The sequence below is a fragment of the Oceanobacillus alkalisoli genome (assembly GCF_022213125.1).
GTDB lineage: Bacteria > Bacillota > Bacilli > Bacillales > Amphibacillaceae > Oceanobacillus > Oceanobacillus alkalisoli.
The window spans coordinates 1-57,671 of the sequence record NZ_JAKNRA010000015.1; the positions used below are offsets into that span (position 1 = coordinate 1).

Consider the following 57,671-nt stretch of genomic DNA (forward strand, 5'->3'; position numbering starts at 1 on the left):
GGAATTTTATAATGAAGAACGATACCAAACGAAATTAAACAGCCTAACACCGTTAGAATATCGGTACCAGGCTGCGGCATAGATTTTTATTTTTTTACTGTCCACTTGACAGGGCGCAGTTCACAGAGCAAATGTCCCGGATTTTATTCTGTTAACAAGGAAGTTCTGCATTTAAAGGATGTAAGACCACACAGTTACCAAACCCAAACCTTTAAATATCCGAATTCCCTCGTGTCTACCCTAAAAACAACAAAAAAATCAGAGCAACGATCCCAAAAGAACTGGGACATTTACTGACCCCACTGTCCCGCACTAACCTGCAATATCTCTCTTCTGGTAACCGATAAATCCTAGTATTGCTAAGATAATGGCTATAAGGGATAGCATGACAATTGGTGCCCATTCCATATTTTCGACTGGAAACGCTGGGATGTAACCAAAAGGAGAAAGCTTCTCTACCCATGCCGGGAAGTCCAGCAGCCCGCCGAGATAATTCGTGATAAAGGAAAATACGACATATACCCAAATTAAGCCGGTAAGTTTTGGTGCAAAGCCAATTAAGAACGCGGAAAAGCTAATCATGACAAGCATCGCCGGATAAAATACGAGAGAAGCCCCGTATATCATTCCAAAGGAAAATCCATCCTCCATCACAGTTTCTGCAGCAAGAAAAAGCCCGATTCCTGATAAAGAAATCATAATAAAACCATTCATTACAGCGATGGCTAAATTGCTCGCCATCAGCTTCCCACGTGATACCGGGGCAGCAAGAATCGACTCGGTTCGATTTTTCTTTTCTTCACCGATTAATTTATTCATTGCGATAATCGGTGGAACGGTAGCGAGTATTCCCATTACAATCATCAATGCTGGGATGAATTGTTCGGTTAAAGAATAACCTTCCTCAGCTACCAGCATTTGTTCTAAAAGCTCATTCCCCTGAAAGAATGATTCTAAATCTCCCATGATGGAACCATAAGACAAGCCTAAAACAAACATACCTATTCCCCAGGAAATAAAAGCCGTGCGCTGTGTACGGAAAAAAAGTCCAATCGGTGTTTGTAGAAAACGTGAGGCATATGTCTTTCCAGCGCGGGCATGAAGAAAGGCAGCTCCCCAGTCACGAATTGCATTTAAATAATTAGCAAGTAAAAACAATAAAGCAGAAAATCCGGCAAGAAGCAACACTGGCCACCACACATTAGTCGAATAAGCTTCGGTACGGGTAACAAGCCCGAGCGGTGAGAAAAGGGATAATGTTTCATTACTCACATCGCCAATGGCACGAATGAAATAAGCGAGGAGCAATGCTGCGATCGATAATCCAGTTGCACCCCGAGAGCTTTCCGAAATCTGGGCGGATACTGCCGCAATTCCGGTGAAGAAGATTCCGGTCCCACCTAATACGGCCCCATACAATAAGGAACCTTCCAGATCCATACTATCTAAACCTAAAGCATATAAACTAAAACCAGAAATAAGAGCTAGAATGATATGTGTTACGGTTAAAACAAAAAGTGTCGCGTTTAAATTCGCTAATCTACCGACAGGAAGCGCAAGAATTAATTCAGAAAGACCATCTTCTTCCTCAGTGCGCGTATGCCGGATAACGAGCAGGATACTCATTAATCCAACAACCACTGCTGTAAACAGCAACATATTATGTGTCGTCATCGCACCGATTGTGTAATTTTCAATATCACCTGGACCGACCATTGCGGTCATTGCCGGATTTGCCATCGTTTCAGCCATAACATCTCGCTCTTCTTGCGTTGGAAACATATCATCAAGCGCAACAGGAATTAGAACAGTAAAGAAAATAATACCAATGAGCCAAAGCGGAATCCGGATGCGGTCTTTTCTTATCGTAAATTTAATTAAGGAACCAACATTATAAGACGTGGAGGGGAACATTAGGAATTCCCTCCTGTATTCGTTTCTTGCTTATGCTCGTAATGGCGCATAAATAAATCTTCTAATGTTGGAGGGGCACTTTCCAATTTCAGGATTCCATATTGGCTGACGTGCCGGATGACTGAATCAAGCTCTTCAGCATCTACTTGAAAGCTCAGCGTCTGTCCATCCTCTCCCACATTGTGAATACCTTTTACTTCACCAATCAGAGGGATAAGTTTCTTTGTCTCGACCAATAAGTTTGTGCGCGTTAAGTGCCTTAGTTCACTTAATGTTCCTGATTCAATAATTTCACCTTGGCGAATGATTCCGACCCTGTCACAGAGCTTCTCTACTTCCGATAAAATATGACTGGAAAGGAGAACTGTTTTTCCTGCATCTTTCGCTTCTTGAACATATTCTTGGAAAACTTGTTCCATCAACGGATCAAGTCCAGAAGTCGGTTCATCAAAAATAAATAACTCTGGATCAGATGCAAAAGCTGCAACTAATGCAACCTTCTGCCGGTTTCCTTTCGAATAGGTACGACATTTTTTCGACGGATCCAATGCAAATCGCTCCAGCAATTCTTCTCGTTTTCTTTTAGTATCCCCACCTCTTAACCCAACAAATAAATCGATCACCTCACCACCAGTCAAGTTCGGCCAAAGATTCACATCACCAGGAACATAGGCGAGTCGTTTATGGATCTCCACCGCATCTTTCCAAGTGTCTTTTCCGAAAATCAACGCCCTTCCTCCTGAGGCTTTTAAAATGCCAAGCAATATTCGAATTGTAGTGGACTTTCCGGCGCCATTAGGTCCAATAAAACCGTATATTTCCCCTTGGTTCAATGTTAAATCGACTCCATTAAGCGCATGGAATTTACCGAATTTCTTATAAAGATTTCTAACTTCTACCACCGACATGATGCTCATCCTCTCTAAAATGGTTATAAAAAAGTTTTGAAATATTTTATATCTCATAGTTCATAATATAGAAAACTCCTGAAGCATGCAATAGATTTGAACTATTCTATTTGTTATATTTCATAAATTTTATTAAACTAATGAGGAGGTGAAAGCGATGAATGGCTTTGAGCGAAGAAAAGCATTGAAAAAGAACAACATATTAGAAGCATCCTTATCATTGTTTTTGAAAAATGGGATAAGTAAAGTTTCCGTTTCTGAGATTGCAAAAGTTGCAGATGTATCTCAGGTGACAATTTATAATTATTTCGAGAGCAAAGATAATTTAATCGGGGAAGTATATCGCTATTACGTCCATCAAGTATGGGAAGAGTATTTAAGGTTATTCAATAGCAAAATACCTTTCCCAGAAAAGGTCAAAACGATGATTTTTGATAAAACATTGGTTGCCAATCAAATAAATGAAGAGTTTCTCGAGTACTTTATGAAAAACTATATGCAGGAAGACAGTTATATAATGAAGTTTTATACAGAAACAGCTCTTCCGCAGTTCTTGGAATTAATTGCGGAAGGGAAGGAACAAGGCTATATCGATAAGTCGATTTCTGATGAGGCAATCATGCTGTATATTCAGATGTTCGCTGATCATATGAGGAGGGAAGATATAGCATCATCACTTCTTCCGCTTACAGAAGATCTGACGAAGTTATTTTTCTACGGTATATTTGGAAAAGGAATGGAGTAGGTCTGTCATAAAGTGAAACATCATATTTAATGTGTGATAAAAGAATCGATTTCCGAGAAAGATAAATTGAAGCTCGATAATTATTTCACTATACTAAGATAAGTAGTGAAAGGAGAAAAGAAATATGGCAGATGTTAAAGCAGAATCCAAAGCCTTTGCGCTTTTAAAAGATAAAATACAATTAATTAAAAAGCAAGATCAGGCCATCTATTTGGTCGGACCAATCCAGCTCCCGGTTAATTTATACGGGGAAACAGTCGTCTTTCGGTGGTACTCCTGGTTGAATTACGATGAAGTTACGGAGGATTATGAGAAAATCATTGATCATCTGGCGTCTGCAAATCTTGCGGAACAACAGCAATCGAGTGTCCTTGTTTACGGTGACTTTAAAGAAGCAGACGATGCATTAATTCGCTTGCATTCCATTTGTCATACGGGCGATATTTTTGGAAGTAAACGTTGCGACTGTGGTTTCCAATTAAAAGAATCCATGAAGCGGATTAAGGAGCATGGCGCAGGTGCGCTATTCTACCTGGCAAATCACGAAGGACGGGGAATTGGTTTATTCAGTAAAGCAATGGCATATGTCCTTCAGGAAAATGGTTTTGATACGGTCGAAGCGAATGAAAGTCTAGGCTTCGATAATGATCTGCGTAATTATGATGACGCGATTACCGTGCTGAAGAGCTTACGTACAAAGCCGGTCACCTTAATTACGAATAACCCAGAGAAATTAGAAGCATTACGGAATTCTGGGATGCATGTTGCAGGCAGGACACCGTTGTGGGGAGACGTATCGGAATACAATCAGAAATATTTAGAAACGAAAATTGCAAAATCCGGTCATATGAGAGCGGAGGGAACTTGCCCCAATGACTAATCATGAATTTTATATGGACCTTGCTCTCTCGAACGCTCGGGCTATGAAAGGTCAGACCGATCCAAATCCGCTTGTTGGATCAGTCATTGTGAATAACAACCGGATCGTCGGAGTCGGCACCCATTTGAAAGCGGGAGAACCGCATGCAGAGGTTCATGCATTACGAATGGCAGGAGATCTCGCGCGTGGTGGTACGATTTACATCACGCTTGAGCCATGCTCCCATCATGGCAGAACTGGTCCTTGTGCTGAAGCAATTGTAGAAGCTGGGATTAAAAAAGCGGTCATTGCGACACTTGACCCGAACCCCGTAGTATCTGGAAGTGGCGTAAAAATCTTGGAGAATGCCGGCGTTGAAGTGGTTACGGGAGTTCTTGAGGAAAAGGCTCGAAAAATGAATGAAGTGTTCAATAAATTTATTGTGGAAAAAAAGCCATTTCTAACATTGAAAGCAGGAATTACGCTGGACGGTAAAGTCGCCACACACATGCTTGACAGTAAATGGATTACTTCAGAGGAAGCAAGACATGATGTTCACCACCTCCGTAATGAGAACATGGGCATCCTGGCAGGAATCAATACGGTGCTAGAAGATAACCCAGCGCTTACAACGCGAATTCCGAATGGAAGAAATCCCGTTCGGATCGTGCTTGACTCCACGTTAAAAATCCCGCTTGATTATCAGCTCGTAACGGATCAAAAAGCAGCGACATGGATATTTACGAGTCTTGCATATGACGAAACAAAGAAAAAGGAATTGGAAAAAGCGGGTGTGCGTATTTTTGTGACAAACGGTAAGCGTACTGTCAATCCGCATGAAGTCATAGAACGATTAGGGGAAGAAGGAATATCTTCTGTGATGATTGAAGGTGGCGGGAATATTCATGCTTCGTTTCTTGAACATAAATTAATTGATAAAGTGGTTCTTTATATTGCTCCTAAGCTTGTGGGCGGGACAAATGCTCCAACTTTTTTGGAAGGAACTGGGGTCGATTTGATGAAAGATGCGGTTGAATTAACCAATACAGCATTTATTCCAGTTGGCAGAGATTTGAAATATATTGGTTATCCAATATATAAAGATTGAGGGGTTACGAGATGAAATTTGGTTTCGATATAGATGATACGTTAATTAATTTACGAGAACATGCCTTTCGTATTTATACAAAGCGGCTGAAACAGGATTTATCATTAGACATTTTTAAAGGAATTAAACGGGTGGAAATTCATGAGCCATTCGGACTGACCGATGTGGAAGGGAAAGAAATGTGGAATCGTTCTTTAGAAGAAATCTATTATACCGATTGCCCAGCTTTTCCCGGAGCGAAAGAGGTTTTAGTTGAATTGGCCGAAGAGGGACACGAAATTTACTATATAACCGCAAGACCGAAAGAACACGGTATCCGGACGCGGAAATGGATGAAAGAAAAAGGATTTCCTGTTGCTGATGAACGCTTTTTCTATGGGATGCAAGATGAGGAAAAAATAAAAATAATTGAAGAGCTTGAATTGGATTATTATGTGGATGATAAACCGGCTGTCTTGAATACACTACTCCACACACCAACCGGGTTAATTGTCAAAGATCAATCCTATAATCAAGAACTGGAAATAGAGCGACTCACTGATTGGCGAGATTTTAAAACGATGATAAAAATGGGCACATGAATGGATATCCATTCATGTGTTTTTTTATTATGTTTAGATAAACAGAGTGATAATACCTAAATTGTGTTGGAATCTATGTCTGCTTATAGTAGGATAGTTACATAGATGAGTTTGGGGGAGAGACAGCATGTTTATGCTACGAAGAAAAGAAAAGACAAGAGAGCTGATTTTTAATGGGGAAATTCATGACGTTAGCTTAAAAGCAGAGCCGAATAGTGCAATGGATCATCAAATTAAGATGATAGGACTTACAACAGATGATTTACAAATACTACATGCTTTGCAACCATATGTAATGGAAAAAATTGTGCCGATTATTGACCAATTTTATTCGAACCTGGAAAAAGAAGCATCTTTAATTCATATTATTAATCATTATAGCTCGATCGAACGGTTGAAGCAGACGCTAAGACGTCATATTGTTGAAATGTTTACGGGTGAAATAGATGCGGAATATGTTAAAAAACGTCATATCGTTGCCCATGTCCATGTCAAAATTGGTTTAGAGGCGAAATGGTATTTGGCAGCCTTCCAAGATATTTTGAATTCGTTGATTGATATTATTGATGAGCAAGTGCCGGACCGGAAAGAATCAATTCTCGCCTTTCGGGCAGTCAGTAAAATTATCAATTTGGAAGAACAGTTGGTACTTGAAGCATATGAAGAAGAGATGGCGCGAGTGAAGCAGACAATAGCTGAAGCAAAACAGAACATCCGCTTGGAAATTGAAAATACGTCCGAAACACTAGCAGCAATTTCCCAGCAAACGAATGCAACGATGGAAGAATTAATTGCCCAATCCGACGATATTGTAGTTTTAGTGAAACAGGGCTCTAGCTTATCCGAATCAGCAAAAAATAAGGCAGCGTCAGGTAAACAACAGTTAAGTCAGCTTACGAATAAAATGAACCGTATTACTGCATCGGTTGAAGCGATTCGGTCAGATGCAGAAGAATTGGAAAAAGTGATGCAGCAAATGCAGGATATAATCAATCTCGTATCCGGTGTGGCCGAACAAACGAACCTGCTTTCCCTTAATGCAAGCATTGAAGCAGCAAGAGCCGGTGAATCAGGGCGAGGATTTGCGATTGTGGCGGAAGAAGTTCGTAAGTTATCCGATCAGACGAAAGGCGCAGTTGTTAATGTCGCTTCATTAATTAAAAATACGACCGAACAAGTAAGTAATTTAACGAATACCTTGGACCAGATACGTGAAGATGTACAAACGGGTAACCGTTATTCTAATGATACGGAAACACATTTTGAAGAAATCGTCTTAACGATGAATGATACCGATACACAAAACAATAAAATGGCAGATGAGATCCAGCAGTTTAGTGAGAGTCTCGGTCTGCTGGGAGAGTCGTTCGAGGAAGTTGCAGTTTCAGCAGATTCATTAAATTCACTGACAACAAAATTAGATTAGAGGAAAAGTTAGTCTGGCATAAAAAAATGCCAGGCTTATTTGTTTCTGTTAACTCCACTTAATGAATTTCATAATACGTATTTAATGCTTCACCATCACCATATGTAGTTGAGTTGGTTCGTTCCCAACTACATATGGTGATGGAAAAGCCGACTACGGTAATTATAAAATTCATTCCACTATATAAAGTTTCATTTTATCCCCTACCTTCCCCTTTTTGGTTTCCCTCATGTTTAGAGGTGGAGATCTTACAAACCATTAATACATCATAAACTTTCCTCTTTACAAGTTATGCTTCTTCATATATATTCATAATTAAAGAAATTTACAGTTTTTTACTAAGGGAGAGGGGGGAGTGGGCATGGAGAAAGGATATGAAAAAATATGGCGTGAGAAGCGTCGCTTTATATTGACGGCGGTTTCTTTTGCCTTTCTATTCTACTTTTTACTTCCTGTATCACTTATCTATTTCCCTGAGACGATGAATCGGCAAAGTTTTATTCCGGGAGTGACATGGGCTTGGGCATATGCATTTCTGCAGATTATCATGATTTGGCTGCTTGGCTGGTTGTATCATTTAAAAGCAAAAAAACTGGATAAGCTGACAGAGCAAATGATACAGGAGGAGTGACTTAGTGAATCTCACCTACTTCTTATTTTTTATTTGTATTGTCGTTTGTACACTGATCATTACATACTGGGCAGCAAAGCGAAGTGTAACAACGAACATATTTTATACAGCGGACGGAAGTTTAACCGGTTTTCAAAATGGGCTTGCGATTGCCGGAGATTTTATTAGTGCAGCTTCATTCCTTGGAATTGTTGGAACAATCGCTTTCAATGGATATGACGGATTTTTATATTCAATTGGTTTTTTAGTATCTTATTTGGTTGTGCTGTTCTTGATTGCAGAGCCTGTACATCGACTTGGGAAATATTCGCTTGGCGATGTCATTTGTTCGCGTTTTCCAGGTAGCTCAATGCGGCTTATGCTGGCGATTGGCGCCTTTACGATTTCGATTCTTTATATGATACCACAGCTTGTTGCATCGGGGTTCCTGTTACGGTTATTGCTTAATATTGATTATTCGATTTCTGTACTTGTAATCGGGAGTTTGATGACGATTTACGTTATGTTCGGCGGGATGATTGCAACATCTTGGGTGCAAATTGTGAAGACGATTGTCCTCATGTCAGGTACATTTTTGTTATCGCTCATCGTCCTATCCAATTATAATTGGAACATACCTGCGATTATTACGGATGTACAAGCACACTCTCCGCTTGGGGAATATTTTTTTCATCCGGGGCATTTATTCGATCATCCAATTGAATTAATTTCCTTGCAACTTGCGCTGATTCTAGGTACTGCAGGACTTCCGCATATATTAATTCGATTGTTCACTGTGAAAAATACATTCGAAGTGCGGCGTTCTCTCCTTAGCGCTACTTGGATCATCGGCACGTTTTATTTGATGACGCTGATTCTTGGACTTGGAACAATCGCTTTAATAGGCTATGAGACATTGGTAGCGACTGATTCTACGGGGAATTTGGCAGCTCCATTGCTCGCACAAGCAGTCGGCGGTGATTTTCTCTTGGCGTTCATCTCCGCGGTTGCTTTTACGACAATTGTTGCTGTTGTTGCAGGTCTTGTCATTTCGGCAACGACTGCTTTTTCCCATGATATATATCATATGGTGTGGAAAAAGGGGAAATCAACAGAAAAAGAGCAGCTCTACGCAGCGCGCTGGACGGCTCTCGCAATCGGGTTACTTTCGACTATATTTGCATTACGGCTGGAAACGATGAATGTGACCTTTCTTGTATCGATGACGTTTATCGTTGCAGCGTCAAGTATTTTCCCTGTGCTGTTGTTTACGATTTATTGGAAAAAGTTCAACCGAACAGGAGTCATTGCGGGAATGTTAAGCGGCTTGATCGTATCACTCGTTCTGCTCGTGCTGGGACCTCATGTGATGCATCCAGAGCATGGCTTAATCGGAAGGGAAGCGATTATTCCATTATATAATCCTGGTATTATTGCCATTCCGCTTGGATTTCTAGGAGCTTTCCTCGGTGCACTGGCATCGGGGAATCAATCGGAAAATGAAGGGGATTATCCTGCGTTTTTCAGAAAAGCACAGTCGGCTACTCGTTCAAGGAGTGATGCTTCATGAAAGATTTAACAATCATTCTCTTTGAACGGATTGGGCTTCTTCTCGTCATTGCATTTGTATTAACGAGAACACCGGGATTTAAGCGGCTGCTTGACCGGAATTTTAACATTGGAATGACGATGGTGCATGCGATTGTATTCGGCATTTTTGCGATTGCAAGCACAATCACGGGAATTGTCATTGATCAGACTCACGTGCTGCATGTCGATTTTATTATTTTCCCTGTGGAGGATCACCAGCTGATTGTTAGTACAAGCCTTGTAGCCGTCGTTATTGCAGGTTTATTAGGTGGTCCTGTAGTGGGACTTGGTGCGGGTCTGATTGCAGGTGTCCATTTAATATTCCTTGGTGGGATTGGCGGGCTTGCGAATGGATTTGTGAATCCGCTGACAGGGTTATTGGCTGGGTTAACAGCAAGATTCTTCTCTAATGAGCGAGTTATTTCTCCGTTAAAAGCATTGTTTATCGGAGTTTTCCCACCAGTTTTACAAATGCAGCTGCTACTCATTTTTTATACGGATGCATATGATATTGTACGGGTGGTAGACTGGGTGGGGCTGCCGCTTGTTTTGTCAAATAGTGTGGCAATCGCGATTTTTACTGCGATGATTGGGATTGTGCTTAAGGAACAGGAAAATGAAGCAGCACTTGCAACGAAACAGGGATTAACGATTGCGGAAGAAGCGATTCCCTATTTGAAGCAGGATGGAAGTGAAGGGATGGCCCAGGGAATAGCGGACTTACTCTATGACCGGCTGGATCTTGCTGCTGTCTCCGTAACGAATCACAATGAAGTTCTTGCGCATAAGGGTATCGGCAATCATCATCAGACAGAGAAAAGGATTCGTTCCAAGCTCGCGAAGGAAGCTATTGCGACAAAGACGATGAAGGTAACGTACACGAAAGACGAATTGGAATGCCCTGAAGCGAATTGTCCGTTACAAGCAGCAATTATGATTCCGATATCTAAAAGAGATGATGAAGCTGGCTTAATTATTTTTTACTTTAGAAAACCACAGCATATTTCCCCTGTGGAAATTACGATGGCTGAAGGACTTGGTCAATTCATTACGAACCAACTGACGATGTTGCATGCTGAGAAGTTGAAAATGCATATGAGAGATACAGAGCTCAGGAATTTACAAGCACAGATCAATCCACATTTTCTATTTAATACGCTACAGCTTATTGCTACCCTATTTCGTGAAGATGCAGAAAAAGCGCGACATCTTACCTTAAAGCTTGCGGGATTTATGCGCTTTAATTTGCGTCTCGTACAGAAATCACTTGTTGAATTGGAAAAGGAATGTGAGCATGTCGAAGCATATACCGCGATTATTCAAGCGAGATTTGCCGACCGGCTGACCATTCATTTTGAACGGCCGGAGGATCTTTCGGATATTTACATCCCGCCATCGACGATTCAGCCGCTTGTGGAAAATTGTGTCAATCATGGTCTGCATCATAAAGCAAAGCATGGAAGAATTGATATTGTCGTTACAGTTGAAGCGAGTACGGTGTTTATTCTCGTACGTGATAATGGCGATGGCTTTGCTGAGCATATACTAAAAGATGCCGGTCATAAACCATTGAGCAAAGATAAAAGTGGAGGGATTGGTATTTATAATGTGAATCAGCGGTTGATTAGCCTGCTTGGTGAGTCAGCGAAGTTAACCATTCAAAATTTACCTGCTGGAGGGAGTGAAGTGTATTTCCAAATACCGCGGTTGAATCAAATGGAAAGGAAGGCGATCCCATGATAATACGGGCGATGATTGCAGAAGATGAAGCGATGGCAAGAAAAGAGCTGATGTATTTGCTGCAGCATGAGGATGATATTATTATGTCTCCCCACGCAGAAACAGGAGAAGAATTAATCGAGCAATATCAGCTTCATCAACCAGATGTTATTTTTCTTGATGTAGAAATGCCCGGAATGTCTGGAGTCGAAGCAGCCAAATATATTACGAAAGACGAAGTGAAACAGCCGTTATTCATCTTTACGACCGCCTATGATGAATATGCAATGGATGCATTTGATATAGAGGCAATTGACTATTTATTGAAGCCTTATGAAGAATCCCATTTCAAACGGGCACTAAAACGATTGCGAAAAGCATTGCATTCAAAGGAGTTGGATAAATCAGCATCTGAGCCTCAAGTTATGACGGATAAGCTGCTCATCGATGATGGAGAGCGGATGGTCGTACTATCGCCTGAATCGATTTATTATGCCGTACCACATAAGAAACAGATTGAAATCCATACGTTGGATAAAGTCATTAAGAGTAAATTGACATTAAGGGAATTAGAGACCAAGTTGAATGATGAATCATTTTTCCGGACCCACCGGAGTTATCTTGTCAATCTGAACCATATTTTAGAGATTACACCATGGTTTAACGGCACGAGTAATGTCACCTTAAAAGACAGAAAACAGACGAAAATACCGGTCAGTCGCTCAGCAAGTAAGATTTTAATCAAAAAATTCAAAATATAACTAGTTGTCTGTGTATACGAACCATTCACACCGAAATATCTACCATTTGCGAAAAACTTACAACAAAAGTAAAAAAACTATCTATACTTTTGGTAAGCGTTTTCAAAATTAAGGTAGAGAGGATGTTTTTAATGAGCACACAACCGGTTACTGTTACGCGCAAACAAAAAGAACCAATCGATTTTGTTAAAGTGGAGGAAAGTCGGCAGTTTAAAAACTTCATGCATGCGAAAAAGAAATTTATTGTTCCAATGACGATTTTCTTTCTGGTATTTTACTTTACGCTTCCGATTCTGACGTCATATACAACATTCCTAAATACATCATTTTTTGGTGATATATCTTGGGTTTGGGTATTTGCACTTTCTCAATTTATAATGACTTGGGTGCTAAGTACAATTTACGTAAAAAGAGCCAACCGCTTCGATGAAATGGCCGAAGAAATAGTGAAGGACCAATTGGACGAAGGAGGTAATCGTTGATGGATGCCACCGTCGTTATCCTATTCCTCGCTATTGTCATCTTAACACTTTTCATTACTTACTATGCTGCAAAACGTACGAAAAGCACTGGGGATTTCTATACAGCCGGAGGGGGATTGACTGGTTGGCAAAATGGATTGGCAATTGCAGGGGATTATCTTTCTGCAGCTTCATTCCTGGGAATAGCAGGGATGATAGCCCTCAATGGATTTGATGGATTTTTCTACAGTATCGGTTTTCTCATTGCCTATTTAGTTGTCCTGTTTCTCGTCGCAGAACCGCTGCGGAACCTTGGTAAATATACGATTGCCGATATGATCAATGCCAGGTTCGATGCAAAGAAGATTAGAGGTGCAGCAGCACTAAGTACGATAACGATTGTATTATTTTATATGATTGCCCAGCTTGTCGGTGCAGGTGCATTAATCCAGCTGCTGTTTGGGATTGATTACTGGATTGCGGTTCTTATTGTTGGTGTGATGATGACGATTTACGTACTTTTTGGCGGAATGATTGCAACGAGCTGGGTTCAAATTACGAAAGCTGTCCTCTTAATGGCAGGGATGTTTATTATTTCTTTCTTAGTATTATACCATTTCAATTTCAATATTTCGTCCATGTTCACGGCTGTAAAGACGGCGACATCCCATGGTGCAGATTATCTAAAACCGGGAGTTCTTTATACCGATCCATTAAGCACGATATCATTAATGGTCGCACTTGTCTTAGGAACTGCAGGCTTACCGCATATCCTCATGCGATTTTTCACGGTGAAAGACGCTAAAACAGCGAGAAGCTCTGTCATTACGGCGACCTGGACAATTGGTCTTTTTTATATTTTAACTTTATTCCTAGGTTTTGGAGCGGCTGCATTTGTCGGGCAAGATTCGATTCTTGCAGCGAACCCGGGTGGTAATATGGCAGCGCCACTTCTTGCACAAGCCATTGGGGGGAATATTCTATTTGCATTTATTAGTGCCGTTGCCTTTGCAACAATTTTAGCTGTTGTGGCAGGGCTGGTTCTGTCCGGGGCGTCTGCTTTTGCCCATGACGTTTATGGAGAGATTATTAAAAAAGGAAAAGTGACGGACCGGGAGCAAATGCTCGCAGCTCGTTATGCTTCTTTAGCAGTATCCGTCCTATCCATTGCGCTTGCATTAGGTGCACAATATTTAAACGTTGCGTTTCTTGTGTCCTTAGCGTTCTGCATTGCAGCAAGCGCCAACTTGCCGGTTATTTTATACACGGTATATTGGAAGCGTTTTAATACGGCTGGTGCTGTATCCGCATTATTGACCGGTTTATTCTCTGCTCTCATCCTCGTTTCGATGAGTCCGAGTGTATTCTCACCAGTAGAGGGAGCGGCATTATTTGTTGGGGAACCGATATTCCCTATCGATAACCCAGCAATTGTCAGTGTTCCACTAGGTTTTCTTGCTGGTATTATAGGTACCTTGCTATCAAAAGAATATAATGCAGTCCGTTATGCTGAAGTAAAGGTTAAAGCAAATACAGGATACCGGGATGCAAACTAAAGAAGGGAATGTATGATCATATATTCTTAACTAAACATTCACAGCCTGAACGAACCAACTACCCTTTCGCAAAACCAGCAGCTGATTGCTTTCATACAGCATAAGTATTTTGCACGTTCTCATGGTTCGCTCTTTAATCGCCGTTCAGTTTCCCGGTGGACGGATGCGCATCCTTAGGCACTGCTAGAGCTCCTCGGGCTGAGCACTAAGGGGTCTCCAGACTCGTGCTGTTCCCGCAGGAGTCACCGTCCACCGGGCAACTGAACTGGTAGAGATGATTATTTTAAATAGAAATTATTCCGCTACGATAAGGATAATACCTTTCCAGCACATCAAACGATGATCCCAATATGGCCTTTCCTGGTAGCAGTCCAGACACCTCGAGACTCCTGCGAGAGGATAGGCTTGGTGAGCCCCTTAATGCTCAACCTGAGGAGGCTCACCAGCCGCTCAGCAGGTGCGAGAGGTGTCTGGACTGCGGACCTCCAGAAGTGAGTTTCGGACACTTACGCTGTATGAAAGCGATCGGCTGTTTGGTTCATGTTTAGGGGGCGCTTTATTCAGCAGGAATGTTTGATTGGGTTGATTTGCTATAGCTTTGGCTTTTCAACTGTGCTAGTTAAATTCATAAGTTATAACGATAGAGATAAATAAGGAGGAAGACTGATGAGTCAAAAGGTGATCGATCAAACAAAGATGACAACTTACCCGCAACAACCACACGGCGGTGAGTTAGTTAATCAAGTGTTAATAGGAGAAGCACTTGAGGAAGCAATTGAAAGGGCAAAGTATTTACCAACGATTGTTGTGGATCTCGAAGCCGTCATTACCTTAGAAATGATTGCAACTGGTGTACTTTCACCAAACAAGGGGTTTATGAGCGAAGGAGACTATAAATCTGTACTTACGGAAGGGAGATTAAAGAGCGGGGTTGTCTGGCCGGTTCCACTAAGTTTCGCACCGATTGGGGATAAAAATAAAGAAATTATCAAATCCTTGAATATTGGCGATGAAATAGCACTGGCAGATCATACAAAAGAAGCAGTAGCAATCCTTAAAATTGAAGACATCTTTGATTATGACCGGGAATTCCGCGCGCTGCATCTATTTGATACGACGGACAGGAGCCACCCGGGGGTAGATGCGATTTACCGGAGGATGGGGGATACGGCACTTGGTGGGCCGATTCAATTATTGCGCCGTGTACATTGGGGACCGTTTGAAGGAATCAGGATGGAACCGAAAGATACATGGAAACTCTTTTACGAAGAGAAAAAATTTACGACAGTAGGAGGTTTTATTACAGGAGCTAATCCTTTGCACCGAGGACATGAGTATATCCACCGAAATGCATTGGAGGAGCTGGATGGATTATTTGTCCAGCCGCTTGTCGAAATGGCGAAACGGGAATACACCCGTCATGAGTTCCGGATGCTTGCTTACCGTAGTGTGCTTGAAACCTATTATCCGAAAGAAAGAACAATCCTTGCACCGCTGCGGGTAACTTATATTTTTGCAGGGCCCCGCGAGGCCGTGCTCCATGCCTTAATTATGAAAAACTATGGCTGTACGCATGCATTAATTGGCAGGGACCATGCTGGAATTGGGGATTTCTATGATAAGTATGCAGCTCATACGATTTTTGATACGTTTAAACCAGAGGAATTAGGGATCGATATCCGGCTTTTTCAGGAAGTGTTTTACTGTACGCGCTGTGATAGCGCGGCAACAGAACATACTTGTCCGCATGAAGGGAAATATCGGATTAATATTTCCGGCACAGGAATTCGTGAACTTTTACGCTATGGGGTTTTGCCACCAAAAGAAATCGTTCGTCCGGAATCGGCTCGGATTGCGATGCAAGGAATTCAGCCAAAGGGGATGGATGAGAACCAGATGGCGATTAATCCAGTCGGTAAGACGATTAAAAGTATCTTCCCGTTTTATTTAAAACATGAGCGGCTCGGTGGTGCGGAGCGCGCCCAAGCGTTGGAGGCGGAGCGACTAACAATAGAAGATTTAGTGGGGGTCATTCGAGATGTACGAGAGAACGCTGACCGAGTGTACCGGGATATTTATAATGAATTTACCTATGTGACGGATATGAATCGTTCGGTGCAGGATGACTGGGTGACGGAAGCACGCGAGACCATTCACAGACATCAGGAAATGGTCGTTCGGAACTTAGAGGAGAAGGTGGATCAGGCAACAGAAAGTGCATCAGATGAGTTCATGTATCAAGATAAACAGGAAGCGGCGAAAGAACTCGAAGTTGCCCAGAAGATGTTCGATGATTTATCCACTCCGATAGGGAAAGATCAGTTGGATTATCGCACATGGAATTCACTGCCGTATGCGCGCTATCGAGGAAGTGATGAATAAGTAATATATGGATTGTTCATGCATAGATGTAAACAGGACTTCTATAAATAGGAGTCCTGTTTTATCGTTATCATTAGAATTAATTGCTGCGTCTAAACGTGCTAATGCAAGTTGTTAGTTGACGTTGGAATGCGTGTGATAATGATAAGGAGAAGATATAATGTCAAAGATTAAACCAGTTTCCGATTTAAGAAACCATACAGAAGTTCGGAATGAAGTGAAAGAAAACAATCCAGTGTGTTGAACCCGAAATGGTCGAGGAGAGTATGCAATTTTAAAATCAGTTGATCTAGATAAGCTTAAAGCAATGGTGAAGTGATTAGCTAGTTTAGAAGTGGGAGAAAATCAGGTAGGAAAGAAGGATGGCTCACGGCAGAAGATGTTAAAGCTAAATTAGGATTATAATGTCAAAAGTTAATTATACATTACATGCATAAAGAGACCAGCAACAGCTGGGAAAATATTTATTGAAAAATCATTGAAATAATTAATTCATCTATGATATAATATTCTAATGGAAAATAATCAAATACAAACCCTTACGCTAGAGAGATTTTAGTGACATAACACCGATGCCAATGGCTGCCTGCGAGAGTTCGTGTATTTAATTACGGATTTTCGGGCGGTCTTTTTTACTGGTAAGAAATTATGATAGGTTGTTGGAATTTTTAAAAATTAATAGGTGAAGGAGGAACGATTTCAATTGAATATAGAAAAAAATAAATATCAAGAACAGTCGCTGTTTAATATTACATGGCCACTTTTTATTGAAATCTCTCTTCATATGAGCGTGGGGATTCTTGCAACATTTATATTAAGTAGCTACTCCGATCAGGCTGTTGCTGGTGTAGGTGTAGCGAACCAGATTATTAACATTTTTATTATTCTTTTTAATGTGACGGCTGTCGGAGCGACGATTCTAATCGGACAAAATCTTGGCGCGAACGAGATAAAAACCGCGCGGGATTACGCCAGGTCAGCGTTCGGGCTGAATTTCTGGGTCGGTATCGTGATGACGATTATTGTAATCGCATTTGGCGGTATATTTTTAAGTCTTTACGGGTTGAGTGGTGCGGTATATGATTATGCGTATTCATTTCTCGCAATTACAGGACTTTCTCTCTGTATTGAAGCTGTCGCTCTGGCGCTTAGTGCTGTATTGAGAAGTCACGGTTATACAAGGGAAACGATGTTTGTTACGGTAATTATGAATATAATTAGTATCGCTGGATTCTTTATTGCAATCCATGGGTTGTTCGGCCTTCCGGTGACAGGGGTTGTCGGAGTTTCCGTTTCTATTATTGTTGCTCGGATATTCCTTGTCCTAGCATTACTTGTATTCGTGTATAAACGACTCGCGATTAAATTCGGCCTCCAAGACATCATTAAAATTGATAAGAAAAACATTAAGAATCTGATGGGGATTGGAGTACCATCTGCTGGAGAGCAGCTATCTTATCAGTTCTCGCAGGTGGTGATTACGGGATTCGTAGCGCTCATTGGAGATGCGGCACTTGCTGCACGAGTTTATATTTTAAATATATCGATGTTTTGTTTCATGTTTACAATGGCGATTTCCCAAGGGACCCAACTCTTAGTGGCACGCTATATTGGAGCAGGGATGTATGAGCGAACATTGAAGCGGGGGTTGAAAACATTGCGGATTGCCGTCTCTGTTTCGCTTGCCATTTCACTGATTATCGCATTAACCGGAAAAGGTCTGCTTGGTGTGTTTACAAGTAATCCGGCAATTATTGCAGTTGCAATTCCAGTCCTTTGGGCGATTGTGTTTATCGAGCCGGGCCGTGCTGTGAATATGGTCTTGATGGGGTCCTTGAAATCAGTCGGGGACGTTCGTTTCCCTGTTGTAATTGGTGTCATCTCCATGTGGGGCCTTGCCGTTGTCCTAAGTTATGTCTTCGGTATTCATTTCGGCCTTGGATTACTCGGTGTGTGGCTTGCGCAAGGTGTCGACGAGTGGTTCCGTGGCATTTTTGCCTACCGTCGCTGGAAATCCCAGCCATGGTTAAGGAAAAAGTTAGTTAAAACAGAAGCAGAGACAATATGAAAAAGAGGGGAGCTGACCCCTCTTTTTTAGATTTTAATCGGTGCTCTTTTTGTCAATGTTCGAATAAGGATTAGTGGAATGAGCATGACAACCACAAGTAGTATATAAGCAATATTACTTGGAACTGCATCAAAGAAGGCATAGGTTTCAAACAGCGGCAAGTCCATTGCGATACGCTGCATGGAGTCTTTTGCAGTAATAAGGACGATGCCGATGGCGATAACTAAAATCCCGCCGATCACCCCAAGCCGATAAAATGCTGCACCAATCAACCAGCCGATCAAATAAAATGCAAAGATATTTAAACTAAACACTGCAAGGGACAGCAATATATTCGTCTCCACATCAACATAAGGCGTAATTAAAATACTTTGCAACAAATCGCCAATGAAATTGCCATCTGCAGCGGATTTGATATTAAAATTCGGTTCTTTAAAATTACCTAAAATCAATTTCTCAAAAATTGTGAGTACATAAGCAAAGACTGGAATTAATATGGATAGACAGAGACTTGCGATTGTATTCCCATAAAAATAATTTTTCCGTGTTACTCCAATCTCTACAAAATACGGCATAAATGAAATGACAACAATCCCGATTACAAGCATATATACATTGCTCGCAACGAAGGCATGATTGTAAAAGGTATCTATCCCGTCTGCACGAAATATCAGCCTAGCAATATTTATAATTACTAGAATTCCAATATACCAAAGGGTCCAAGTAAGCTGTGATTGTAACATGATGAAGGCTACTTGACGGATTTGTACCGGCTTATTCATTATCTTCATCCCCCTTTGTTAGTTGAATAAACAAGTCTTGCAATGAAATATTGCTAATTTGCAGACCTTGTTCTTTCGCGTGTTGCCGCTCCATATCATTGAATTCTCCATATAGACTTACCGAATGGGTATCTCCCAATTGCTCACGATGAATAATTTCCTTATTTCTGCTGAGGGTGTCTATTGCTTCTTTGCTGCCGATCAGGTTAACTCCATGAGAAAGCAACTCTTCATATGATTCATGAAGAAGAAGCCTGCCCTCTTTTAATATAAGCACTTCATCAAACAGATAATCCATTTCAGAAACTAGATGTGTGGAGAGGATCATAATCCGTGGATGACGTTCTTGTTCCTTTAGCAATTCCTTATAAAATAAATCCCGCGCCGGCGCATCCATTCCGAGATAGACTTCATCAAACATGGTGATCGGTGTTCTGCTGGCAAGACCAACAATCGCATTGAAAGCTGATTGTTTCCCGGTGGACAATTTGGCTAACGTTTTCTTTACATCCACTTTAAACTTCTTCACTAATTCAAGTGCATATTCATAATCGAAATGGGGGCGATAGAGCTGTAAACTTTTCAGCAATGTCTTTACATTATCGGTCTCTCCGCTATTATCTTTACTGTACAGGAAAGCAACTTGCTGCATGATTTCCGCATTTTCAAATGGGACTTCTCCATTGATGAGCATTTTGCCTGAGGATGGTTCCCGGAAAGAGCCGATGATGGAAAGAAGTGATGTTTTCCCCGCACCATTTCTGCCTAGGAGGCCATATATCTTCGGTTCATTCAATTCAAAATTAATATCTTTCAGCACAACATCTCGACCATAGGAGAAATGAAGATTTGTTGCCGTTATATTCATTATTTCTCACTTCCTTTAACTTGTTTAATAAACTTCAGTATTTCTTCTTCTGTAATTTCCAGCTTCTTAGCCTCTTGCACGAGGGTGACGATATAATCCTCGACGAACATATGCCGTCGTTTTTCAAGCAACTGTTCTCTAGCTCTTTCCGCAACGAACATACCAATCCCTCTTTTCTTAAATAAAATTCCATCTTCAACAAGCCGATTGATTCCTTTTGATACCGTCGCATGATTGATTTTATAAAAATTCACAAGCTGATTCGTGGAAGGAGCCTGGTCCCCCGCTTGTAATTGCTTATTGATAATTTGGTCTTCGATTTGTTCACGTACTTGAAGATAAATTGGTTTATCCTCTTGTAGTAGATGTTTCAATGAACAACCCTCCTTTGACCGTTCTGGTAATGTGGTTATATACTTATGTGTATAACCATATCAGTTGTTGGTTATCACGTCAATAGGTTAATGAATGTCATAATACGTTTTTATGCTTCACCATCACCATATGTAGTTGAGTTGGTTCGTTCCCAACTACATATGGTGATGGAAAAGCCGACTTTGGTAATGATGAAATTCATCCAGGTCATTTAAGATAAATAAAAAAATCCTTCCTACACTTTAGGTAGAAAGGATTTTCATATCCAATGTTTTAATTTTTATTTACAGAAGCATCATAAATGGTTTCCACTGCTTCGTTTAAAGCTTGGTTAAAGCTTTCGTCGGTTTGATTGACATTGAGATTCTGCGTGAGCGCCCTTGAGAAGCTCGCAATGACACCATCATTTTCTTTCAGTTTCTCATTTGCTTCAACCAGTGGGTAACCTCCCGATAAAGCAACAATCCGATTGACGCGTGGGTGGGCAACGACTTCTTTGTAAAGGTTGGCTACGGTAGGAATCGACAGCTTCAGCATAACATCCTGTCCATCAGCTAATTCATTTAGTTGTTTTAATATTTCTTCCTTCAAAATCTCTTCTGATTGGGATTTGTCTTCACTGAAAATATCTACCTCAGGTTCAATGATTGGAACTAAACCGGCAGCAAGTATTTCTTTCCCAATATCGAATTGCTGCTCGACAATTTTTTGAATACCTTCGGGGTTTGCCTGTTTGATGACAGAGCGCATCTTCGTACCGAAAATATTCCGTTCATTTGCTCGTTTCAGCAACTCATCCAGGTCGGTGATCGGTTTCATGAGCTGGACGCCATCTGACTTCTCAGCAAGCCCTTTGTCCACTTTCAGAAACGGGACAATCCCTTTATCTTCTGCTAAATAGTCTGCGGTGAATTTCCCTTCGATACGACGATCCATTGTCTGTTCAAATAATATTGCGCCAAGAATACGTTCAGAGTTAAAGGCTGGTGAAGTTATAATCCGGGTACGCATATCATGAACGAGATCGAACATCTTGTCTTCGTTACCGTATGCATCTTCTGCTATACCATAATTTTTCAGGGCTTTCGGTGTACTTCCACCACTTTGGTCAAGTGCTGCAATGAAACCTTTTCCATTTCGAATTCTTTCTAAATGTTTTTCCTGCATGCATTCCACTCCTCTTTCCTTTGTATTAAGCGCTAGAATATTTAGCTTTTACCTATTGTATCATTAATAATTGCAAAATTTCACCCATTTACTAATTTTTCTTTTTTTTACTAACTTGGAGTCTGCCATTTTCAAAGGAAGGAGACTTTTGCCAAGTCACCTTAGGGAAAATAAACGTCCAAGGCATGCTCGTCTTCTGTCGTATATTCAGCTGTGGAAATGAAAAATCAAGTTCGGCGATTAATTCATCCGCCTCTGTATAGGAAGCATGGATATCCGTCAAGGGAAAATCAGCATTTGAAAAATTATGGATGAGCACCATAACAAGTAAATCTTCGTTATGATTAACTGCTTGTCTAATCGGTACCGTTACAAGATCTTGCTCGTTTTTATCAACTGTTTCCTGAAATAGAGATATAATATTTGCACGGTCAATCGGGGCAATCGTCTTATCCCAGGCTGCTTCAAAAGCGAGTTGTTGCATCTTATATCGCCTCCTATACTTAAACGTAACAAAAATGACGGGAGAGGGAAACTGATAAGTATGCATTGTCAATAAAAATTAAAGCTGTTACGATAACGTTCAACTAACATTCAGCGAGAAGGTAAGGAAACGCACAGGAAGTCCACAGACCGGAGAAAATAGAAACTGTTATTCTTCCATTCCGAGAGAGCTTAGTCATGTTCTAGTTCTTTACTGCTAATTCTAAAATAAGTATATTAGCGTATTATGAAGCTGATGTAAATTTTATATGAATATTTTTTTGATGTTTTCACAAAAAGTAATAATTATGAGTTATAATAGAAAGGAACTTATGTTTAGGAGGATTTAAGATGACAACGACCATTAAGAAAGCTGGAAATAAATTTTACGTAGGCGAAGATGTAAAATCACCGCTTGCTGAGATAACATATGTAGAATCAAGTAGATCATTAGTAGTCATCGATCATACTTATGTCTCTGATGAGTTAAGAGGTCAAGGGATTGCTGGGGAATTATTGGAGCAAGTCGTTTTATACGCTCGCGAGCATCAGAAGAAAATTAAGCCTCTTTGTGTATTTGCCAAGAAACGAATGGAAGAAACTGTCGAATATCATGATGTCCTTGCCAGGTAAATAAAAGGCATTTTTATAATATAAAACGAGGCGAGCGCTGAAGCTTGCCTTTTGTGTGTGTAACTGTAATACATTAGATTACAGATCTACTTTATTTACTGGAACAGCCACGGCCAGCTTCAGCGCCCAGCGACTAGCAGATTCTTTGGTGGGCGAGCAGTGCCCAGTCCCAAACTTCACACTCTTCCAATCGATAAAGAAGACTTAGCCGTTTGATCTTTGTGAGGCTTAGTCGCCCTTATACCCTTGTGGTGAAAGTCAACATCAACTTACTATCGTCGCCTGAGTTTCCTTTATCTCCTTGTAGAGTGCTCCAGTTTGTACGTCGCTATCCGGGCGCTTCCGCTTTTGTGCGTGTGTTTAAATGGAAATATTCGTGTTTGTGAGATAAACTTAGTAGGAGAAGAGTAATGAACGGAGGGTGAAGCATGAATAAGCTTTTAGTTGCCCAGTTAGGTATGATTGCGGTCGTTTGGCTAGGAATGTTTTTCTTCTATAATGACATGACAGATACAAGCAGGTACATTTTTTATGGGGTAACTTCATGGTTGCTGTTTTTAATTGTAATGGTCGTCAAAAGTCTATTGAAAGTAAGGAAAGAAAAAACCGAATAGGAAGGATTTTTTATGCTAACAGCTGAACAATTATATAAATCGTATGGAGATAAAATCCTTTTTGACTCCATCGATTTTACCATTTCCCCGTCTGAAAGGATTGGATTGATTGGTGTAAATGGTACAGGGAAATCTACACTTCTTCGTACGATTGCCGGACTTGCATCCTTGGAAAAAGGAACGATCGCTCAAGCGAAAGATTATGAAATAGAATATTTAGCACAGGAGCCAGAACTGGATCCACAACTTACCGTAATCGAGCAGATTTATTACGGCGATTCTGCGCTGATGAAGTTGCTTCGAGCTTATGAGCATGCATTATTAGAACTTCAGATGGAACCTGAAAACGAAAAACTACAAGAAACATTATTGAACTTGCAGCGTCAAATGGATGAACAAGATGCCTGGGAAGCGAATACCGGGGCGAAAACGATTTTAACGAAATTAGGGATTACCGCGTTTGAAAAAAGAACAGGAGAACTATCCGGTGGTCAAAAGAAACGGATTGCATTAGCAAAAGCACTAATCCAACCAGCGGATTTATTGATTCTTGATGAGCCGACAAACCATCTTGATCATGTAACAGTGGAATGGCTGGAAAAGTACTTGCAAACGTATCCGGGAGCGCTTTTGCTCGTAACCCATGACCGTTACTTTTTAAATCGGGTGACGAATCGAATTTTTGAATTAGATAATGGAAATCTTTATTCGTATGAAGGAAACTATGAATTTTTCCTTGAGAAGAAAGCGGAACGTGAAGAACTGGAACGGGAAAGTGAAGCAAAACATCATAATCTCCTCCGCCGGGAACTTGCGTGGCTAAAGCGCGGTGCAAGAGCCCGTTCGACAAAGCAAAAAGCGCGAATAGGGCGAGTGGAAGAATTGCAAGAGAAGAAGTTCGACACGAAGAATCAGGAAATAGAAGTACAGGTTGGCTCTCACCGGCTTGGTAAAAAAGTATTGGAGCTTGAAAGTATTTCAAAATCTTTCGTTGATAAACAAGTTCTTGAAGACTTCAGTGAGCTGATTATACGTGGAGACCGCATCGGTATTATCGGACCGAATGGTTCTGGAAAAACAAGCTTGCTCAATATTATGGCTGGGCGCCTTGCACCCGACACTGGTAGTGTGGAAGTAGGCGAAACGGTAAAAATCGGTTACTATACACAAGGTGATGAAGAACTGGACGGCGAGCAGCGTGTCATTGATTATATAAAAGAAACAGCTGAAGTCGTTCATACTGTCGATGGAGACGTCATTACAGCTGAGCAGATGTGTGAGCGATTCCTTTTTTCCCGCAGTGAGCAATATACGTATATTCGGAGACTTTCGGGAGGGGAGAAGCGTCGTCTATATTTATTGAAAATCCTCATGGAAGAGCCGAACGTCCTTTTCCTGGATGAGCCGACGAATGATTTGGATACACAAACATTAGGTGTGTTAGAAGAGTATCTCCATCATTTCCCTGGTGTTGTCGTTACGGTTTCCCATGATCGGTATTTCCTTGACCGAGTGGCGGAACGGTTAATTATATTTACCGAAACAGGGGAAATCGAGCGGTATCTTGGCACATACAGCGAATACTTGGAAAAAAACCGTATGAAAGAATCAGAAGAAAAGCTGCCAAAACGGGAAAAACCAATCGTGAAGGAAAAAAAGCAAAAGAAATTGACGTATCTGGAACAAAAAGAATGGGAAACGATTGAAGATGATATAATGGCTCTAGAGGAACGAGTTTCCGAGTTGGAACAAGGGGTTGCTGATGCTGGCAGCGATGCTGGAGAAGTGCAGCGTCTGTTCAAGGAACAAGAAGAAGTACAAGAAGAACTTGACCTTAAAATGGAACGCTGGGAAGAATTGTCTTTAATCGTTGAAGCTTCCGGGAATCAGTAGATATCAGGTTTAGAAAGTTTTATTGTGGTGAATCATGAACAAGTAGAGACGTTTTTGTTTAACGAAATCAGGAGGTAGTATATGAAGTTATATCAGGTTCGTAAGGGACAATTTGTTTTTTATGAAAATGAGTTGCATAAAGTATACTCAGTTAAGCCAATGTTCAGGCAATCGGTACACTTATATCGACTGAAAGATATGAAGCAGATACTTACACGGGCAGCAGACATTGAGCTATATCGACCAAAACATAATGATACTTTTATTTTCTACGGACAACGCTATACGATTGATCAATATAAAAAACCGGAAACAGGGGATTATATTTTAATTACCAAGCCTGCCCCAGACTTATTTGATCATTATTCGCTAAACGAAATTGAAAAGGTAGAAAAAATTGACGAAAATAACGTGAGGACAACAAGAGACAACGCAGTGAAACATCATGAATACGTTATGCTCGTCCCTGGTCAAAGTGAAGCAAGTCAGGAGATTGCCTACTACGATAAGGAGCTTGTACCGGAAGAGCAACGTTTAAAAGATGAATCGATTTCTTATTTGGCGGAGAAAGACGTAACATTACAACCGTATGTTGGTGATATTTATCTTGATAAACGGAACAACACGAAGGCAATGGTTGTTGCGGTGACAGATTCGGAAGTGACTTTTGGTCATGGAATCCACGTTCATATTGCAGAACTACTTGATGAAGATAGCTTCGAACTTATTTATCGCTATAGTACGGATTAAAACAAATTGATGGAACGAATAAAAGGCTGTTATTAAGAGTCTTTTATTCGTTCCATTTTTTGGAAATATCACAAATACGCCTCTGCTAGTAATTCGATGGCTTTTTTCCGGAGCGTAATATGTGGAAGCAGTGGTACGATTAGCACTTCATCAGCTTGCAAGCGGTCGGTCAGGCTGTTTAATAGTTCGGTAACCTGCATCACACTCCCGGTAATCATCCGTTCACGATTTGCCTGGATGCTTTCCCTTTCTTCGGCAGAATAGTTGTAGTTCCTAGCGGTTTCCACCGATGGGAACTTTTTAAACTGACTGAACTGATCATTCCCAAGCAACCATAAATCCAGCGCTTCCCGGTATTCATTTGCTAATCCTTCCGTTTCCGCTGTGATGACAAAAGAGGCAAGCGAAACTTTCGGTTCCTGCATGAATCGGGAGGCTGTGAATTCCCGTCGGTATGTTTCGACAGCCTTTACGCCAATATCAAATCTGTCCATACCGCCAAGGAAATAGCCGTACGTATAGCCGACACCAAGCTTAGCTGCAATCTTCGCTGTACGAATGCTCATGGATAAAAGCCATATTTCGGGAACGGTGGGAATAACCGGATTTGCGGAGAGTCCGTCAAAACGGTGTTCCTCGCTTACACCATCAGTTAAATACGCTGCGATGTCTGTAATGCTCGATCCATAGTCAAGCTTTTCCCCTTTATGTTCATTCATTGCCCGATTGACAAGCGCTGTTCCTACCGTATTGCCGATACCTAAATCAATACGATTAGGGTGAAACGCCTCAAGCAACCGGAAATTTTCGGCGACCTTTAATGGGCTATAGTGGGGTAGCATTACTCCGCCAGACCCAAGTCGGATCCGCTTTGTTGCATTTGCCAACTGCATCATGATCATTTCCGGTGAACTGCTTGCAAACGCAGGAACATTATGATGTTCTGCCATCCAAAAACGGCTGTAACCTAATTTTTCTGCGAACTGAGCAAGCTCTACTGTCTGCTCTAGAGCATCTTTCGCGTTACTACCTTCATCAATTTGTGCGTAATCTAATATCCCTAATTTAACCAACATCATCCTTCTTTCCAGGTCATCATTTGTTTATTCCTGTTTTACCTAGGATAGCCACGTCCGCTCTGCGCCCAGCAACTATCAAACTTCACACTCCTCCACTCGATAAAGAAGACTTAGCCGTTTGGTCTTTGTGAGGCTTAGTCGCACTTATACCCAAGTAGTGAAAGTCAACATCAACTCACTATCGTCGCCTGAGTTTCCTTTATCTCAAAAAGAAGAATGGAAGTTCGATTAAGTTCACCCCATCATGGGGCAACATCGAACTACCTCCCATCCTGGGAGGCACAGTTTGTACGTTGCTAAACGGGCGCTTCCGCCTTTGTTTATTCACTTAAAATAAAACTGACGAATTCGTCTTTCGTGAGTTTACCGACATATGGAGTGAGATCGATTGGTTCTAGGGCGTGCAATAGTTCATCTTTCCGGAGACGAACGCCCAGTAATACATTTTCCACATCTTTAATATCCTTTGTTCCAAAGAAGTCACCGCTAATTTGAATCTGAGCGATTTTACCATGTTCAATCGTTAAACCGGCACTAACTGTACCGATTGGAAAACGTTCGGTCAAGTGGTATTCAAATTGCTGGAATCTGCCATAGATCCAATCCCAGTTATTATATTTCTCGGCTGTCAGTTTGTCGATTGCAGCCCAGTCTTCTTCTGTCAGTTCATATCGTTTCGCTTCACTCACATCTCGGATTCCAAGTAATTCACAAATCATATAATCTGTAAATTCCCATACAGTTATATCTTGATGTTTCGGTGCGAGATAGGGGCGGATGGATCCAACGCGGCTACGTACTGATTGGATGCCATGCGACTCGATTTTTTTCTGATTCGGGTTTAAAACAGTCGTCATTGCTTCATAGTTTGGATCCATTAATAAGGAGTAACCTGCATATACCCGGCCCTGTTGTACCGTCATTGCGGCTCCGGAAATCTTCTTCCCGTCTAATACAAGATCATTCCGACCCTTTTGCTCTAGTAAGTTCTCATCAACACCTAGCTTAATTAATGCTTTTATAGCGGGTTCATATAGTTTAGCGTAATTTCCATAAATATCATTCGTTCCGTGGAGCAGGAAACTAAAGCTCATATTCCGGTCATCGAGATAAATTGCACCACCACCAGTTTCCCGGCGGATAATCTTAATATGATGTTCATCCATATAGGGTTGATTGATCTCTTCATATGCATTTTGGAATTTACCAATCTGTACAGCGGGGTGCATCATGTATGGGAATAAGACGTCACCATCAAGAAAAATATTATCTTTCACATATTCTTGGATAGCCATCGTTGTACCTGGATCATGAACCCATTTTCCATTCCGTTTCTGCTCGATTAAATACATGTTCCTTACCCCCAATGTTTACTTTCCAGTTGCTGTGTGCAACACTTCTGCGATATCTTCATCCAGTCGTATTGTCCGTGGACGTATGCTCTGCGGGATGAAGTAATCTTTCTGATTCATCGTAACGAAAAGGGCTTTTTCATTTTCTTCCGTCATTTGCTGAAACGGATGTTTAATGAGTTGCGGTGTCGTATGACCGATCCCGATTTCCAGAAAGAGAACCTTTTTCCCGTTATTTTCATGTAAAAATTGTTCATAACGATTCTTTTGTTCATGAAAATGGGCGTCTTCCACCATGCCTTTTTCTACGGTCCGTTTGTTTACTTCCAGCGGGGCTCCGCATTCTGGACAATAAGGAACTAATTCTTTTGGAACTTTCATATGGATTTGTTTCTCTACCATCTCACGAATCAATGCTTCATCCTGATACGTTTGTTGGTGACAATGATTCACGCATTGCCATAAGCCGTATTCACCTTGAATACGGAAAACTTTATCCATATCATATTTTGCTGCATAAAAAGCATTATCCGCGTTCGTTGTAATGATATGATAGTTTTTCGCCGTCAACATTTCTCGTAAATCAATATAGGCCTGTCCAACCGGCTGATCAAAGAAATTCAGCAGACTGAACCGGCTCTGGAATGCCCAATATTCTTGAACATCTTCATATTCGAAAAGACTTGCTTGTAGCATATCGAAGAAGCGATATTTTGAAATGAAATCAGGGAAGGCGTCTGTGAACCGTTTCCCGACATAGGTAAATCCTGCAGCTGCGGACATTCCCGCACCGATTCCTATGACAACTGCTTCTGCTTCATCGACTAATTCTTTTAACAGTTCAGCTTGAGACAGGGAAGACTCTTTCGTTAATGTCTGCCAATAATTATTTTCTCGTTGCATCGTATTCTCCTATTCTTTACCAACCAGTATATTGCGATAAATTTCAAAATCAATATCTTTAAACACATTGAAAACGACCTTTAAGTTTGATTTGGTAGCGTTTAAATATGCTTGTACCGTTTGAACCGCAATTTCCGCTGCCCGCTCGTTAGGAAAATTGAATTCACCTGTAGATATACAGCAAAAAGCAATCGACTCGAGCCCATGTTCATCTGCAATCTGTAAGCAGGAACGATAAGAAGATCCAAGGAGTTCTTCTTTTAGCGGAGTGACACCTCGCTCATCGATATATGGTCCAACAGTATGGACGACATAGTCTGCCGGTAAGTTATATGCATTGGTGATTTTCGCTTTCCCAACTGGCTCTTTCCGACCTTGTGCTTCCATGATTCTGTTGCACTCGAGCCGGAGCTGTACCCCGGCGTGTGTATGGATAATATTGTCAATACAGTTATGGTTAGGCAGTAAACAACCTAGTAATTCACTGTTTGCTGCGTTTACGATTCCCGAAACAGCGAGGCTTGTGATATCACCTTGGAAAATGTAAAGTTGCGGTTTGACTTCTTCTAAATCTTTTAAGGAAGTTATTTTCCGTTCTTGATTCCATTCCGTTAAGAAAGCATCTTGAATTTCAAGAAACTGTTCCGTGACCGGCTCAGGCTCTCGGATATTGCATAGCCCACGGAATAAAGCGATTTTTTCATCTAAAGATGGGGCTCCTTTTTGCGAGTGGAGCGCCTCATCATTCGGATTTTCTTCAAGCAAATAGTGGTTGAGATAATCCAATCTAGCTTCTTGATTCATCATACTTATGCTTCTTCCAGTTTATTGAAGGCAGCTTCGTCCACATCCGTTAATTTCACAATCCAATTTTCTTCTCGTTTAGCTGAGTTTAAAAGCGATGGCTCTTTTACCGCTGCTTCATTACGCTCCACTACTTTTCCAGTTAGTGGTGTATTAATTTCCAGTACCGTTTTAGAAGCTTCCAAGTTCAGGATTGGCTCTTCTGCTTGGATAGTATCACCTGTACTGAATTCGACAAAACCAACTGTACCAATATCATCTTGTAATTCTGGTGTTAGACTGATTGTGTAAACGTCATCCTGCTTCTCTATAAATAAGAAATTACCTCTTTTTTTCATTATTTATCCCTCTTTCTTTTATAATTCTAAATCTATGTTACAGTATAGCATATAAAACTTCTACCATGGTAAGATAAGTTTTACATTGGTAAAATATTCGGACATGTGATAGATTTAATATAAATGAGGTCAAGTTGTTATAGTCATTGACGAAAAAATAGTAGTACAGATAGGGAAGCGTTGATAAATAAAATATATTTAGAAGGGTATCAGGTGATAAATATGAAGACAACGGAAAGATATAGGCCCTTGTTTAAAGAAATTTCATTACCAAATGGAATAAAACTGGATAACCGCTTTGTGTTGTCCCCAATGATAACGAATTCATCTACGAGAGAAGGTCATGTGACGGAGGAGGATATCGCATATGCCGAGCGACGGGCAGGTTCCGCTCCAATGCAAGTTACAGGAGCTGCTTATATTGAAACATATGGCCAGTTATTTGAATATGGTTTCAGTATTGATGATGACCATAGTATTGAAGGGTTGAAGAAGCTAGCCCAGGCTATGAAAAAGGATGGTTCAAAAGCGATTATCCAATTAACACATGCGGGACGCTTTTCAAAAATTGCTCTCCGCGATTTCGGTGTCGTCTATGGGCCGAGTGAGCTAGAGCTTAAAACACCTGTAGAACATACGGTCATCCCGATGAGTAAACGGAAAATAAATAAAGTCATAACTCAGTATGCGGATGCGACTCGCCGGGCGATCCAAGCGGGTTTTGATGGCGTGGAAATATCCAGCGCCCAGCGCTTACTGATTCAAACATTTTTCTCAACATTTTCCAATAGACGAGATGATGAGTATGGTGTGAAAAGTCTTGATGATCGTGTGCGTTTCGGGACGGAAGTGATGGAAGCTGTGCAAAAGGTGATTGACGAGGAGGCACCGGAAGGCTTTATTTTCGGGTTCCGAGCGACACCGGAAGAAACCCGCGGGAATGAAATTGGTTATAGTGCGGAAGAATTTCTTTATTTTCTGGACCGGATTATGGAAGTGGCGGATATTCATTACCTGGCTACTGCAAGCTGGGGGAAGAATATTTATAAACAGACTATTCGCCAGGGCAAGTATAAAGATGAGATTATGAATAAAGTCGTTTACGACCATATTGCAGGGCGCGTACCAGTCATGTCGAGCGGCGGCATCAATTCTCCGGAAAAAGCACTGGAAGCTTTGGAGTATTCGGATATGGTCGGAATGTCGACTCCTTTTGTTACAGAGCCGGACTTTGTCCATAAGCTTGAAGATGGTAAGGAAGATGATATCAATTTAGGCTTCACCGCTGAGGAAATTGCTGATTTGGCAATCCCGGAACGAGCGTTTAAAGATATTGTCGAACTGATGGATATCGGTGGTTCGCTCTCGGCAGAAGCACGGGATGAATTTAGGAAATTATATAAATGAGAACGAAAAAACACCAACCTTAGGGACGGTGTTTTTTTTGTGGAGAAAAAACTAAAAATCAAATGTTGATTAACCGAAGTCGTCCCATAAGCTGGTGTCCATATCAATTAGCCAATGATTCCGGAGTGTGAGGGCGCGCTCGAATGCTGCTAAAGCTCCCGCGACAACGAGGAACGTATTAAACCAGCCTGGTAGAATGATAGGAGATTCGAATGTCCCGATATGCTCCTGAACGATTGGTATTTCCGTAAGAAGTGCAATAAGCTGCGGTAACCCAAGCAGAATGGATGTGAGTAAAATAGCAACTGCCAGAATTCCAATCGTCTTGCTTATCTTGGGAAAGCGCTGATCGAACCTCATCCGGAGTCCTTCTGTCGAACCAGGATGTGGGCTGAGTTGTTGTTCGTTTCCTTCTTCAGAGATGAAATGCATACGTTTCAGACCATAAGTTGTCGTTTCAACCTCGATGAATCCACCGGGAACAGGAAAAGCAGCCGGCAGCTTGGAAGTGGCAATATGTTTACCATCATAGTAAAGGTCTGCAATTGATTCCTCACTGAAATAATTAACATTGACCATATAAGTGTGAAGGTCCCCATCTTCTTCATTTAATTTGATATGAAAAAGTGAGCGGGAAAGCAGATGATAAAAACGATAAGCTTTTAGTGTATGTCCGTCACCAGGTTTTACTTTTCCTAATTTCCGCTGATGACGCCAATTTCGAAAAAAACGCAACATCGTTACAGCCCCTTGTATTCAAACAATTTTCGAGCATCGTGATTGTTCTCTCTATTTACATACGAAAAACAGAACGGATTGGTTTCACCCCGAATCGCTCAACTATGAAGAAAAACCTCGATTTATTGTAGCTTCATTTTATAGATAATCGTTTTTGAAAAATTTCCTTCATTTCGCTTTCAAGACAAGTGCTCCTTACCGTATAATAAATGTATGTATTTTATAAAAATTAAAAAAAGGAGGAATCATATGCTGAATAAAGCTTTAATTGAAAATGTGCTTTCTGCCGCACTTACAACAGGTGGCGACTTTTCTGAAGTATTTGTGGAAGATCGATTTACGAATAATATGCATTATCAAGGCGGAAAACTGGAAAAAAGCTTAGCAGGACGTGATTTCGGTGTGGGAATTCGGATTTTTAAAGGACTGCAAAGTGTCTATGCATATACAAACGACTATTCCGAGGAAGGTCTTCTAAAAGCCGCTAAGACCGCCGCAGAAGCGCTTCAGGGAGTGAAAAGTGAAAAGGAGATTATCTTACCACTGGATAAACAATCCATTGAAACAGCTCATCCGATCCAGCTGATGCCGAGCGGTGTGGAGAAAAATCGGAAATTAGCTGTATTAAGGAATGCTAGTGATATTGTAACCAATTACGACCCAGCTATTTCCCAGGCAATTGTCAGGTTGAACGATGAAGAACAAAACGTGTTAATCGCCAATTCGGAAGGAACTTTTGTAGAAGACAAACGCGTACGGAGCAGGATGGCGATTATAGCCGTTGCATCGGATGGAACAGACATGCAGACAGGGTTCTATGGACCAGGTGCGTATCAGGGCTTTGAATTCATCGAAGGACTGGATCTCAATCATTATGCAAAAGAAGCAGCCCGGATTGCTGTCACGATGCTCCATGCAGACCCTGCACCGAGCGGGAAATTTCCAGTAATTATTGATAATGAATTTGGTGGAGTTATTTTCCATGAAGCATGCGGTCACGGATTAGAAGCAGAAGCTGTTGCAAAAAACAACTCAGTATTCGCAGGTAAGATTGGTGAAAAAGTTGCGTCAGACCTAGTTACATATATTGATGACGGAACGATACCAAATGAATGGGGTTCCATCAACATCGATGATGAAGGAGAAAAGGCAAGAAAAAATACCTTAATCGAGAATGGTATTTTAAAAGGATATATGATTGATAAATTCAACGGTAGAAGAATGGAAGCAGAATCAACCGGTTCGGGACGACGGGAATCCTATAAATTCGCCCCAACTTCCCGAATGACAAATACGTATATCGCACAAGGAAAATCTACACCTGAAGAAATCATTGCAAATACGGAGCATGGCATCTATGCGAAATATATGGGAGGTGGTTCGGTCAATCCGGCAACGGGCGATTATAACTTTGCTGTAAATGAAGCATACATCGTGAAGGATGGAAAGATCGACAAACCAATACGTGGGGCAACTTTAGTTGGAAATGGTGCAAAAACAATTCAAAAAGTAGATATGGTTGGCAATAACCTGGCCCATGGTGCGGGTATGTGCGGTGCATCAAGCGGAAGCATTCCAGTAAACGTTGGTCAGCCGATGCTCCGTGTGAGTGAAATTACGGTCGGTGGAAGGGAGGCAAACTAAATGGATTTAGCAACATTCCAGAAGCGGCTTTTTACAGAAGGAGAAAAATTAGGGTTTACCGATTTAGAGCTGTATTACGAGAAACAGGAAAGTTTTTCTGTGCAAATCTTTAAAGGTGAAATAGATGGGTATGAGTCCTCTACCGTCAATGGTGTCTCTGTTCGCGGGCTTTATGATGGGCAGATGGGTTATGCTTATACTGAGAAGCTGGACGGGGAATCGGTGTCATTTTTGCTGAAAAGTATTCAGGAAAATGCACCATTGATAGAAGAGGAGCCTGAAGAGCTTTTTACAGGTGAGGGTGCAACTTATCAGGAAACGGATTTTTATTCACCAAAACTTGATGAAGTAACAGCCGAAGAAAAAATTGCGTTCTTAAAAGAAGTCGAGAAGAAAATTTATGCCTATGACCCGCGGGTTTTTCAAACGGATTATGCAGCAATCCAGGATCAATCTATTGAAAAAGGGTTGTTTAATAACAAAGGACTCACGCTAAACGATCGAAATAACTTCTTATATGCCATCTTTTCTGTCGTTGTAAAAGAAGGGGAAGAAATCAAGTCAGATTTTTATTTTAAAATAACGAAGGACTTCGCTTCACTCGATGCCGAAAAAATAGCGAAAGAAGCAGTTGAAAAGAGTCTAAGTCATCTTGGTGAAGAGGCTTATCCTAATCAAACCTATCCAGTCATTCTTAAAAATACCGCTGCAGCGGCACTTGTCGCAACCTTTGCATCATCGTTCTCTGCTGAAGCGGTTCAAAAAGGCCAATCACGTTTAAAAGGGAAGTTGGATGAAAAAATAGCGTCAGCACAAGTTTCTTTATTGGATAATCCCTTTTTACCTGAAGGAACGCATAGTGGAAACTTTGATTCAGAAGGTGTGCCAACGAGCGAGTTAAACCTAGTGAAGAACGGAGAACTGAAATCCTACCTCCATAATTTAAAAACGGCAAAGAAAGACGGTGTTTCTTCTACAGGACATGGCTATAAATCGTCTTATAAAGAAACGATTGGGGTCAGTGCCTCAAACTTGTATGTGGTGCCCGCAGAGAAAGCGTATGAGGCGTTATATGGCAATCTGCAAGAAGGCATCATCATCACGGATTTGGCGGGACTTCATTCGGGGGCTGACGCAATTTCTGGTGATTTCTCTCTAGCCGCTAATGGATTTTATGTAAAGAATGGTAAAATCATTGGACCAACGACACTGATGACGGTCGCCGGTAACTTTTTTGAAGTATTACAAGATGTTGAAGAAGTCGGGGCAGATCTTGAATTTTCACCAATGAGCGGGTCAGGTTATATTGGCTCCCCGTCCCTTAAGCTTAAGAGCTTGGCAGTTACTTTTGATTAAGGAATGAAAATAAAGAGAACCACTCCATGCTCAAGTATGGGCGGTCTTTAACCTCCAAGTTTTATCACACATTAACGGTCTGTAATCCCCCCACCTCTAAACATGAGGGAAATTCAAAATGAGGAGGCGGGGATAAGCAGTCCGTAAATCCCTGATTCTGTTCAACTAACATGCAGAAAGGGAGATAAGGAAACTCCTACTGAATGAAGTTTCACTTTATTAATTCCCTCCAAAAATAGGCCATTGGTTCATTTTAGCGACCTCTCTCATACCATTCTTCGGATTAACGATCATCGGTTTATCAACAAAATGCAGGAGAGGGATATCACTTTTACTATCTGCATAAGCCCAGATTTCCGTTTCTTCGGGCTTAAGCTGGAGTTTTTCCAGCCAATTGGTCACTGCCTGAACTTTTTCTTCCCCATTAATGACCGGACCAGTTTCACCCGTACATTTCCCATCCTGTTCAAAACATAATTCCGTGCCGATCGTCGTAACGGTAAGTCCCAGCTTTTCAGTTAATGCATCTAAAAATGGCTTTAATGCTCCCGAAAGAATGATGACTTGCATGCCGTTTTCTTGATGTTCCTTTATTTTATGTACGAGCGGTTCGTTAATCTGGTTTTTTCCAGCTTCAATCAGCTCGTCGAAAAAGTGTCCAAGTTCTTTTTCCGTCTTCCCTTTGAATGTTTTGGCGAAAGCTTTGAAGAAATGAATCCGCAGTGCATGTTTACCTTTTGTCATTCCTAAAAACAACGCTTGAATCGTGCCGATTAATACGGTTGACCATTCTCTCATACCGAACTCTTTCTTCCCTGCCTGGAACATTAGATTAAAAGAATCCCCTTGAAATAAAGTTCCGTCAAAGTCTACTGTCACAAGTTGCAAAGTCATTCCTCCCTTAAATTCCATTTATATCCGTTATACTTAGTAGTAATTTTACACATGAAACAGGAAAAAGCAAAGAAATATCGAATATAGTATATAGATGAAGTGATATCGCTTTCAATTAAAAGGTGGTAAAAAAATAAAGTTTGAAGCATGCTTTCCTATTATAAAAGTAGAATATAGAAGGAGGTTTTTTCACATGGAAGAAAAAGTATTGCAAAATTATATTGCTGGTGAATGGGTGGGGGGAAGTGAATGGACGGCTGTTTATAATCCGGCGACTGGTGCAGAAATCGTCCAAGTGCCATTATCAGAGAAAGCGGCAGTTGCTGAAGCAGTAGCGGCCGCAAAACGTGCTCAGAAAAAATGGGCGCTTGTGCCGGCACCACAGCGAGCTGAAATACTTTACCGGGTCGGTTCACTCATGAAAGAGAAAAAAGAGCATCTCTCCCGTCTGCTTACAATGGAAAATGGCAAAGTGCTGGAGGAAGCAAGGGGAGAGGTCCAAGAAGGAATTGATATGGCTTTTTATATGGCAGGAGAAGGAAGACGGTTATTCGGACAAACGACCCCAGCGGAACTGCCGGATAAATTCGCGATGAGCGAGCGGGCGCCAATCGGTGTTGTAGGGATTATTACGCCGTGGAATTTTCCGATTGCGATTGCGACATGGAAGTCCTTTCCGGCAATTGTTGCAGGTAATGCCGTCGTCTGGAAACCGGCAACAGAGACCCCGATTATGGCATATGAACTGGCGAAGATTTTTGAAGAGGCAGGGTTGCCTGAAGGGGTGATGAATGTTGTATTTGGGACAGGTGGTACGGTTGGAGATGCGCTGGTGCATCATGAAGATATCCGGGTGATTTCTTTTACAGGTTCGAATGAAGTCGGACGAAATATTGCCGCTGAATGCGGAAGACAACTGAAGAAAGTGTCGCTTGAAATGGGCGGAAAAAATGCTGTTATCGTAATGGATGATGCTGATCTTGATTTAGCAGTTGAAGGAGTCGTTTGGAGTGCATTTGGGACAAGTGGTCAGCGCTGTACAGCATGCAGTCGGGTTATTGTTCATGAAGCGGTGAAGGAAGAATTTGAAACACGGCTGCTGGAAGCGATGAAAGGTTTAACGATCGGTGATGGTTTGGAAGAAGGCATTAAAGTCGGACCGATTATTAATAAAGCAGGTCTTGAAAAAGTGGAGCGTTATATTGAGATTGGAAAAAATGAAGGAGCAAAGTTACTCGCAGGCGGGCATGTTTTAACAGGGAATTCTTATACGAAAGGGCATTACTTTGAACCAACATTATTCACAGACGCGACAAGTTCGATGCGCATTGCCCAAGAAGAAATATTTGGGCCAGTCGTTTCCATCATACCTGTTAAAAGTTTTGCGGAAGCGATTGAAGTGAATAATGGGGTGACGTACGGATTATCGAGTTCCATTTTCACACAAGATGTGAATCAAGTATTCCGGGCCAAGCGGGATCTGGACACAGGTATTGTTTATGTGAACGCTGGTACGACAGGTGCGGAAATTCATTTGCCGTTTGGTGGAACGAAAGGTACGGGCAATGGGCATCGTGATTCCGGTGTTCAAGCATTAGATGTTTTTACCGAATGGAAAGCTGTTTATGTTGATTATAGCGGGAAATTGCAACGTGCCCAAATTGATGTGGAAGAATAATAGATATCACAACTATTGTTGGGGGGATGCAGGTGAAAATCGGTGTGCTCGGTTCTGGGTTGATGGGAAAGGAAGCTGCGCGGGATTTAGTGAACAGTGAAGATGTGCAAGTAGTAGGGCTCGCTGATGTTGACGCTGGAAAGATGAAGCGAACGGAACAGGCAATTGCTTCGGAAAAGCTTGTAACTTATAAAGTTGATGCTAGTGACCGGGATGAATTGGAGAGTTTTATGAAGCGGTTTGATGTTGTTATTAATGCGCTCTTTTACTCGTTTAACGAAATAGTTGCAAAAACGGGAGCGGCTGTCGGTACACATGTAGTAGATTTAGGCGGACATATTGGTGGGATGACAGACAAGGTTTTAACTTTAGATGAAGCAGCGAAGCGTAAGAACGTCACCATTATCCCTGACCTAGGTGTTGCGCCGGGAATGATTAACATTCTTACAGGCTACGGGGCACGTAAACTCGATCAGCTCAAGGAAATTAGGCTTTATGTAGGAGGAATCCCAGTCCGGCCAGATCCTCCACTTGGGTATAATCATGTCTTTTCAATGGAAGGAGTTTTTGACCATTATACAGATCCCTCACTCATCATTCGGGACGGAGAACAAAAATTAATTCCTTCTTTATCAGAAATCGAGGAAATTCATTTTGAAAAGTTCGGTCCATTGGAAGTATTTCATACGTCAGGGGGAACATCGACGCTAACCCAGTCGTATCCGGACGTGCAAACATTGGAGTATAAAACGATTCGTTATCCGGGACATGCAGAAAAATTTAAGTTACTTGTTGATCTGAATCTTACTAAAGCGGATTTTGAAGTGGAAGTGGATGGAAGAAAGGTGAATCCGCGTAAGGTCGTCTTACAGGCGATTGATCCGATTGTAAATCTGGGTGACAAAGATGATGCGGTATTACTTCGGGTTGTCGTTTCTGGAATGAAGGCTGGAGAGCCGAGAACATACCAGTATGAGATGCAGACGTTCAAAGATACGGACCTGAATATTACCGCAATGGCACGGGTGACGGCGAGTACGATTTCGATTGTCGCACAGCTTATCGCTGCAGGAACGATTGCAAAGAAGGGAGTTTATCCCCCGGAGCGCGCAGTCCCTGGTGAAGTGTATATTGCTGCGTTGAAAGAAAGAGGGATAGAAATTAAGGAAATGCTGCTTTAAGTTGTGAATAGGATGAAAAAGCCTTCCGAGGTAATTTGCCCGGAAGGCTTTTAGTTTTGAAATGGGACAAGTTCACTGACCCCATGTCCCGTTATTTCGCTGCTTTTTGCAATTTGTTGATGATTTTTAAAGATTTGCCTGTGCCGATCGCGACCGCTTCTTGTGGATTTGGCGCCATGTGGACGGGGACATTCAGTTCACCTGCAAGCCATTCTTTCATGCCTTGAAGCATGGAGCCTCCACCTGTTAATACAACACCATGATCAACGATATCTCCACTTAATTCCGGCGGACAGTCTTCAAGAGTGGCTTTTACTGCATCGAGAATTTTAAGGAGCGGTTCTTTAATTGCTTCATGAATTTCTGTTGATGTAATATCAATTGTTTTCGGCAAGCCTGTCACCATATCCCGACCACGGATAGCCATCGTTTCCTCTTTATGGTTTGGATGGGCATAACCGATTTCCATTTTAATATTTTCAGCTGTCCGTTCTCCGATTAAAACATTATAGTTTTTTCGGATATGGTGAACGATTTCCTCGTCCAGATTATCTCCGCCGACCCGGATTGAATTTGAGGAAACGACACCGCCAAAGGAAATGATTCCGACTTCTGAAGTTCCTCCACCGATATCAACAACGACACTAGCAAGTGGTTCGTCCACGGGAAGGTCTGCTCCGATGGCGGCTGCGACGGGTTCTTCAATTAAATGTACGGTTTTTGCGCCAAAGCTTGAGATCGCATTATGAATCGCCCGTCTTTCTACAGCAGTACTGCCTGCTGGTGTACAGACGACAACAGTTGGCTTTCGCATGGAGACACCAATTTTTTTGCTTACTTTCTTTAAGAATACTTTAAGCATTTGGGCGGTAACATCATAATCGGCAATGACCCCATCACGGAGCGGGCGAATCGGGATAATATTTTTCGGAGTTTTCCCGATCATTTCTTTTGCTTCTGTTCCAACAGCGACAACATCTTTTGTATTAACATCAATCGCCACGACAGATGGCTCATTTAAAACGACACCTTTTGTTTTTGAGTAAATAAGTATATTTGCGGTTCCTAAGTCAATTCCAATTTCTGCATTTGAAAACATATTTATAATCCTCCAATGATGTGTAATTTCGTCTATTCACGTTGTAGGTAATCCGTCAACAAACAGATAGTCCTCTATCAATTATATATTGCCTCTCTTAAACGTAAGACAGTTTAGGGGGAAAAATCAAGTAACATTTCAATTACATTTTCTCATCCCTTGTAATGAAAAATCACCTTTTTTGTAATAAAAGCTCAGAATTTAGGGAGTGTCAAGGGCGTTCTTTTAGTAAAACCTGCCATAATACTTAGCAATTTCCTTCATTTCGGTTTTTATACGGACTCTAAAAGGATAGGAAACTTAAGTTTCACGCAAATTCTATAAGACTTTTAAAAATGGCAGAATCCACTGGAAATCTATCCCTTAATTATTACAAAGAAGTCGTGATAATATGAATCTGCAAGCAAGAGAGCACAAAAATAAACATACAAGGAGAGGTAAAACATGCTTCGCAAAATAACAGTAACTACTGCAGCAATCGCAATCTTGACATTTGGAGGTGCATTCTCATCTCCTGCAGATGCCGAGTCAGCTCCGCAGCAGTCACCATATAAAATCCATTACACAATTAATGGGGAGTCAGGAAGTTTAACAAAGGAAGATGCTTCTAATCTGTTAAAGAAAGCATTAGATAGAGTTCAATCGAAATATCTTACTAATTTCGATTGGAAGCAAATTGAAAAACTCGTAACGTTAGAGAAGAAAGAAATCGAGAAAAAAGAAGAAGCTGAAAAGGCACCTGCTAAAGAAGCTGAACAGCGAAAAGAAGAAGTGAAACAACCGGAACAGAAGCAAGAGCAGCCAGTTGAAAAGAAAGAAGAAGTAAGTAAGCCACAAGAGAAAGCTCCGGTACAAGCAGAACCGGAAACACCAGAGGCACCAGCCGCTGCACCACAACCGCAACCGGAGCAGCCGCAGCAAGCCCAACAGCCAGCAGAGGAAGCAGGGCAGCAAAGTGAATTAAGTGAATTTGAAGCAGAGGTCGTTGAACTTACAAACGCAGAACGTGCGAAACAAGGTCTTGCTCCGCTTCAAATTGATACTGAACTAAGTAAAGTAGCTCGCGATAAATCAAAAGACATGGCAACAAATGGATATTTTGACCATAATAGCCCGGTCCACGGTTCTCCATTTGATATGATGAAGAGCTATGGTATTAACTACAGCACTGCTGGAGAGAACATTGCTAAAGGTCAGCGTTCACCAGAAGAAGTAGTAAACGGTTGGATGAACAGTCCTGGTCACCGCGCCAACATTATGAACGGCAACTTTACACACATCGGAGTTGGATTCGTAGAGCAAGGAAACCACTGGACACAAATGTTTATTGGTAAATAACTAAAGAGGAAGCGCCCTTGCAGGAAAAGTACGCGACGTCCTGTCGCAAATCCTGCACTAGCACATCCTGTGCGTCGTAGCGACGTACGGACTGTGCCTCCCAGGACGGGAGGTAGTTCGATGTTGCCACAGGACGTGGCGATCTTAATCGAACTTCCTATTTTACCGTAGGAGATAAAGGAAACACAGCGACCAAAGGGAGCTGATGTTAACTTATCGCACGGAGGTGAAGGAAGTCTCGCTAGTCGCTGGGCGCTGGAGCTGATGTGGCTTTTCAGCAAAATACGAATATATTTGGATATTTATGATGATTGATTGGAGAAATAACATAGAGAGAAAAAGAGGAGGCTGTTTTCAGTCTCCTCTTTTCTTTGCCATAAATGATGGAAGCTTGCTACAATGGAGATAAATTTGTCGCAGTATAACCGTTTGTAAAACTCTCACTATAAGAATAGAGAACGATTCAAAAGCCCCAAGCGGGGGTTTAACAGCCTGTAACGGCCCGATTCGTTCAACTGACAATCAGTGAGGAAGAAAAAGAACCCTACGGATTGAAGTTTCACTTTATGTTAAACTTTAGAGACTTTTGCTGCAGATTGCATAAAATATAGTAAAGAGGTGATTGGGATGGTACAAGGTTCTACAAATCTAAATACAGAGCTGACCCAGGAATGGCTGCAAAATTATGTCGATGACTGGGTTAAATTTTACCGAAAACATACAGCGGACGGTAAACTTGCTTCCTATATACCGCAGCTTGAAAAAGCAGATCCGAACGCGCTGGGAATCATGATAATCGGAAATAATGGAATGACGATCCAATCCGGGGACATCGATACAACATTTTCCATCCAAAGTGTTTCGAAAGTCTTTTCCTTTATCGTCGCCTGTATACAACGTGGTGTATCTTACGTGCTGAACCGGGTGGATGTCGAACCGACGGGAGAAGCATTTAATTCCATTATGCACCTGGAAATGAAAAAAATTGAAAAACCATTCAATCCACTCGTAAATTCAGGAGCGATTACGGTCACTTCTTTACTAGAGGGTGAAACATCAAACGAAAAGCTGGAAGGGATTTTTCAACTGTTTGAGAAAATTCTTGGGTACCGGCCGCAATTGAATGTTGACGTATATGAATCAGAACGGGAGACTTCGATCCGCAACCGGGCAATAGGTTACTTTTTATTAGAAACAGGAGTACTTGAATCTGATTTAGAAATAACATTGGAAACATATTTTAAACAATGTTCAATTGAAATTTCGGTAGAAGACCTTGCAAGGCTGGGACTTATTCTTGCCAACGATGGAATAGACAAAATGACCGGAGAAGAAGTGATTCCAACGCAAATTGCAAGACTGGCAAAAGTGCTGATGCTTACGTGTGGAATGTATGATGCATCAGGGAAGTTTGCTGCCTATGTGGGAATTCCTGCCAAAAGTGGTGTCTCAGGTGGTATAATGGCTACAGTCCCACCGCGGGCACGGGATGAATTATTGCCGTTTATGGATGGCTGCGGAATCGGGGTGTATGGCCCAGCCCTTGATAAACAGGGAAACAGTACCGCGGGTATCCGCCTGTTACGTCATGTTGCGAGCCATTGGGATTTGAGTATCTTTTAGGAGGACTTATAAATGTGCGGCAGATATACTTTGCTTGGCGATCAACTGGAACTGTTGGATGAATTTGCGTTAGAACAACCGATAGAAGATTTTCATGAAAGCTATAATGTAGCACCAGGTCAACAAGTGCTCGCGATTATTCATGATGGAAAGCGGAAGCGGGCTGGTTATTTACGATGGGGACTGGTGCCATCTTGGGCAGATGACCCGAAGATTGGGTATAAAATGATTAATGCAAGAAGTGAAACCGCTCATGTAAAGCCCAGTTTTAAACAGCTGATGGCAAGGAAGCGTTGTTTAATTGTAGCGGATAGTTTTTACGAATGGAAGCAAACAGACGGGGAGAAAATTCCTCAACGGATTCAAGTGGAAGGCAGGAAATATTTTGCATTTGCCGGTTTATGGGATAAATGGACAGAGGGCGATGAAACGTTATTTACTTGTACAATTCTGACGAAGGATTCGCATGGATTCATGAAGGATATCCATCACCGGATGCCGATCATACTGCCGAAACACGCAGAAGATGCATGGATTAAACCAGTGCAATTTGAACCAGCAGAAGCAAGCGAACTTCTAAAACAATTCGAAGATCCAGCGTTCACTGCCTACCCCGTCTCCGCCTACGTCAACACCGCCAAAAACAACGACCAACAATGCATCACAGCCTTAGCGTAACCGGACACGGGGTCAGAGCATTTGTCCCGCTCTGGAATGGGACAAATGCTCTGACCCCAAGCCCCGCTTTTACGGTCATGGGTTGTTGACTACATATGGTATGGAGGTATATAGGGAATGAGGAGTCGGAACTTAATTTGGATTGGTTTATGCCTGCTTTTGCTCACCGCTTGCGGAAGTAATGAAGATACAGCTGCGGCAAAGCATAGTACGGAAGATAAGACCAATCCGCAAATGAAAGAAGAGTATGATGCATCTCGGGAAATAGAAGAAGCTGAAGCAGAGAAGATTGAAGAGAAGAAGGGAGAAGTAAGTGCCTCCCTTGCAACTGAAGCGGAAACTGACGCAGCAGTAGAGGGAGATCACACTCTAACAGATCACGCGGAAAAATCAGATTCACTAGCAGCTTATACAAATGAAGAAATTGAATATGCCCGTATATGGCTGCAGCTTGGAGACAATCAGAATGTCGATGAATTAAATGTACGCCATATTGCAAAAGGCGAGCCGCTTAATCCAAATGCCGAATCAAGTGCTGTCTATCCGGAAGACGTCATTCAATTGACGGGCGCCCGATTAATTGACGGTTCGATAACCTACAGCGGGAATGGCGACGGGACGATTAATCGTTACTATGTTCCTTTACGCTGGGAAAAGAACACACCAGATGACTTCAGTGAAGAAGATATGAAAATATTCACCGAATCGATCATCACAACTACTAAACTAATCAGCATTGACCCAACAGAAGGAGAAGAAGTCATCTCCCTCATCGAAAAAATCAACAGTGAATCCTAAATTCGGGACAGAGGGTCAGAGCAATTGTCCTGATTTTAAAATAATGGCAGTTCAATCAGCGGAATAATCTGATTGAACTGCCATTATTCATAAACATACTTCCACTAGGAAACTTTTGCTTTTTTCCCCGCTTCTTTTTCTTCTTTCGCAACTTTAAGGAAGCGTTTCGTTTCGTATGCGACAACTCCGGACAATCCGAGCAATCCGATTAGGTTAGGAATGGCCATCAACGCATTAAAAATATCGGAAAAGAGCCAGACGATATCTATCAGCGTCACGGAACCGACGAGCACGACAAAAACCCATACGGTGCGATAAAAGGTAATTGCCTTTGGACTCTTGAAGAGATAGTTAAAACATTTCTCACCATAGTAAGACCAGCCAATCAGTGTGGAGTAAGCAAATAGAATGGTTGCGATACCAACAATATAGGTGCCTGGTGTACCTAGGAATACGCCGAAAGATTCACTCGTTAAAGCACCGCCATCAATTCCGGTCTGATGTAAGTCAGCCATCACAATCGTAATTCCAGTGATACTGCAAACGATTATCGTATCGATAAATACTTGTGTCATCGAAACAAGACCTTGTCTACCAGCATAATCAGTCTTTGCTGCTGCGGCTGCAATTGGAGCAGATCCAAGACCTGCTTCGTTTGAGAAAATCCCGCGGGCAACACCGTACCGGATCACGGTCCCTAAAATACCGCCTCCAATCGCATTTGCGGTAAAGGCGTCCGTTAAAATGATATTGAAAGCTGTTGGTACTAAATCGACGTTCAGCATCATAATAATTAAACCACCAAAAACATAAAATACAGCCATAACAGGTACAAGGTAAGCAGTCACGCGTCCAATGCTTTTAATCCCGCCAAGAATGACAATCGCTGTAATGATAAAAAGAATAATGCCTGTAACCCATGTCGGGATATTAAACGTGTTTGAAGCAGCAGCTGACACGGAATTCGCTTGAACCATGTTTCCGATACCAAATGCGGCAATGGAGCCGAAAATGGCAAATAAGATTGCGAGCCATTTGGCATTCAGTCCCCGTTCTAGATAATACATCGGGCCACCAGCCATTTCTCCTTTCGCGTCTTTCACTCGATACTTTACTGCAAGAACCGCTTCCGCATACTTGGTAGCCATTCCAAAGATCGCCATCACCCACATCCAAAACACGGCTCCTGGTCCACCTGCAATAACTGCCGTTGCAACCCCAACGATATTCCCTGTTCCTACTGTAGCTGCCATTGCGGTTGTTAATGCTTGATAATGGGTGATATCCCCTTCAGATAATTTGTCTTGTTTCCTGCGGCTAAAAGCGTTGATTAAAGCAGTCGGCAGTGCTGTAATCTGCACAAATCCAAGTCTGAAGGTGAGGTAGAGTCCTGTACCAACGATGAGAATCAATAGAGGCGGACCCCATACGAAACTACTTACCTTTTCTAGAAAATCTACCATGTCATCATCCCCTTATCCTTTTTTGTGTTCCGTTTCTACTTATTAATATTCCGAATTTTTAGCGATAAGTCAATACCTTTTTACCTTGGTTCCGAATTATTTAATTCCAATTCTTAGAAAGACCCTGCATTCCATTGAAAATCGTTTTCATACAGCGTAAGTGTTTTGCGAGTTCTCATGGTTTGCTCTCTAATCGCCGTTCAGTTGCCCGGTGGACGGATGCGCATCCTTGGGCACTGCTAGAGCTCCTCGGGTTTCCGCCCTGCGGGGTCTCCAGGCTCGTGCTGTTCTCGCAGGAGTCACCGTCCACCGGGCAACTGAACTGGTAGGGATGATTATTTTTAATACAAATTATTCCTGTACGATACGATTATACCCTTCCAGCACATTAAACAGTGATTCCAATATAGCCTTTCCTGGTAGCAGTCCAGACACCTCGAGACTCCTGCGGGAGGATAGGCCTGGCGAGACCACCCCGCAGCGCGATAGCGCGAGGAGGCTTGCCGGCCGCTCAGCAGGTGCAAGAGGTGTCTGGACTGCGGACCTCCAGAAGTGAGTTTCGAACACTTACGCTGTATGAAAGCGATCAAGTAGTTGTCATCTACCATGTAATTCTAATCAGAATAATATAATTCGATAAAAAAACACAGATTGTTACAGCTTTCATTGATTCATCTAAATTAATTCGCTTATAATATAAGATAATGATGGAACATGATATGATAGAAAAAGAATTGGAAAAGGAGAGAGCAAAATGGGACAAAAGAAATTAATCATTGGCGTCGTAGCAGGTGCCTTACTTGGTGCACTCGCAATGCAATTTGACAAGGATGCACGTAACTATACGAAAACGTGTCTGAATAAGTTAAAAGACAATTCAGGTGACCTATTAAGCAATCCGACGGAAACGGTGCAAAAAATGCGTCATTCATTCGACAAATTGAATGCAAATATTTCTGTTGGGGCTGAAAATACGATCAACGCGTTGGAACAGGTAGAATCCACTCTTGACCGTTTAGTGAATAAAAACTAAAACCAGCGTGAACATTACGAGACAAAAGAAATACCCCATCTCAATTCTTGCGATGGGGCATTGTCTTTTACGTGGAGGGTCGGAATTTGAAAAATCTCTTCCCGGCTTTAAATGAATTTTATGAACGAATGGATAAAGTCGATGTTTTTGGGTTGGCGGCACAGCTCGCTTATTTTTTTCTTCTGTCACTTTTTCCCTTCCTATTATTTTTATTTAACTTGATTGGCTATTTCTCCTTGGATGAAGCGGTTATTTTACAAACTATAGTGGATTATGCTCCGCCCCAAGTATATGATTTAATCGAATCGAACATTGAGTCATTGCTGCGGATTCAAAGTGGTGGATTGTTATCCATTGGAATCATTGGTACGCTCTGGGCAGCTTCAAACGGAGTGAATGCGGTGCGGAAAGCATTAAACCGTGCTTATGGAATAAAACCGAAGCGGCTATTTATCATCTACCGTCTTTTATCAATGCTGCTTACGGTCGGCATGTTTTTTGTCGTTATCGTTGCCTTATTATTACCAGTATTCGGGAAGATGATCGGAGAATACTTTTTCTCTTGGTTCGGCTTTTCAGCTGAATTTTTGCAAATCTGGGAAACATTTCGCTGGGTTACCTCTTCTATCATTTTCTTTATCGTGTTAGTTGCGTTGTACCGGCTTACCCCGAATCGCAGAGTGTATTTCAAACATATTGTCTGGGGGGCATTATTTTCCACGGTCGGCTTTCAACTCGTGTCTTGGGCCTTTTCTTTTTATGTAGAAAACTTGGCAAACTATTCAACAACCTATGGAAGTCTTGGGACAGTTATTGTGCTTATGGTCTGGTTTTATTTATTTGGAATGATTGTGCTCATTGGTGGAGTATTAAATGCTTCACTTCATGAACGGGCAGCATGGAAAAAGACGATTGAATAAGGCAGTTAGTAGTCTAATTGCCTTATTTTTTAATCTGTTTATGTTATATTATTTTAAAAATGTAACAGATTGAGATTGGATTTTGCTTTTATTGGTATACTTCCTTGTTATAAAAGAAACCTTTGTGTTATAATTTTTATTGATAAAAAGTATAACAGGAGGGGTAAAAATGAAGCGATTCGTATTTTTGTCAGTGATTGGATTGATTACGATCCTAGCTGCATGTGGTGGAGGAAATGAAAACGCTGACGACAATGCACAAGACCAAGCAACAGATGAAAGATGGGAGCAGGTTGAAGAAGCGGGAGAGTTGGTAGTTGGCACATCGGGTACGTTAATTGCAGCATCTTTTTACGATGAAAATGATGAGCTTACTGGATATGATGTAGAAGTGATGAAGGAAATTGCTGAACGCTTAGAGTTGGAAGTGAAATTTGAAATTATGAGCGTAGACAGTATGATGCCGGCTATTAATAGTGGACGGATCGATGTGGCGGCAAATGACATGTCGATTACAAAGAAGCGGCAAGAAGAATTTAACTTCAGCGACCCTTATAAATATTCTTGGACGACGATGGCGGTTCGAACAGACGATAACTCCGGTATTGAAAGCTTAGAGGATTTGGCAGGGAAAAAAGCTGGCGGTGGGGCAACGACGATTTATAGTCAAATTGCCGAACAATATGGTGCGGAAGTTGTTACATATGGGAACGCGCCGAATGAAGCGTATTTAAGTGATGTGAATAATGGAAGAACAGACCTTGTCATGAATGATTATTTCTTAACAAAATTTGGTGTTGCCGCATTCCCGGAATTCGATATTCATCTCCATCCGACATTGAAATTTTATCCGACAGAGCAAGCTGTGGTTCTTCCAAAACATGCTGATGTTTTGACGGAAAAAATAAATGAAGCACTAGCAGAAATGCACGAAGATGGTACATTGACAGAGCTAGCAGTTCAGTTCTATGAAGAAGATGCATCGAGAGAACCGGAAGATGAAATTGAAGAAATTGAAGGAATAGAATTGTAGGTAGAAGCAAATGAATTTAAATGGAATTGATTTAAGCAGCCTATTTGATGTTGAACTGGCACTTAAGAGCTTGCCATTTGTTCTAGAAGGGCTGCCGATGACGGTAGGAATCACGGTTGCCGGCATGGTAATTGGGATGATCCTTGGTTTGTTCCTAGCACTAGCAAGAGGTTCCAAACATTTTTTGTTACGAATTCCGGCACGAATTTATATTTCTTTTATGCGTGGGACACCGATGCTCGTGTTTTTATTTATTCTTTATTTCGGTTTACCGGTCATTGGAATTGAATTTACAGCACTTACGGCGGCGATTGTCGGGTTCGGACTGAATGGTGCTGCTTATATCGCTGAGATTGACAGGTCTGCTTTAAATAGTGTTGATAAGGGACAGTGGGAAAGCGCGAAAGCATTGAATATTCCCTACTGGACAACATTGCGAATCATTATCCTCCCGCAGGCGATTCGGACGGCTATTCCTCCGCTTACGAATGTTTCGATGGACATGCTGAAGGCGACATCATTGGCTGCTGTAATTACAGTTCCGGAATTGTTTCAGAAAACGCAAATTGTTGCGGGACGAGAGTTCGATGCAATGACGATGTATATACTTGTGGCTCTTATCTACTGGCCGTTATGTATTTTAATTGGCATGATACAGGAGTATTTTGAGAAAAGGTATAGCAGGTATCTTTAATAAAAACATGCGAGTCTGGAAAAGAACAACCAGACAGCATGTTTTTTTGTACCATCAGCGTGTATATTTTTCCATGAAGCGAAAAAACTATAGGAAAAGAAAGGATGGAGGTCTATGAACAGTAAACGTTTAACCGGTATGTCTGCTGCATTTTTCATCATACTTGCTTTTCCCGTTGTTTTATTTGCTGAGGAAAAAAAGGAAACGGAAGAAAACTTTGAAATACCGAGTCATGTATTAGATATATCAAAGGAAAATACGGTGCAAAATGATGATTCTGATAATGAGGTTGTCGAGGCAAGTGAGGAAACGAGGGAACTGCTTGAGAGTACTTCTGTGGCAATAGAGAACTCGGAGCTGATTCAACAATTAAATGAATCAAGCATTAAGCCATCTCCAATTGGCATTGGATACCGTGGAGAGATTTATCTTGGACGCTGGCCCTTGCAGTATGAATCATTGGAAACAGGTGTCAACTGGGAATATCAAGCCATTAATAAAAATGAACTGCAAAATGGTTCCGAGGGACAGCAGGAAATGAATTATATTCAACAGGAAAATAAAGAAATTAAAGGAATGCTCACCAATAAGATTGCTGACGCAGGAACAGTAAAAAACATGGTGCTGCAAAAAGCGGAAGAGAAAACAAAGCTTCCCCTTGCTTATGAAGTGGAAGTAGGTCGAAATACAAAAATGGCTCATGCTTACCCTGTACCTCAGGAAAAAATGGGAATTCTTGAAGCGTATGCACCAGCAATCCATGAAAAGGGCCGGGTAACTTTCGGTGAAGTATATATCCAATTAAAAGGAACAAAAAAGCAACTAGTCATTAAAAACGTAACAAAACAAGGGATCGGGGCCTGGATTCCCGTCCAAAATTATATATCCTACAACTTTCAAGTCAAATAAAAGAAGAGAGGGACATTGGGGGCGGAGGCATTGTCCGACTTTACTGGGACAATGCCTCCGACCCCAATGTACCATTACCTTTATAAAGGGGTTGCTTTTTTATCTTCAATGCTTTATTATGATGAAGTATTAAAGTGATAAAAGAGTAGAGATTTAAGGGGGAAGTAATTGTGGAATGGGTTGTAGTTGTGTCCGTTCTAGTGCTGATTATTCTCAGCTTATTACGACTTAATGTTGTTTTGGCACTCATTGCAGCAGGAATCGTTGCGGGTGTCATGTCAGGACTTTCGTTTGTAGATACGGTTGATTTACTCGTAAGTGGAATGGGCGGTCAAGCGAATACGGCTTTAAGTTATATCTTACTTGGAGCATTTGCGATTGCCATTAGTTATACAGGAATTACTAGTTTTCTTGTGAATTTTGTAATCGATAAATTATCAGGAAAAAGGGCGACAATCTTACTCTTATTAGCAGGAATTGCCAGCCTTTCGCAAAATGCGATTCCTGTCCATATTGCATTTATACCGATTTTAATACCACCGCTGCTGAAGTTATTTAATAAAATGCGGATTGATCGCCGAGCTGTTGCGGCGGCACTTACGTTTGGATTAAAAGCGCCATATGTCATGCTTCCATTAGGATTTGGAGCCATTTTCCATGGCATTATTGTCGATGGTCTAGCAGAGAATGGTATTGAGTTAACTGCTTGGGATACGGCATTTGCGATGCTGATACCTGGACTTGGTATGGTTGTAGGACTCTTTGTTGCGATATTTATTACGTACCGAAAAGGAAGAGATCCGGTTAAAGGCTCTGGTGGAGGTACAACGGTAGACATTGAAGCTTTGAATCAAGAAGATTTTGCTTTTAATAAGAAACATTTCTTTACCATTATCGCCATTATAGCGGCGTTAGTCGTACAAATCATTACACAAAATCTAATACTCGGCGCACTCGCTGGATTATTAGTTATGTTTGTGTTCCTTGTTGTGCCGTATCGTAATCTTGATAAGATTATGACAGAAGGAATTGGATTAATGGGAATGATTGCATTTATTATGCTTGTAGCTTCAGGTTACGGAACAGTTTTAAGTGAAACAGGAGCAGTCGATGCATTAGTCAAAGCGTCTGCTGGGTTTATAGGAGACAATCAAGCTGTCATTGCCTTCATTCTATTATTAGTAGGACTCCTTGTAACAATGGGAATTGGTTCTTCATTCGGTACAATTCCAATTTTAGTTGCGCTATATGTCCCGATTTGTCTGGCGGCAGGATTTTCACCACTTGCGATCGCCGCGTTAATCGGAACAGCTGGAGCACTGGGTGACGCTGGTTCACCAGCTTCGGACAGTACACTTGGTCCAACGTCCGGCTTGAACGCTGATGGAAACCATAACCATATATGGGATACAGTAGTACCAACATTCCTGCACTACAACATCCCACTCATCATCTTCGGCTGGGTTGCAGCAATGATCTTATAAGTTGCCGGGACAGGGGGTCAGAGCATTTATCCCATCTTGTGCGGGACAAATACTCTGCCCCCTTGTCCCACCACTCCCGCATAATTTTTGAGTCCGGAGGTTATGCTAGGGAAAAAGGGTGTTGTTGATGAAGCGTTTGTTAGGATATTGTTTCGTTTTTGTCTTGATTATCGGATTCAGTTTAGAAACAGAGGTCGATGCTCGTGGCTTTGGCTGGGGGTATAAAAAGGGTTCGGCTGGTGAAATTCCGGAAATCGGCTCTTATGGTGATTTACTACAAGAATATGGTGCTTATTTTGCGGATTCATCCGGTGGGAAACATATTTATTTAACGTTCGATAATGGTTATGAGGAAGGGTATACTCCGCAAATTCTCGATGTGCTGAAAAAGGAAAATGTACCGGCAACTTTCTTCGTTACCGGGCATTATGTAGAAACAGCTCCCGATTTAGTCAAGCGAATGGTTGATGAAGGACATATTATCGGAAATCATTCCTATCACCACCCTGACTTTTCCATTTTAACGAAAGATGCGATGCGTCAAGAACTGGAGGACTTGGAAAAAAAGGTAAGTGAAGTATCTGATCAAAAAGATTTGAAATACTTACGTCCGCCAAGGGGTATTTTTAATGAACAGACACTGGAATGGGCGAATGAATTAGGTTATATTCATATCTTTTGGTCGCTTGCCTTTAAAGATTGGGAAACGTCCAATCAAAAGGGATGGCGTTATGCGTATGAAGAAGTGATGGAGAAAATCCATCCAGGCGCGATTGTTTTACTTCATACCGTTTCAAAGGATAACGCCGAAGCACTTGCTGTATTAATAACGGATTTAAAAGAAGAAGGATATCAATTTAAAAGTTTAGATGATCTAATTTTACGTGATCAGATACCTGAAGTGATTTATGGATATTAATAAACAAAGGCGCAAAAGCCCTTATAGGCTAAGTATGCGATTCGTTTCGCGGGCGCCTTAGCATACAAAGTCGGGAAGCAGACTCATCTGTTTTCCGACTTTTTCATTAAAATCGTGCCAAACTTTCTGAGGCTTTGATATAATGGAGAGAAAATAAAAGAAAGTGGTGGTAGCGGGATGATGAGAGAAGATTTAATCGCACCAAAACAATATAACATTGCGATGGAAGTCGAGAAATATGCAGCAGATACAAACAAAAAAGCACTCATCTGGCTGGATGAAAATAATAATAAAAAAGAGATTACCTATCAAGCGCTAATTCGAAATGTAAACAAAATCGGAAATGTATTTTTGAATAGCGGTCTTGAACGCGGGGATAAAATACTCATCATCATGCCTCGGCTTATTGAAACATATGAAGTCTACTTGGCGGCATTAAAAACAGGGATTATCATTATTCCAAGCTCGGAAATGTTAAAAGTAAACGATTTAGAATACCGGATTCAACACGGAGAAGTTAGTGGAGTCGTGGCTTTCCATGAGTTTACAACAGAAGTAAGTAAAGTTTCCAACTTTGCTGAACTGAAGAAATTTAGCGTTGGACATGCCGTTGATGACTGGGAATTTCTTGATGAGACAAAAGCAAACGCTAGTGAAGAACTTGAGATGGTAGATACGACAAAAGAGACAATCGCATTTTTACCATATACATCAGGAACGACAGGGAATCCAAAAGGTGTTGTGCATACCCATGCTTGGGGATTCGCTCATTTGAAGACCGCGCCGGAAAATTGGCTTGGTGTGGAAGAGGATGATTTAGTTTGGGCTACAGCAGCTCCTGGCTGGCAAAAATGGGTTTGGAGCCCACTTCTATCTGTACTTGGTTCTGGAGCGACAGGGTTTATTTATAGCGGGAAATTCGATCCGTCCAAATATCTCCAACTCCTTCAAGATAATGAAATTAATGTGCTTTGTTGCACGCCGACAGAGTATCGCATCATGGCAAAAGTCGAACATCTTGAGGATTATAAGTTGCCGCATTTACGCAGTGCGGTATCTGCAGGAGAGCCGCTTAACGTCGAAGTCATCGATATATTCCTGAAATACTTTGATATTACCGTCCGGGATGGTTATGGTCAAACCGAGAACACGCTACTTCTAGGAATTACGAAAGATATGGAAGTAAAGCCAGGCTCCATGGGCAAACCGACGCCGGGTAATGATGTAGTAATTATTGATGAAGAAGGAAATATAGCAGGGGTAAATGAAATTGGGGATATTGCGATCCGTCTAGATAGTCCAGCGCTTTTCCGTGAGTACTATAAAGACATCGAACGAACGAAAGCATCTCGCCGGGGTGAATTTTATATTACAGGAGACCAGGCGAGAAAAGATGAAGATGGTTATTTCTGGTTTGAAGGCCGCAGAGACGATATAATTGTTAGCTCGGGTTATACGATAGGACCATTTGAAGTGGAAGATGCTCTTGTGAAGCATCCATATGTTCAAGAGTGTGCGGTCGTCGCAAGTCCAGACGCTGTCCGAGGGAATATCGTCAAAGCTTATGTCGTTCTTAAGCAGAATGTCGATAAGAACAATACAGACTTGATTAAGCATTTACAAGATCATGTAAAACAACAGACAGCACCATATAAGTATCCGCGGGCTATTGAATTTATCGATGAACTTCCGAAAACCACCTCTGGTAAAATAAGAAGAATCGAACTGCGTCAAAGAGAAATGGAGAACATGTAAAGTCTTCCATCATTTTTCAAGCATTTGTTTTCCACTGACGCTTTCCGGGTATACTGTTATTGAATACCTTAAAAGCGAGGGATAATATATAGATACAAAAATGCGTCTATTCGATCTTCTGGATGATTTGTCAGAACAGGAGATTACTCGGATTGTAAACTTTGCAGAAGAAATAAAAGAATCAAATGAAAAAGATTTAGTCGAACATGCTCCCGTTGAATTTTGGGATAACGATGATAAAATATGGAATGAAATTAGCAGATGAGAGAACTAGTCTCTATCTGCTTTTTCGTTCCTGCAAAAAAAATAAAAAAAGTTGGGCAAAACACTTGAAAGTCAAAAAAGGTCAGAGTATAATGGGTTTAAGGTCAAAGATAGTCAAAGTCAAATTTGATCAATTTAATAATAAATAAATTTAGGAGGAATGTAAGATGAAATGTCAACATTGCGGTGTTAATGAGGCAAATGTAAATGCGTCTGTGCATATGAACGGACAGCGAATGGAAATGCATCTATGTAACTCCTGTTTACGTGAAATACAAGGAAATATGATGAATCAGGCAAATAATTTCTTCTCCAATTTCAATCAAGGAGAAAATCCATTTCAAAACCAATTCTCTCAAGCGGGAAATGGACAAACAGGAGCACGTACACAACAACGCACAAAGAAACGTGAAGGTCTACTTGATCAATTAGGGAAAAATCTAACTGATTCTGCACGAGCAGGAGAAATCGATCCGATTATCGGGCGCGATCAGGAAATTAAACGTGTCATTGAAACATTAAATAGAAGAAGTAAAAACAATCCGGTTCTTATCGGAGAACCAGGTGTAGGTAAAACGGCAATCGCGGAAGGTTTGGCACTGCGAATTGTAGAAGGAACCGTTCCAAGTAAGTTGCTTTCTAAAGAAGTATACTTGCTCGATGTTGCCTCTTTAGTTGCGAATACAGGTATTCGCGGCCAATTCGAAGAACGGATGAAAAAGCTTATTACAGAGCTTCAAGAAAGAAAAGATGTCATCCTCTTTATTGATGAGATCCATTTAATCGTCGGAGCAGGTACAGCTGAAGGTTCTCAAATGGATGCAGGTAATATTTTAAAACCAGCTCTTGCACGTGGTGAAATGCAGTTAATCGGTGCAACGACGCTGAAAGAATACCGTCAGATTGAAAAGGATCCGGCACTTGAACGACGCTTGCAGCCAGTTATTGTAAAAGAACCGACACTCGAACAAACAGTACAAATTTTACATGGAATTAAAGATCGCTACGAAGCATTCCATGAAGTGAAGTATTCAGATGATGTTATTGAAGCTTTTGCGACATTATCTGACCGTTACATCCAAGATCGTTTCTTGCCAGACAAGGCGATTGACTTAATGGATGAAGTCGGTTCACGCTTGAACTTGAATAACTCCCAGCAAGATGCAAACTCCTTGCAACAACGTTTGGATGAAATTGTGAAGGAAAAACAAGAAGCAGCGGAACGTGAGGACTATGAACTGGCAGCAAATCTCCGTTATCAGGAAATTCAATTACAGAAACAATTAGAGAAAGCAGATGACAGTGAGAAAGTTACCGATGTATCTGTCTCTGATATCGAATTGATTGTAGAAGAGAAAACTGGCATTCCTGTAACGAAAATGCAAGCAGAAGAACAAAAACAGATGAAGAACTTGGCAACTCATTTACGCGGTAAAGTAATCGGACAAGACGAGGCGGTAGACAAGGTCGCTAAAGCGATTCGTCGTAGCCGTGCAGGTCTGAAATCGAAAGAACGTCCAATCGGTTCCTTCCTATTCGTAGGTCCGACTGGTGTTGGTAAAACAGAGCTGACAAAAGTTCTTGCAGAAGAATTATTCGGAAAACGTGATGCGCTCATTCGTCTAGATATGAGTGAGTACATGGAAAAACATTCTGTGTCTAAAATCATTGGTTCACCACCAGGATATGTTGGCCATGAAGAGGCAGGACAGTTAACCGAGAAAGTCCGCCGTAATCCGTATTCCATCATCTTGCTTGATGAAATTGAAAAAGCACATCCAGACGTGCAAAATATGTTCCTGCAAATTATGGAAGATGGTCATCTGACAGACTCCCAGGGCAGAATGGTGAGCTTTAAAGAATCCGTCATTATTATGACAAGTAACGCTGGAACTGGTGCGAAGAATGTCAATGTTGGTTTCAATAACACACATGACGCTGTTTCAACGTTAGAGAATTTAAGTGATTTCTTCAAACCAGAATTCTTGAACCGATTTGACGCAATTGTAGAGTTCAACGAATTAGCGCAAGAAA

At 41.5% G+C, this 57,671-nt stretch carries 52 protein-coding genes (1 of these 52 running past the window's edge); 36 read left to right on the forward strand and 16 right to left on the reverse strand.

Annotated features, from left to right (window positions below):
• Positions 1 to 312 precede the first annotated feature (312 nt).
• Positions 313 to 1,914 carry an ABC transporter permease gene (locus L3V42_RS15295; RefSeq protein ID WP_238472374.1) on the reverse strand — a complete coding sequence of 534 codons (1,602 nt, stop codon included), beginning with the start codon at positions 1,912 to 1,914 and terminating at the stop codon, positions 313 to 315.
• A complete protein-coding gene (locus L3V42_RS15300) occupies positions 1,914 to 2,822 on the reverse strand; it encodes an ABC transporter ATP-binding protein (RefSeq protein ID WP_238472375.1) in 909 nt (302 codons plus the stop codon). The genes L3V42_RS15295 and L3V42_RS15300 overlap by 1 nt, the downstream gene beginning before the upstream one ends.
• A gap of 157 nt (positions 2,823 to 2,979) precedes the next feature.
• Here L3V42_RS15300 and L3V42_RS15305 point away from each other — a divergent pair, with 157 nt between their 5' ends.
• The 13 genes from L3V42_RS15305 (at position 2,980) to L3V42_RS15365 (ending at position 18,688) form a co-directional block, all read left to right on the forward strand.
• Positions 2,980 to 3,567, forward strand: a complete 588-nt coding sequence (locus L3V42_RS15305; RefSeq protein ID WP_235762799.1) for a TetR/AcrR family transcriptional regulator — start codon at positions 2,980 to 2,982, stop codon at positions 3,565 to 3,567.
• Between the two features lie 124 nt (positions 3,568 to 3,691).
• Complete coding sequence (locus L3V42_RS15310) at positions 3,692 to 4,447, forward strand: GTP cyclohydrolase II (protein ID WP_238472376.1); 756 nt, start codon at positions 3,692 to 3,694, stop codon at positions 4,445 to 4,447.
• The gene (gene ribD / locus L3V42_RS15315) at positions 4,440 to 5,534 is read left to right on the forward strand and encodes a bifunctional diaminohydroxyphosphoribosylaminopyrimidine deaminase/5-amino-6-(5-phosphoribosylamino)uracil reductase RibD (protein ID WP_238472377.1); all 1,095 of its coding nucleotides are present in this window, start codon (positions 4,440 to 4,442) and stop codon (positions 5,532 to 5,534) included. The genes L3V42_RS15310 and ribD overlap by 8 nt, the downstream gene beginning before the upstream one ends.
• A gap of 11 nt (positions 5,535 to 5,545) precedes the next feature.
• Positions 5,546 to 6,115, forward strand: a complete 570-nt coding sequence (locus L3V42_RS15320; protein WP_235762796.1) for a 5' nucleotidase, NT5C type — start codon at positions 5,546 to 5,548, stop codon at positions 6,113 to 6,115.
• Positions 6,116 to 6,242: 127 nt separating this feature from the next.
• A complete protein-coding gene (locus L3V42_RS15325) occupies positions 6,243 to 7,541 on the forward strand; it encodes a globin-coupled sensor protein (RefSeq protein WP_235762795.1) in 1,299 nt (432 codons plus the stop codon).
• A 361-nt stretch (positions 7,542 to 7,902) separates the two neighbouring features.
• Positions 7,903 to 8,172: a DUF485 domain-containing protein gene (locus tag L3V42_RS15330; RefSeq protein WP_235762794.1), complete on the forward strand. Its 270-nt coding sequence runs from the start codon at positions 7,903 to 7,905 to the stop codon at positions 8,170 to 8,172.
• 4 nt (positions 8,173 to 8,176) lie between these two features.
• Positions 8,177 to 9,721, forward strand: a complete 1,545-nt coding sequence (locus L3V42_RS15335) for a solute symporter family protein (protein ID WP_238472378.1) — start codon at positions 8,177 to 8,179, stop codon at positions 9,719 to 9,721.
• The gene (locus L3V42_RS15340) at positions 9,718 to 11,481 is read left to right on the forward strand and encodes a LytS/YhcK type 5TM receptor domain-containing protein (RefSeq protein WP_238472379.1); all 1,764 of its coding nucleotides are present in this window, start codon (positions 9,718 to 9,720) and stop codon (positions 11,479 to 11,481) included. Before L3V42_RS15335 ends, L3V42_RS15340 begins: the two co-directional genes overlap by 4 nt.
• Positions 11,478 to 12,221, forward strand: a complete 744-nt coding sequence (locus tag L3V42_RS15345) for a LytR/AlgR family response regulator transcription factor (protein ID WP_238472380.1) — start codon at positions 11,478 to 11,480, stop codon at positions 12,219 to 12,221. Before L3V42_RS15340 ends, L3V42_RS15345 begins: the two co-directional genes overlap by 4 nt.
• 131 nt (positions 12,222 to 12,352) lie before the next feature.
• Positions 12,353 to 12,703 (forward strand): DUF485 domain-containing protein, encoded by a 351-nt coding sequence (locus tag L3V42_RS15350; protein WP_235762790.1) that lies wholly within the window; start codon positions 12,353 to 12,355, stop codon positions 12,701 to 12,703.
• Complete coding sequence (locus tag L3V42_RS15355) at positions 12,703 to 14,238, forward strand: solute symporter family protein (RefSeq protein WP_235762854.1); 1,536 nt, start codon at positions 12,703 to 12,705, stop codon at positions 14,236 to 14,238. The genes L3V42_RS15350 and L3V42_RS15355 overlap by 1 nt, the downstream gene beginning before the upstream one ends.
• Positions 14,239 to 14,904: 666 nt before the next feature.
• On the forward strand, positions 14,905 to 16,620 hold the full coding sequence (locus tag L3V42_RS15360; RefSeq protein ID WP_238472381.1) for a sulfate adenylyltransferase: 1,716 nt from the start codon (positions 14,905 to 14,907) through the stop codon (positions 16,618 to 16,620).
• 703 nt (positions 16,621 to 17,323) lie between these two features.
• On the forward strand, positions 17,324 to 18,688 hold the full coding sequence (locus tag L3V42_RS15365) for an MATE family efflux transporter (RefSeq protein ID WP_238472382.1): 1,365 nt from the start codon (positions 17,324 to 17,326) through the stop codon (positions 18,686 to 18,688).
• Positions 18,689 to 18,714: 26 nt separating this feature from the next.
• Here the strand turns inward: L3V42_RS15365 and L3V42_RS15370 are convergent, their stop codons facing one another.
• The 5 genes from L3V42_RS15370 to L3V42_RS15390 all read right to left on the reverse strand — a co-directional run bounded on the left by L3V42_RS15370 (position 18,715) and on the right by L3V42_RS15390 (position 22,364).
• Positions 18,715 to 19,470, reverse strand: a complete 756-nt coding sequence (locus tag L3V42_RS15370) for a hypothetical protein (RefSeq protein ID WP_238472383.1) — start codon at positions 19,468 to 19,470, stop codon at positions 18,715 to 18,717.
• Complete coding sequence (locus tag L3V42_RS15375; protein WP_238472384.1) at positions 19,463 to 20,338, reverse strand: ATP-binding cassette domain-containing protein; 876 nt, start codon at positions 20,336 to 20,338, stop codon at positions 19,463 to 19,465. The genes L3V42_RS15370 and L3V42_RS15375 overlap by 8 nt, the downstream gene beginning before the upstream one ends.
• Positions 20,338 to 20,712: a GntR family transcriptional regulator gene (locus L3V42_RS15380; protein ID WP_238472385.1), complete on the reverse strand. Its 375-nt coding sequence runs from the start codon at positions 20,710 to 20,712 to the stop codon at positions 20,338 to 20,340. The genes L3V42_RS15375 and L3V42_RS15380 overlap by 1 nt, the downstream gene beginning before the upstream one ends.
• 274 nt (positions 20,713 to 20,986) lie before the next feature.
• The gene (locus tag L3V42_RS15385; RefSeq protein ID WP_238472386.1) at positions 20,987 to 21,880 is read right to left on the reverse strand and encodes a fructose bisphosphate aldolase; all 894 of its coding nucleotides are present in this window, start codon (positions 21,878 to 21,880) and stop codon (positions 20,987 to 20,989) included.
• A gap of 91 nt (positions 21,881 to 21,971) precedes the next feature.
• Positions 21,972 to 22,364, reverse strand: a complete 393-nt coding sequence (locus L3V42_RS15390) for an SLAP domain-containing protein (RefSeq protein ID WP_238472387.1) — start codon at positions 22,362 to 22,364, stop codon at positions 21,972 to 21,974.
• Positions 22,365 to 22,714: 350 nt separating this feature from the next.
• Here L3V42_RS15390 and L3V42_RS15395 point away from each other — a divergent pair, with 350 nt between their 5' ends.
• From L3V42_RS15395 to L3V42_RS15410, 4 genes are all read left to right on the forward strand, one after another.
• Positions 22,715 to 22,996 carry a GNAT family N-acetyltransferase gene (locus tag L3V42_RS15395; RefSeq protein ID WP_238472388.1) on the forward strand — a complete coding sequence of 94 codons (282 nt, stop codon included), beginning with the start codon at positions 22,715 to 22,717 and terminating at the stop codon, positions 22,994 to 22,996.
• 428 nt (positions 22,997 to 23,424) lie between these two features.
• On the forward strand, positions 23,425 to 23,610 hold the full coding sequence (locus L3V42_RS15400) for a hypothetical protein (RefSeq protein ID WP_235762783.1): 186 nt from the start codon (positions 23,425 to 23,427) through the stop codon (positions 23,608 to 23,610).
• Positions 23,611 to 23,622: 12 nt separating this feature from the next.
• Positions 23,623 to 25,503 carry an ABC-F family ATP-binding cassette domain-containing protein gene (locus L3V42_RS15405; protein ID WP_238472389.1) on the forward strand — a complete coding sequence of 627 codons (1,881 nt, stop codon included), beginning with the start codon at positions 23,623 to 23,625 and terminating at the stop codon, positions 25,501 to 25,503.
• An 81-nt stretch (positions 25,504 to 25,584) separates the two neighbouring features.
• Positions 25,585 to 26,253, forward strand: coding sequence for a hypothetical protein (locus tag L3V42_RS15410; protein WP_235762781.1), 669 nt, complete (start codon positions 25,585 to 25,587; stop codon positions 26,251 to 26,253).
• A 68-nt stretch (positions 26,254 to 26,321) separates the two neighbouring features.
• Here L3V42_RS15410 and L3V42_RS15415 read toward each other — a convergent pair whose 3' ends face one another.
• The 5 genes from L3V42_RS15415 to L3V42_RS15435 form a co-directional block, all read right to left on the reverse strand.
• Positions 26,322 to 27,329: an LLM class flavin-dependent oxidoreductase gene (locus L3V42_RS15415; protein WP_369412910.1), complete on the reverse strand. Its 1,008-nt coding sequence runs from the start codon at positions 27,327 to 27,329 to the stop codon at positions 26,322 to 26,324.
• Positions 27,330 to 27,652: 323 nt separating this feature from the next.
• Positions 27,653 to 28,684 carry a lipoate--protein ligase gene (gene lplA / locus L3V42_RS15420; protein WP_238472390.1) on the reverse strand — a complete coding sequence of 344 codons (1,032 nt, stop codon included), beginning with the start codon at positions 28,682 to 28,684 and terminating at the stop codon, positions 27,653 to 27,655.
• Between the two features lie 18 nt (positions 28,685 to 28,702).
• Complete coding sequence (locus tag L3V42_RS15425) at positions 28,703 to 29,587, reverse strand: SIR2 family NAD-dependent protein deacylase (RefSeq protein WP_238472391.1); 885 nt, start codon at positions 29,585 to 29,587, stop codon at positions 28,703 to 28,705.
• A gap of 9 nt (positions 29,588 to 29,596) precedes the next feature.
• Positions 29,597 to 30,394: a protein-ADP-ribose hydrolase gene (locus tag L3V42_RS15430; RefSeq protein WP_439651900.1), complete on the reverse strand. Its 798-nt coding sequence runs from the start codon at positions 30,392 to 30,394 to the stop codon at positions 29,597 to 29,599.
• 2 nt (positions 30,395 to 30,396) lie between these two features.
• Positions 30,397 to 30,729 (reverse strand): glycine cleavage system H family protein, encoded by a 333-nt coding sequence (locus tag L3V42_RS15435; RefSeq protein ID WP_238472392.1) that lies wholly within the window; start codon positions 30,727 to 30,729, stop codon positions 30,397 to 30,399.
• 222 nt (positions 30,730 to 30,951) lie between these two features.
• Here L3V42_RS15435 and L3V42_RS15440 point away from each other — a divergent pair, with 222 nt between their 5' ends.
• A complete protein-coding gene (locus tag L3V42_RS15440) occupies positions 30,952 to 32,136 on the forward strand; it encodes an NADH-dependent flavin oxidoreductase (protein WP_238472422.1) in 1,185 nt (394 codons plus the stop codon).
• Positions 32,137 to 32,205: 69 nt separating this feature from the next.
• Here L3V42_RS15440 and L3V42_RS15445 read toward each other — a convergent pair whose 3' ends face one another.
• Positions 32,206 to 32,874, reverse strand: coding sequence for a hypothetical protein (locus L3V42_RS15445; protein WP_238472393.1), 669 nt, complete (start codon positions 32,872 to 32,874; stop codon positions 32,206 to 32,208).
• Between the two features lie 249 nt (positions 32,875 to 33,123).
• On the opposite strand from L3V42_RS15445, the gene L3V42_RS15450 reads away from it, so the two are divergent.
• Positions 33,124 to 34,518, forward strand: coding sequence for a TldD/PmbA family protein (locus tag L3V42_RS15450; RefSeq protein WP_238472394.1), 1,395 nt, complete (start codon positions 33,124 to 33,126; stop codon positions 34,516 to 34,518).
• The gene (locus L3V42_RS15455; RefSeq protein WP_235762775.1) at positions 34,519 to 35,874 is read left to right on the forward strand and encodes a TldD/PmbA family protein; all 1,356 of its coding nucleotides are present in this window, start codon (positions 34,519 to 34,521) and stop codon (positions 35,872 to 35,874) included.
• A gap of 219 nt (positions 35,875 to 36,093) precedes the next feature.
• On the opposite strand, the gene L3V42_RS15460 is transcribed toward L3V42_RS15455, so the two are convergent.
• Positions 36,094 to 36,753: an HAD family hydrolase gene (locus tag L3V42_RS15460; RefSeq protein WP_235762850.1), complete on the reverse strand. Its 660-nt coding sequence runs from the start codon at positions 36,751 to 36,753 to the stop codon at positions 36,094 to 36,096.
• Between the two features lie 208 nt (positions 36,754 to 36,961).
• Between L3V42_RS15460 and L3V42_RS15465 the strand changes: the two genes are divergently transcribed.
• Entirely contained in the window at positions 36,962 to 38,446 is a 1,485-nt protein-coding gene (locus tag L3V42_RS15465) for an aldehyde dehydrogenase family protein (RefSeq protein WP_238472395.1), read from the forward strand.
• A gap of 32 nt (positions 38,447 to 38,478) precedes the next feature.
• The gene (locus L3V42_RS15470; RefSeq protein WP_235762773.1) at positions 38,479 to 39,627 is read left to right on the forward strand and encodes a saccharopine dehydrogenase family protein; all 1,149 of its coding nucleotides are present in this window, start codon (positions 38,479 to 38,481) and stop codon (positions 39,625 to 39,627) included.
• Between the two features lie 91 nt (positions 39,628 to 39,718).
• On the opposite strand, the gene mreBH is transcribed toward L3V42_RS15470, so the two are convergent.
• The gene (gene mreBH, locus L3V42_RS15475; protein ID WP_235762772.1) at positions 39,719 to 40,726 is read right to left on the reverse strand and encodes a rod-share determining protein MreBH; all 1,008 of its coding nucleotides are present in this window, start codon (positions 40,724 to 40,726) and stop codon (positions 39,719 to 39,721) included.
• Positions 40,727 to 41,170: 444 nt separating this feature from the next.
• On the opposite strand from mreBH, the gene L3V42_RS15480 reads away from it, so the two are divergent.
• The 4 genes from L3V42_RS15480 to L3V42_RS15495 all read left to right on the forward strand — a co-directional run bounded on the left by L3V42_RS15480 (position 41,171) and on the right by L3V42_RS15495 (position 45,163).
• On the forward strand, positions 41,171 to 42,064 hold the full coding sequence (locus tag L3V42_RS15480) for a CAP domain-containing protein (RefSeq protein WP_235762771.1): 894 nt from the start codon (positions 41,171 to 41,173) through the stop codon (positions 42,062 to 42,064).
• 627 nt (positions 42,065 to 42,691) lie between these two features.
• On the forward strand, positions 42,692 to 43,687 hold the full coding sequence (locus L3V42_RS15485; protein ID WP_238472396.1) for a glutaminase: 996 nt from the start codon (positions 42,692 to 42,694) through the stop codon (positions 43,685 to 43,687).
• A 12-nt stretch (positions 43,688 to 43,699) separates the two neighbouring features.
• Positions 43,700 to 44,365, forward strand: a complete 666-nt coding sequence (locus L3V42_RS15490; RefSeq protein WP_235762769.1) for an SOS response-associated peptidase — start codon at positions 43,700 to 43,702, stop codon at positions 44,363 to 44,365.
• Between the two features lie 117 nt (positions 44,366 to 44,482).
• Entirely contained in the window at positions 44,483 to 45,163 is a 681-nt protein-coding gene (locus L3V42_RS15495) for a YdeJ family lipoprotein (RefSeq protein WP_238472397.1), read from the forward strand.
• Positions 45,164 to 45,267: 104 nt separating this feature from the next.
• On the opposite strand, the gene L3V42_RS15500 is transcribed toward L3V42_RS15495, so the two are convergent.
• Complete coding sequence (locus tag L3V42_RS15500) at positions 45,268 to 46,626, reverse strand: alanine/glycine:cation symporter family protein (protein WP_235762767.1); 1,359 nt, start codon at positions 46,624 to 46,626, stop codon at positions 45,268 to 45,270.
• Between the two features lie 754 nt (positions 46,627 to 47,380).
• On the opposite strand from L3V42_RS15500, the gene L3V42_RS15505 reads away from it, so the two are divergent.
• The 10 genes from L3V42_RS15505 to L3V42_RS15550 form a co-directional block, all read left to right on the forward strand.
• The gene (locus tag L3V42_RS15505) at positions 47,381 to 47,659 is read left to right on the forward strand and encodes a YtxH domain-containing protein (RefSeq protein WP_235762766.1); all 279 of its coding nucleotides are present in this window, start codon (positions 47,381 to 47,383) and stop codon (positions 47,657 to 47,659) included.
• 86 nt (positions 47,660 to 47,745) lie between these two features.
• On the forward strand, positions 47,746 to 48,579 hold the full coding sequence (locus tag L3V42_RS15510) for a YihY/virulence factor BrkB family protein (RefSeq protein WP_238472398.1): 834 nt from the start codon (positions 47,746 to 47,748) through the stop codon (positions 48,577 to 48,579).
• Positions 48,580 to 48,748: 169 nt separating this feature from the next.
• Positions 48,749 to 49,612: a transporter substrate-binding domain-containing protein gene (locus L3V42_RS15515; RefSeq protein ID WP_238472399.1), complete on the forward strand. Its 864-nt coding sequence runs from the start codon at positions 48,749 to 48,751 to the stop codon at positions 49,610 to 49,612.
• 10 nt (positions 49,613 to 49,622) lie between these two features.
• Entirely contained in the window at positions 49,623 to 50,306 is a 684-nt protein-coding gene (locus tag L3V42_RS15520) for an amino acid ABC transporter permease (RefSeq protein ID WP_238472400.1), read from the forward strand.
• Between the two features lie 114 nt (positions 50,307 to 50,420).
• The gene (locus tag L3V42_RS15525; RefSeq protein ID WP_235762762.1) at positions 50,421 to 51,215 is read left to right on the forward strand and encodes a YfkD family protein; all 795 of its coding nucleotides are present in this window, start codon (positions 50,421 to 50,423) and stop codon (positions 51,213 to 51,215) included.
• A 170-nt stretch (positions 51,216 to 51,385) separates the two neighbouring features.
• Positions 51,386 to 52,699: a Na+/H+ antiporter family protein gene (locus L3V42_RS15530; protein ID WP_235762761.1), complete on the forward strand. Its 1,314-nt coding sequence runs from the start codon at positions 51,386 to 51,388 to the stop codon at positions 52,697 to 52,699.
• A gap of 127 nt (positions 52,700 to 52,826) precedes the next feature.
• A complete protein-coding gene (pdaA, locus tag L3V42_RS15535; RefSeq protein WP_235762760.1) occupies positions 52,827 to 53,618 on the forward strand; it encodes a delta-lactam-biosynthetic de-N-acetylase in 792 nt (263 codons plus the stop codon).
• Between the two features lie 177 nt (positions 53,619 to 53,795).
• Entirely contained in the window at positions 53,796 to 55,373 is a 1,578-nt protein-coding gene (mbcS, locus tag L3V42_RS15540) for an acyl-CoA synthetase MbcS (protein ID WP_238472401.1), read from the forward strand.
• 100 nt (positions 55,374 to 55,473) lie between these two features.
• Complete coding sequence (locus L3V42_RS15545) at positions 55,474 to 55,638, forward strand: hypothetical protein (RefSeq protein ID WP_238472402.1); 165 nt, start codon at positions 55,474 to 55,476, stop codon at positions 55,636 to 55,638.
• 166 nt (positions 55,639 to 55,804) lie between these two features.
• Positions 55,805 to 57,671: the 5' portion of an ATP-dependent Clp protease ATP-binding subunit gene (locus tag L3V42_RS15550; protein ID WP_238472403.1), read on the forward strand. The gene runs 263 nt beyond the window's last position; only the first 1,867 of its 2,130 coding nucleotides appear in the window; it begins with the start codon at positions 55,805 to 55,807; its stop codon lies beyond the right edge, outside the window.

What these genes read in the sequence shown, in the direction of transcription:
- L3V42_RS15405 (WP_238472389.1), top strand. Translation starts at nt 23,623, where the DNA reads ATGCTAACAGCTGAACAATTATATAAATCGTATGGAGATAAAATCCTT.
- L3V42_RS15425 (WP_238472391.1), bottom strand. Translation starts at nt 29,587, where the DNA reads ATGCAACGAGAAAATAATTATTGGCAGACATTAACGAAAGAGTCTTCC.
- L3V42_RS15545 (WP_238472402.1), top strand. Translation starts at nt 55,474, where the DNA reads ATGCGTCTATTCGATCTTCTGGATGATTTGTCAGAACAGGAGATTACT.
- mreBH (WP_235762772.1), bottom strand. Translation starts at nt 40,726, where the DNA reads ATGTTTTCAAATGCAGAAATTGGAATTGACTTAGGAACCGCAAATATA.
- pdaA (WP_235762760.1), top strand. Translation starts at nt 52,827, where the DNA reads ATGAAGCGTTTGTTAGGATATTGTTTCGTTTTTGTCTTGATTATCGGA.
- L3V42_RS15400 (WP_235762783.1), top strand. Translation starts at nt 23,425, where the DNA reads ATGAATAAGCTTTTAGTTGCCCAGTTAGGTATGATTGCGGTCGTTTGG.
- ribD (WP_238472377.1), top strand. Translation starts at nt 4,440, where the DNA reads ATGACTAATCATGAATTTTATATGGACCTTGCTCTCTCGAACGCTCGG.
- L3V42_RS15500 (WP_235762767.1), bottom strand. Translation starts at nt 46,626, where the DNA reads ATGGTAGATTTTCTAGAAAAGGTAAGTAGTTTCGTATGGGGTCCGCCT.
- L3V42_RS15455 (WP_235762775.1), top strand. Translation starts at nt 34,519, where the DNA reads ATGGATTTAGCAACATTCCAGAAGCGGCTTTTTACAGAAGGAGAAAAA.
- L3V42_RS15385 (WP_238472386.1), bottom strand. Translation starts at nt 21,880, where the DNA reads ATGCAGGAAAAACATTTAGAAAGAATTCGAAATGGAAAAGGTTTCATT.
- L3V42_RS15520 (WP_238472400.1), top strand. Translation starts at nt 49,623, where the DNA reads ATGAATTTAAATGGAATTGATTTAAGCAGCCTATTTGATGTTGAACTG.
- L3V42_RS15430 (WP_439651900.1), bottom strand. Translation starts at nt 30,394, where the DNA reads ATGATGAATCAAGAAGCTAGATTGGATTATCTCAACCACTATTTGCTT.
- L3V42_RS15295 (WP_238472374.1), bottom strand. Translation starts at nt 1,914, where the DNA reads ATGTTCCCCTCCACGTCTTATAATGTTGGTTCCTTAATTAAATTTACG.
- L3V42_RS15375 (WP_238472384.1), bottom strand. Translation starts at nt 20,338, where the DNA reads ATGAATATAACGGCAACAAATCTTCATTTCTCCTATGGTCGAGATGTT.
- L3V42_RS15495 (WP_238472397.1), top strand. Translation starts at nt 44,483, where the DNA reads ATGAGGAGTCGGAACTTAATTTGGATTGGTTTATGCCTGCTTTTGCTC.
- L3V42_RS15330 (WP_235762794.1), top strand. Translation starts at nt 7,903, where the DNA reads ATGGAGAAAGGATATGAAAAAATATGGCGTGAGAAGCGTCGCTTTATA.
- L3V42_RS15440 (WP_238472422.1), top strand. Translation starts at nt 30,952, where the DNA reads ATGAAGACAACGGAAAGATATAGGCCCTTGTTTAAAGAAATTTCATTA.
- L3V42_RS15490 (WP_235762769.1), top strand. Translation starts at nt 43,700, where the DNA reads ATGTGCGGCAGATATACTTTGCTTGGCGATCAACTGGAACTGTTGGAT.
- L3V42_RS15465 (WP_238472395.1), top strand. Translation starts at nt 36,962, where the DNA reads ATGGAAGAAAAAGTATTGCAAAATTATATTGCTGGTGAATGGGTGGGG.
- L3V42_RS15505 (WP_235762766.1), top strand. Translation starts at nt 47,381, where the DNA reads ATGGGACAAAAGAAATTAATCATTGGCGTCGTAGCAGGTGCCTTACTT.
- lplA (WP_238472390.1), bottom strand. Translation starts at nt 28,684, where the DNA reads ATGTATTTAATCGAGCAGAAACGGAATGGAAAATGGGTTCATGATCCA.
- L3V42_RS15485 (WP_238472396.1), top strand. Translation starts at nt 42,692, where the DNA reads ATGGTACAAGGTTCTACAAATCTAAATACAGAGCTGACCCAGGAATGG.
- L3V42_RS15415 (WP_369412910.1), bottom strand. Translation starts at nt 27,329, where the DNA reads ATGTTGGTTAAATTAGGGATATTAGATTACGCACAAATTGATGAAGGT.
- L3V42_RS15300 (WP_238472375.1), bottom strand. Translation starts at nt 2,822, where the DNA reads ATGTCGGTGGTAGAAGTTAGAAATCTTTATAAGAAATTCGGTAAATTC.
- L3V42_RS15450 (WP_238472394.1), top strand. Translation starts at nt 33,124, where the DNA reads ATGCTGAATAAAGCTTTAATTGAAAATGTGCTTTCTGCCGCACTTACA.
- L3V42_RS15525 (WP_235762762.1), top strand. Translation starts at nt 50,421, where the DNA reads ATGAACAGTAAACGTTTAACCGGTATGTCTGCTGCATTTTTCATCATA.
- L3V42_RS15360 (WP_238472381.1), top strand. Translation starts at nt 14,905, where the DNA reads ATGAGTCAAAAGGTGATCGATCAAACAAAGATGACAACTTACCCGCAA.
- L3V42_RS15355 (WP_235762854.1), top strand. Translation starts at nt 12,703, where the DNA reads ATGGATGCCACCGTCGTTATCCTATTCCTCGCTATTGTCATCTTAACA.
- L3V42_RS15435 (WP_238472392.1), bottom strand. Translation starts at nt 30,729, where the DNA reads ATGAAAAAAAGAGGTAATTTCTTATTTATAGAGAAGCAGGATGACGTT.
- L3V42_RS15345 (WP_238472380.1), top strand. Translation starts at nt 11,478, where the DNA reads ATGATAATACGGGCGATGATTGCAGAAGATGAAGCGATGGCAAGAAAA.
- L3V42_RS15390 (WP_238472387.1), bottom strand. Translation starts at nt 22,364, where the DNA reads ATGCAACAACTCGCTTTTGAAGCAGCCTGGGATAAGACGATTGCCCCG.
- L3V42_RS15515 (WP_238472399.1), top strand. Translation starts at nt 48,749, where the DNA reads ATGAAGCGATTCGTATTTTTGTCAGTGATTGGATTGATTACGATCCTA.
- L3V42_RS15340 (WP_238472379.1), top strand. Translation starts at nt 9,718, where the DNA reads ATGAAAGATTTAACAATCATTCTCTTTGAACGGATTGGGCTTCTTCTC.
- L3V42_RS15410 (WP_235762781.1), top strand. Translation starts at nt 25,585, where the DNA reads ATGAAGTTATATCAGGTTCGTAAGGGACAATTTGTTTTTTATGAAAAT.
- L3V42_RS15310 (WP_238472376.1), top strand. Translation starts at nt 3,692, where the DNA reads ATGGCAGATGTTAAAGCAGAATCCAAAGCCTTTGCGCTTTTAAAAGAT.
- L3V42_RS15350 (WP_235762790.1), top strand. Translation starts at nt 12,353, where the DNA reads ATGAGCACACAACCGGTTACTGTTACGCGCAAACAAAAAGAACCAATC.
- L3V42_RS15480 (WP_235762771.1), top strand. Translation starts at nt 41,171, where the DNA reads ATGCTTCGCAAAATAACAGTAACTACTGCAGCAATCGCAATCTTGACA.
- L3V42_RS15370 (WP_238472383.1), bottom strand. Translation starts at nt 19,470, where the DNA reads ATGAATAAGCCGGTACAAATCCGTCAAGTAGCCTTCATCATGTTACAA.
- L3V42_RS15320 (WP_235762796.1), top strand. Translation starts at nt 5,546, where the DNA reads ATGAAATTTGGTTTCGATATAGATGATACGTTAATTAATTTACGAGAA.
- L3V42_RS15445 (WP_238472393.1), bottom strand. Translation starts at nt 32,874, where the DNA reads ATGTTGCGTTTTTTTCGAAATTGGCGTCATCAGCGGAAATTAGGAAAA.
- L3V42_RS15395 (WP_238472388.1), top strand. Translation starts at nt 22,715, where the DNA reads ATGACAACGACCATTAAGAAAGCTGGAAATAAATTTTACGTAGGCGAA.
- mbcS (WP_238472401.1), top strand. Translation starts at nt 53,796, where the DNA reads ATGATGAGAGAAGATTTAATCGCACCAAAACAATATAACATTGCGATG.
- L3V42_RS15325 (WP_235762795.1), top strand. Translation starts at nt 6,243, where the DNA reads ATGTTTATGCTACGAAGAAAAGAAAAGACAAGAGAGCTGATTTTTAAT.
- L3V42_RS15305 (WP_235762799.1), top strand. Translation starts at nt 2,980, where the DNA reads ATGAATGGCTTTGAGCGAAGAAAAGCATTGAAAAAGAACAACATATTA.